This window comes from Paraprevotella sp. (assembly GCF_986071375.1).
Window position 1 is genome coordinate 1 of the sequence record NZ_CFQRNQ010000020.1, and the last position, 57,671, is coordinate 57,671.

Below are 57,671 nucleotides of genomic sequence, written 5' to 3' on the forward strand. Positions count from 1 at the left end.
ACTTGACTTTTCCCGTCATCCGGTTACAGAAGCTATTTTCTCAAAAAGCCTATTTCTCAATAACTTTGCTCTACTTTTCCATATCTCACCGATTATTGCTACCTTTGTACCGTAAAAAAGAAGAAATATGAAGTCAAGTGATTATAATTATTTCATCCCTTATAAAGATGGGCATATCTTTTTCAATGGCATCACCAAGCGGTTTTTCCTCGCTTCGGAAAAGAACCATGCCAAACTGATGGACATCATCTCCCGTCCGGATGACTACCGGGAAAAGTACGCTCCTTTTTTGGAAAGGATGTCGGCCGAGGGCTTCGTCGTGGAAGACGATGTGCAGGAAATGGACATCATACGGGAGGAGTTTGACAGGAAGCGTAACTCCGGTCAATATACGCTTATGGTACTTCCTACTTACGATTGCAATCTGCGTTGTTGGTATTGCATCCAGGAACACCAAAATATGACGTTGTCAGACGAAACTGTCGCCCGTATCAAGAAGCACATTGAAAAATACCTTTTGGAAAATGAGATAAAAGAATTTCGCCTGTCTTGGTTTGGGGGAGAACCCCTCTTGACTTACCGAAAACTCATCGAAATCACGCGGTTTTCTAAAGATTTTTGCGAATGCCATCATATAGGATTTTTTAGCGACATGACGACCAACAGCCTGTTGCTCACTTCGGAACGGATAAAAGAGTTGGGTGGTCTTGGCCTGCGCAGTTTCCAAATCACGATTGACGGTTGCCGCGAGAAGCACAACCAAGTGAAACGCGACAAGGATAATGCGGCTTTCGACAAGGCAGTCAATAATGTATTGGAGATAGTCCGGACAATTCCGGATGCTTATTGCATACTGCGCATCAACTATTCCGACCAGACGTTGGAGCCGGGCAAAATCATGCATGATGTCAATCTGATGATTCCGCACGAATACAGAAAACAAATCAAAATATCGCCCTGTAAGATATGGCAGGTGGAAGACCGGAAGATAAAAGCGGAAAAAGTGGGAGAATTGAACAGCATAGCCAAGCGGAAAAACTATCAAATCCAAACTTCGCTTACTAATTTTTGTTATGTCGACCATGCACATTTCAATTGCATATTCCCGAATGGAAATGTCGGAAAGTGCGACAATGAGAAACCCGAAGATGCCAAAGGCGTGCTGACGGAGTCTGGTGATATTTTATGGAAAACGGAGTACCGGTTTATCCAGTACCACCAACTTTCATCAGGTAGTGAATGTGTGGAATGCAAATATTTGCCGTTTTGCATGGGGCCGTGCCCGAGACGGAGAGAAGAAATGTATGTCCAACACAAGCACATCGTATGCCAACATAAAGATAAGGAAGAGGCTATGGAAAAGGTGATTGTGGACTATTGTGAGAAGAACTCCGATTTTTATAATATTTGAACCTTTCGGCCATGAAAAACGTGAAGGTAAGCTTGGTTGTGTCATTTCTTGTTTTTTGTCTGTTTCCGCAAGGAGTGGAGGCGGTCTCCCCTTTTACGGCCATAGATAGTATAATGCAAGGCTTGAAGGCGGACAGTTCGGCTGTATCCAAGAAACTGCCCACCGTTACGGTAGAAGCTAGCAATATCACCCACTATGCCGACCGGGACGTGGTGCATATCACCCGTTCCATGCGGAAGGGCGCACGCAATACGGCACAAATGTTGGGAAACATTCCCGGAATCGATTGCAACTACGCCAACAATGCACTCACCTATTACGGTTCCTCCAATATTCTAATCTTAGTGAACAGTTTGGAGAAATCGGCAGACTACGTCAAGGAATTGCATCACCTTCGCTTCAGCAAGGTGGACGTGGTGCCCAATCCCACAGGGAAATATGCAAATTACGATGTGTTGATTAACCTGCATACTAAACCCGATTATACAGGGTATGAGGGAAACGTGTTCCAACAAATGTCTGTCCGGCCCAATGAAGATAATGGAAAAAATAAAAAATTCTCGGGAGACTATTCTTCCGCTTCATTCACTTATACCAAAAACAAATGGAACTTCATCGGGCGGTATAATTTCCGGTTTTTACAATCGGAAAAGAATAATGCGGAAAGTACATATACGAACCATGTGAACCGCTTGCAGGAAAGTACAACTTCACCGATGTCGTTTACCAATTTTTTTCGTATACATAACACTTATTGGGCAATAGACCATCAAATAAACAAGAACCATTCCGTGTCGGCCTCATATTACTATTCTGCCGATGCCAAGGATGATTACACGTATGCTGAAGCGGAACGTTTGTGGCTTGACAGTGGAAAGAAAGAAACCATAGGGAAAAGTGGGGTTTCTCGTATCAATAGCGACCGTCATACGTTGGGCCTGTATTATCGTGGCCGGAGCGGAGTATGGAACTATACTTATGATTTTAATTACATCAATGATGGGTGGACCAGCGACAAGAATTACCGGCAGAATACCGGTTACGCATCCGATAACTATTTCCGTAACCACATGGACTACGTTTGGACTAAAAGCGAAGTGAACCGTCGTTTTTTCAACAATCGTTTTTATTTTAGCTCGGGATATAATTTTACATGGAAAGATTATGAACAGGAAGACCGTCTTACGGGAAACCTGCTGAGCGAAAATGCCTACCACCGTAATGAAATTTGGACATGGCTGTCTTACCGCATCAAGGACGGCACGGATTTGAATTTCAGTGCTTCGGCCGAACATGTAAAGACCCATACGGCAAGCTACGAAGACAAGAACATGGTTTATAAGTTCAGTGGGATGTTCTACCACCGTTGGAACAAAAAGATATGGATGCGCCTTAATTATTGGTGCAACACATCTTATCCTCAACTCGACCAAGTGACGGAATACGGCTATTTTACCGATTCATTGACATGGAGTGGCGGAAACCCGGCATTGCGCACACAAGTGTACCATTCGGGACGGTTGTGGGTGGACTTCTTTAACCTTTTCAATATACAGACGGGTTATAACTATTCACCCAACCAGTTTTCTAACATCATCGGACGTGGGGAAGGTACATTGCCGTCAGGTGAAAATGGTGCTTACATTACATACACACCGGAGAATACGCTGTATAAGGAGTTTTGGGCTACAATTTACTTTTTTAAAAAAATCAAGGATTTTAGAATAAGCGGTATCTTGAAATACCAAAACATGGAAGCGAAATTCAAGAGAAACAAGAATACGAACCAAGGCTTTACAGGTTTTCTTACCTCAAATTATTACAATGACAAGCATTTCCTGTCTATACAGGCAACCTATCAGGTTTTCAATGGATATCAGGTTAGAGCACAGGGGAAAACCACGCAAAAAATGGATTGTTTGGCATTCATTTTGGGTAAAGACTTTTTTCATCAACGTGTGAACCTGTCAGTGCAATACGTGACTCCTCGCCTTTTCCTTGATGGCAATAGTAAAAGTAAAACTGAATCCGAGGTCGTCAGTTCTTATGATTTTTATGATATAAATGAAACGATACGCCACAGCCTGATGTTCACATTCTCTTATCGTTTTCATGGAGGAAAGAGCGTCCGGCAGTACAACCGTAGCATGCAAGAAGAGAAATAAGTGCGCTTGATATATTTAGTATTTTGGATGAGGCGTTCTTCCATGAAATCTCTTCGTCTGGTGCTTTCTTCGCGTGTAAATATGGATAACCGGAATGCGCGAAACTACAAGAATGGACAGACAAATACTTGGTGTGACCGGAAAAACGGGTTTGCACAAGGACGGGAGCTTGGCTTACTCGGACTTTCACCGGCTGTTCCTTTGACTCTGGACTAAGCAAGGGCATAGCCAAACTGTGCAAGGGATGAATCCCAAAAGAGAAAAAGAGCCGGGAATACGTAAATCCCGGCTCTTGACGCTTCTGTATTGCAATTAACCTTATACGATGCCTTGAGCCATCATAGCCTTGGCCACCTTCATGAAGCCTGCGACGTTGGCACCTTTCACGTAGTTGACGTAACCATCGGCTTCCGTTCCGTACTTCACGCAATTCTGGTGAATGTTCTCCATGATGGCGTGCAGACGGGCATCTACCTCTTCCGATGTCCAAGACAGACGTTCTGAGTTCTGGCTCATTTCAAGACCTGAAACCGATACACCACCGGCGTTGGCTGCCTTGCCCGGTGCATACAGAATCTTGGCTTCCTGGAATACGCGGATGGCTTCCGGAGTAGAAGGCATGTTGGCACCTTCGCTTACGGCCATTACACCGTTGGCTACCAACTGGCGAGCCTGGTCGCCGTTGATTTCGTTCTGAGTGGCCGACGGCAGTGCGATGTCTGCCTTTTCACCCCAAGGCCGTGCGCCTGCCACGTATTTGCAACCGTATTTCTCTGCATATTCACGGATACGTCCGCGATACAGGTTCTTAAGCTCCATGATGTAGTCGAGCTTTTCGCGGTCGATTCCGTCCGGATCGTAGATGTAACCGTCTGAGTCGGACATCGTGAGTACCTTTCCGCCGAGTTGAAGTACCTTTTCGGCCGTGTACTGGGCCACGTTGCCGGAACCGGAGATGAGGACTGTCTTGCCTTTAAGGTCGGTGCCTTTGGTCTTCAGCATTTCCATGAGGAAGTACACGTTACCGTAACCCGTGGCTTCAGGACGGATGAGCGAACCGCCGAACTCAAGTCCCTTGCCGGTGAATACGCCGCTGAATTCATGGGTCAGTTTCTTATACATACCGAACATGTAACCGACTTCGCGTCCGCCTACTCCGATGTCACCGGCCGGCACATCGGTATCGGGACCGATATGGCGATTGAGTTCGAGCATGAAAGCCTGGCAGAAACGCATCACCTCGGCGTTGCTCTTACCGCGCGGGGAGAAATCGGAACCGCCTTTTGCTCCACCCATGGGAAGAGTCGTCAGGGAGTTTTTGAAAGTCTGCTCGAAAGCCAAGAATTTCAAAATGCTGAGGTTTACGGAACTGTGGAAACGGATACCGCCTTTATAGGGGCCGATTACGTTGTTATGCTGTACACGGTAACCCATGTTGGTTTGAATCTGGCCTTTGTCGTCCATCCAAGTGACGCGGAATTGATAAACGCGATCAGGAATACAGAGACGTTCAATCAGATTGGCTTTTTCGAACTCAGGGTGTTTGTTGTACTCTTCTTCGATCGTACTGAGAACTTCTTCTACAGCCTGATGATACTCAGGTTCGTTAGGGAAACGACGTTTCAAGTCTTCCAGAACTTTTTTTGCATCCATGTGATAAATCCTTTTTAAATTAATATTATTCGTTGACTTTATCTTTTCTACCTTATTTCTCCTTAAGAAAAATCTCTCTCTTGGTTTTCAGTCGCCAAAGTTAATCATTTAATAGCAAACTGCCAATAAAAACGAGAAAAAAAATCTTTTTGCTATTGTTTTTAGCAAAAGACAAACATTTCTTCGTATTTGTAGCGCTTTATATAAAAATAAGGTTTGGGATTTTGTATTTCTTCCGGTTTGCACTATCTTTGCATAGCATTTTTTGAATTGAAGATGAAGAACATCAGGAATTTCTGTATTATTGCGCATATAGATCACGGTAAGTCTACTTTGGCAGACCGTTTGCTTGAATATACGAATACGATAAAGGTTACCGAAGGGCAAATGCTCGACGATATGGATCTGGAGCGGGAGCGTGGTATTACCATTAAAAGCCATGCCATCCAGATGGAATATATATATAAAGGAGAGAAGTATACGTTGAATCTGATTGATACGCCGGGGCATGTGGATTTCTCATACGAGGTTTCGCGTTCCATCGCGGCTTGCGAGGGGGCGTTGTTGATTGTGGATGCCACGCAAGGCGTGCAGGCCCAGACCATCTCCAATTTGTATATGGCCATAGAGCATGACTTGGAAATCATCCCGGTCATTAACAAATGTGACATGGTGAACGCCATGCCGGAGGAAGTGGAGGATGAAATCATAGACCTGTTGGGATGTAAACGTGAGGAGATTATCCGTGCGTCGGGACGTACGGGAATGGGAGTGGATGAAATTTTACAGGCCGTGGTGGAACGTATCCCCCATCCGGAAGGGGATGAGGGCGCTCCTTTACAGGCATTGATATTCGATTCCGTGTTCAACTCGTTCCGTGGGATTATCGCTTATTTCAAAATCGTGAACGGCAGTATCAAGTCGGGTGACGACGTGGCTTTTATCAATACGGGCAAGGAATACACGGCAGATGAAATCGGGGTATTGAAGATGGAAATGTCCCCCCGTAAGGAACTGCATTGCGGGGATGTGGGGTATATTGTTTCCGGTATTAAAACGGCAACGGAAGTAAAAGTCGGTGATACGATTACTCACGTGGAGCGTCCGTGTGATAAAGCCATTTCCGGTTTCGAGGAAGTTAAGCCTATGGTTTTTGCCGGACTTTATCCCATAGAAACTGAGGACTTTGAAAATCTTCGGGCCTCTTTGGAAAAATTGCAGTTGAACGATGCATCGTTGACCTTCCAACCGGAATCGTCCGTGGCGTTAGGCTTCGGTTTCCGTTGCGGTTTCCTGGGCTTGCTCCACATGGAAATCGTACAAGAACGTCTGGACCGCGAGTTCAATATGGATGTGATTACGACCGTACCCAACGTGTCTTATCTCGTATATGACAAGCAGGGTGGAGTGAAAGAAGTACATAACCCGGCCGGTATGCCCGAAGTGACGCTGGTCGACCATATAGAGGAGCCATATATCAAGGCTTCCATCATTACGACAACCAACTTCATCGGCCCCATCATGACCTTGTGTCTGGGGAAAAGGGGGGAGTTGTTGAAACAGGAGTATATCAGCGGAAACCGTGTGGAACTCCATTATAGCTTGCCTTTGGGTGAGATTGTGATTGATTTTTATGACAAACTCAAAAGCATATCAAAGGGCTATGCCTCTTTCGACTACCATCAGGACGGTTTCCGTCCGTCTAAACTGGTGAAGTTGGATATATTGTTGAACGGGGAACCGGTGGATGCGTTATCCACTTTGACGTATATTGACAATGCGGTGGACTTCGGGCGGAGGATGTGTGAGAAACTGAAGGAGTTGTTGCCCCGCCAACAGTTCGATATTGCCATACAGGCCGCCATCGGTGCCAAGATTATCGCCCGTGAGACAGTGAAGCAGTTGCGTAAGGACGTGACGGCGAAATGTTACGGAGGAGATGTCAGCCGGAAAAGAAAATTGCTTGAGAAACAGAAGAAAGGAAAGAAACGGATGAAACAGATCGGTAATGTGGAAGTGCCGCAAAAAGCTTTCTTGGCTGTCCTGAAGTTGGATTAACCTAATAAAAAACCTTATGACTATGGATTTAAGACGCGACGTGGCTCGTGAAATAGCCCGGATATATTGCCGCTTGTCTCCATCGGGTATCGAGGCATTGTCCGAGATACTTGTACCTTTCAAATATTCGAAAGGCGATGTGGTATTGCCCGAAGGGGAAACGTGCCGTCACATGTATTTCGTGGAACGCGGAATGGTGAGGCAGTATTATTATAAAGGTGGACGCGACGTGACGGAACACTTTTCTTATGAAGGGCGAATCGTGATTTGCATTGAAAGTTTCTTGAAACAGGAACCTTCACGGCTGATTGTCGAGGCGTTGGAAAACAGCAGGCTTTACGGCATTCCGTATGATGACTTGCAGGAATTGGCAGACGAAAATAAAGAGATTGAGTTGTTGTTCCGTAAGATTATGGAACATGCTCTAATCAGTTCTCAGGTCTACGCTGACAGCCAACGTTTTGAGAACGCTACGGAGCGTTACCTTCGTCTCTTGAATACAAAACCCGAGATATTGCTGCGTGCGCCGATGCTCCATGTGGCTTCTTACTTGCAAATGTCGCCTGAAACATTAAGCCGTGTGCGTGCGGCTCATTTGGAAGAAATGAAGTCTGAAAAAGGCAGCGTGTCCAAGACTGAGACTTAGGCTGAGGTGCCGGGGAGTGATACGCCCATGACGGGATTACGGAGGATATGTTTCTTTTGGAAAGAAGGAGCATATCCTTTGTTTTTCCCCTTTTCAGAAGTGGTGTGATTTTTTTACGGATTTGGCGCGTTGTTCTTTTTTTATTATTACCTTTGTGTAGTGGATCTTAAATTAACGGTATCATGAAACTGCTGCCCGGACATCCAGCCTGTGGAGTTGTGTAATGCCTACCTATGTTGAATTTTTAAATCAATTCTTATGAAGAGAGTAATTAACCTAATGAAGATGGTGGCCCTTAGTGGTGTCGTGGTGTTGGGTTCATGCCGGGCCGTGAAAGATGGAACTGGGGTGGAGCGTGCGGAATACGGGCACGAGATGTCAATCCCGTTAGAAGGTTTTTGGAAGAAGACTTGGATTCGGAAGAAAGGAGATTCCCATAAGGGCTCCCAACCGTTCGTGCATTACAAGTATTACGGGGACAAGCACATGGTGTCGCTTTCCGTGTGGTATGTAGGTACCAACGATGTGGACGTGGATTTCGAAGGGCGATACTTCCCTTTTGAGTACATGTCGAAGAAAGTCATTCGTGAAGGTGGTGAGAATTTGAAAATCAAGACACGGGCAGAAGACATGTTCGAACTTTCATGGACGGGTCGTTCCACGGCGGGGGAGACGGATTATGAAGAGGGTTGGGAACGGTATCCCATGCCTTCAGGATTGGCCGCTATACATCAGGGGATGCGCGATGCCCACGAGGCGGACGGACGTTACGCAGGCATGTGGGAAGTGCAAGGCTTGCGGCAACCGTTGACGGGCGAACTGATACCACCCAAGTTGAAGAGCTACAAATGGTATGGTGACGGCTACTTCTTGGGCTTTACACCGGCTCGGACCGGAGAAGACCGTGTGCACTTCAAGGGGCATGCCGGAACTTTCACGTCGGAGGGTGACAGCGTCATCAAGGAGCGCGGTGGGCGTAACAAGGTGAAATGGTTATCGGATGACATGTTTGAGATGTCGTGGTTCAACGGACGGGGTGTGGCTACCGAGGTGTGGAAGCGTGTGGAAAACGATGATTTGGAACAGCAGGTGCTTCGCGTGCTGAAGCCGATGTTCCTGCGTGTGGAAGGTTTGTCTGTGGCAGATATGTATGCTGCCGACAAGGTGTATGAGAAAGCCGATGTCCCTCCGCAATATCCCGGGGGAATAAACGCCCTGATGGAATATATGTCATCTAATATCCACTATCCTGCGGCTTGTGTCAAGGAAAAAGTCGAAGGCAGGGTGATGGTTTCTTTCGTGGTGGACAAGGATGGCAACGTGACGCGCCCGAAAGTGGTGAAAAGTCCAGATGTGCGCCTGAGTGCGGAAGCCGTGCGGGTCATCATGGCCATGACGAAGTGGAAACCTGCACGGTTGGACGGCAAGCCGGTATCCATGAAAGTTACCGCTCCCATCATGTTTGCATTAAAAGGAAAGAAGAAATGAGGGTTGGAGGAGTCGGTATAGGAATCTGAAAGTCCTGGTTTGCAGCGGGGTTGCAACCTAAGAAAAAGGGAAAGGCGTGTCGCTCTTTCCCTTTTTTGTGTCTTGTTTCCATGAGGGTTTCCCTGTATAGATACCCGTAGGTTTAGCGTGCCGCACGGTAGATGTGCTCCATGTCCTCGCGGTTCAATACTTTGAAGCCGCCGATGGTATGGGTACCATCATAACTGCATTTACGGGACATCTCGTGAATTTCCTCGTCTGTGATTTCGCGTCCGATGAGTTTGTGTATGCTAGTAGGCATGCCGATGGCCCGGAAGAAGCGTTCCAATGCTTCGATGCCGGCCAAGGCTGTTTCTTCTGCTGACTTGAAGTTGTTTTGTATTCCCATGGCATTGACGGCGAATTGTGCGAAACGGGTGGGATTTTCAAGGTAGACGTAACGCGCCCAACTGCCCCATACGGCAGCCAGGCCTGCGCCGTGGGTTACATCGAACATGCCGCTGAGTTCGTGTTCCAGAAAGTGCGTGGCCCAGTCAGAAGTGGTACCGCAACCGGTCAAACCGTTGTGAGAAAGGCTGCTTGCCCACATGATTTGGGCGCGATGCAGGTAGTTGTCCGGTTGTTGCAGTACTTTGAACGCGCTATCTTGTACGGTGCGGATGAGGCTTTCGGCAATGGAGTCGGTTACGGTCATGTCATCATCGTGGGAGAAGTAGCGTTCCAACGTGTGCATGATGATATCTACTACGCCGGCTGCCGTTTGATAGGGAGGCAATGTAAAGGTGCGCTCTGGGTTCATTACGGCAAACTTGCAACGGAGCTTATCGCTGCCGTAGTCTTTTTTCAGGTCGCCGTCTTCGTTGGTAATGACTGTGGCGTCGCTCATTTCGCTACCTGCTGCCGGGAGGGTGAGCACGGCTCCCAAGGGGAGGCAGGTATCCGCCTCGGCTTTATGGGTGAAAAAATCCCAAACGTCTCCTTCGTAGGTTACTCCCATGGAGATGGCTTTGGCGGAATCGATTACGCTGCCGCCGCCGATAGCCAAGATGAAATCTACACCCTCGGCACGGCATAAATTGATGCCCTCGTGTACTTTTGAGAGACGTGGGTTGGGCACGACTCCTCCCAACTTCACATAAGGGAGATGTTCGGCTTCAAGTGCATGGCATACAGCGTCTAACAGTCCGGAACGTTCTGCGCTTTTGCCTCCGTAATGTACCAATACTTTTGTTCCGCCGTATTGTTTTACCAATCGGCCTGCCGCCTGTTCCGCTTTTCTTCCGAAAGCGACCTGCGTAGGGGCGTAGTAATTGAAATCTTTCATTGTCTTTTGCTTTTATGTTTTTTCTTGGGCAGATTTGTAATTTTCGTTTTTATCAGGGATGCCTTGACTATACCTGGCAATCCGTGTACAAATAGCGTTTGATGCTTTTCTTAGGGGTTTTCTCGAATTCCTCTTGGAAGATTTTGATACCGGAAAGTTGGGCATATCCGGGCAGCATACTATTCAGTTCTGTCCGGTTTTGTTCCATGACATTGGCCAAATCCGAGTCTTGTAAACCTAAATTGTGCGCTTCTTCAAAGTCCGGATACACCAATCCATAAAGTTTTTCTCCTTTTTGGATGACGATGCTTTCGTTGACCAAAGTCAGGTTGTTCAGCAAATCTTCAATTTCTTCCGGATAGATATTTTGTCCGCTGGCACCTAAAAGCATGTTTTTGCTTCTGCCTTTGATGAAAAGGTTGCCATTTTCGTCCATGATACCGAGGTCGCCTGTACGATACCAACCGTCTCGAAATGCTTCCTGGGTTGCTTCTTCGTTTTTATAGTATCCCAACATGACATTGGCGCCTCGGGTGAGGATTTCTCCTACGGTGTGTTGCGGGTCATTGCTGTCAATCTTGATTTCCATACGTGGAGCCGCCTTGCCGCAAGAACCGGGTGCGAAAATATTCCAGTCTGCGTATGAGATAATCGGGGCGCACTCCGTGGTGCCGTAGCCCACAGTGTAATTGAAACCAATGTCGTGAAGCAGCATTTCTATTTCATGATTGAAAGCTGCCCCGCCTATGATGATTTCATAGAAATTTCCTCCAAACGCCGCTTTGAGCTGTTCGCAGATTTTGTCTTTGATCTTTTGACGGACTAATGGGACTTTCAATAGCATCTTTACGGTTGTACCCTGGATTTTAGGAAGAACCGCCTTGCGGATAATCTTTTCTATGATTAAGGGGACGGCGATAATGATACGCGGCTTCAACTCGGCAAATGCCGCAAAAAGAACATTGGGGGACGGGTTCTTGGTCAGGAAGTAAATGTGGCATCCCGTGCAAAACTCAAAGATAAATTCAAAAGCCATCCCGTACATGTGAGCCATGGGCAACATGGAAATCACGTTATCCCCGGTTTTCATGTGCGGACTTAATACTTCCTTGGCAAATTCCAGATTGGACCAAAGGGCACGATAGGGAATCATTACACCTTTCGAACGGCTTGTCGTGCCTGAAGTATAGTTGATGACAGCCAGTTCTTCCGGTGCTCCTTTATAATATGATATATGGTGTTTGCGGAAGTTCATGGGGTAGCGTTCGCCGAACAACTGGTTCAGATGTTCCCGTGCATACGCGACTTTTTGCGTGCGACCTACAAGGAGTGAATAATCTGCAATGTTGATGATCCCTTCCAGATTCGGCATTTCATTGGCATCGAGATTCTTCCATACCAGATCACCTACGAAAAGTAGTTTGGCTTCACTGTGGTTCACAATGTTATGAACCTGGTCGGCTTTGAATTCGTGCAAGATAGGCACGGCCACAGCCCCGTATGTCAGCGTCGCAAAAAATACGGCTCCCCAATGGGCACTGTTCCGTCCGCAAAGGGCTATCTTGTCTCCCGGTTTTACGTTGCTGTATTCAAAGATAATGTGAAGTTTCTCTATGATTCGGGCTATATCTTTATATTGAAAGGTTTCTCCTTTATAATCAGACAAAGCATCAAGATCCCAGTTGTCCTTGATGCTTTGTTCTATTTGTTCGTTAAAACTAAGTTTTTCCATTGCACAATTCTTTTTATTTTGTGCAAAACTAAGGAGAAAAAACGATTAAAGCAAGAATAATATGCTTTTAATACACTCTTTCACCAAATATTTTACTTCCCACGCGGATAAGCGTACTACCTTCCTCTATTGCAATGGGATAATCATGGCTCATGCCCCATGAACATTCTTTGAAATAGGGAGCATTTGCAAAAGCTCCGGTTTTCAGTTCCTTGAACAGTTCGTATGCCAGATGGAATTCAGATCGTACTTGTTCCATATCGTCCGTATTGGAAGCCATGCACATCAAGCCGCAAATTTGGACATGTGCCAGCTTTTTCCATTCTTCATCCGCTATCAACGTGCGGCATTCGTCCGGTGTGAAACCGAATTTGGTTTCTTCCTTGGCCACGTGAAGTTGAAGTAAACAGGGTATCACCCGTCCGGACTTTTCTCCTTGTTTATCTACCTCAAGAAGTAGTTTCATGGAATCTACCGCATGTATCATGGCTACGTATGGAGCGATATACTTCACTTTATTGGTTTGCAAGTGTCCGATAAAGTGCCACTCGATGTCTTTGGGGAGGTTATCGTATTTACGGCGAAGCTCTTGTACATGGCTTTCGCCGAAGACGCGTTGCCCGGCAGCATATGCCTCCTCAATGCGGCTTTCGGGATGGTATTTGGACACGGCCACTAACCGGACACCGCAGGGAAGCGAGGCCGTGATACGTTTTATTTCGTCCTGAATCTGTGACATGGCGTTATAGTTTCAATGAAACGGGATTATGCTTCGGGGAATTCCGGTTTCTCGTCCACTTCGGTTTTGTAATGGAACACGTCCATAATAGGCGTTTCTGCAATAGAGGCGATTTCGTAGTCGGCCATGGTGCTTTCCATTCCTTTGTCAAGGCGTTTTACGGCATCGCGCAGATCCGAAGCTTGTATCAGCATGTTTTGGTTGCTTTTCTTTTCCGCCCCGCTTTTTTCATCAAGGGTGATGAAAGCCACTTTGGCTTTGAACCAACGGTCGGCTGCATCTTCGTCCGTTTCGAACAATTCGGCGTATTTGGCCCGTTTGATGTCTGTCACTTGAAATTCGCCGGACATGAACGGTTCTATTTCTTCTATAAAACGTCTTTCGGCTTCAGTGAAGCTCAGGGCATCTACCAGATAGGGTTCCGTGACTTTCTTGACCAAGCCGTTTTCTAATGTTTTTTCGTATCTTACCTTGCATTCAAACCATTCGTTCATCATAATTGTAATCTTTGTTTGTAGAGTTTAAAAACAACGCAAAGTTACACGATAATTCTTAATTCCATGCAGTTCCTTCCGGAAAAATTTTATTCCTCTCACGGTCCTCCCAATCGTTTTCAGAAAAATGGCTTCATCTTTCAGGTTGTATGGTAAGTTTTTGTCATACAGTATATTATGGAATGAAAGACAAGAACGGTATCTTTCAGCTTCCTTTCATGGCGGAAAGCTGCAAAAAGTTCTCAGCCGAATGAATTTTTGATCTGCGCCAAACGGTTTTTCAATCTCAGTCGAACGATTTTTCGTTCTCAGCAGATTGAAATGAAGCATGGCTGAAAGATGGCTGAAGTATCTTTCAGCCTGTAATCTTAACATAATGAATGCTTTAGTGCTCGAACTGAAAGATGAAGGGGCTTTTTACAAAATCCCAGTGTAGGAGGTGGGTCATACCTGTACTGGCAATAGTGTTTTTTACCGGCTATTTTATGAAACGGCTTTTTGGGCAAACGGTTATCTCCGTTTTCCAAAAATCCGGCGTATGTTACGTGCTACTCTCATTCCCATCATCACGCCGTCATATACGGCTAACCCTTGGTCTACCATATTCATGAATGAGCCTAATTTGGATGTGGCTTGCGGGGGAGGAGTGAATAGTTTATGGGTAGTTGTTTTAATGTAGTCCGCACTTTCTTTTATTTGGCTTTTTACTTCAGCCTTACGAGTACGGATTTCTTGTAAAACATCTTCGGTATGGTGGGAAGGAATCTTATTTGCTGCCATCTTCTTTAGTAAGGATTAGTTTGGTCATGAAACGTGCCATGGGCTGAATGACCATGCGGTTTCGGTTTAAATAGAATATGACGGTCAGTAACAGGATGAAAGCGGAAATGAGGCCGAATCCGAGTGAAAGGCTTCCTAATACATCTCCTAAGTAATAGGCTAATGCGAAGGTGAGAAAAAGCAAAACGATAGAACCTAATAATAACAAGACGGTTACAATCAGAATGGCCGAAAGAATGACCGTCATTTTCTCTGTGGCATCCAATTTGACAAACTCTTTCTGGAGCTCAAGATATTTCTTAAACTCCAGTAAGAGTTTGCCTATACTTTCTATGTTTTTACTGTTTGAAAACATAAAATGTCATTTACACTTCTTCGGCGGATTTGATTTCATCTGCAATTTCGTCTACGAGAGAATCCATCTCTTTGCGGTTGAGTTTGATGCCGCGTTTACGCAATGCTTCTGCTATTTTATCACGAGTTTCAGTTCCTTTTTCCGGAGCAAACAAAATTCCTACTGCTGCACCTACGGCTGCGCCGCCAATGAATGCTGCTAAAAAACTTAATGCTTTCATATTATTTCTATTTTATTTGAGTTGATTACATTCACAAAGTTATAAATTCTCTTGATATAATCCTCATGTTTATCACTTTTTTTTGATTATTTTTTTTGCCTTGTTGATTTAACCTTTTTTTTGTGCCAGTCCTTTTACCATATATAAATAATGTGTACCTTTGTCTTTTGATGTGGATGTTATATCCCGTGAAAATACCAGTGACATCGACAGTATGGTTTTAGAGAATCATTTAACTAAAAAATAAGTAGAAGAAGTATGAAAAAGTTTTTTGTGATGGGACTTGGGTTGAGTGCGGCTTTTGCAATGACCTCTTGCAAGTCTTCCGAGAGCGCATACAAAAAGGCGTATGAAAAGGCAAAGCAGCAGCAGGTTGTTGCTACAGAGCAGGAGCCGACCCAGACGCAGACGACCACCCAAGTGGAAGTGACACCTGTCACTCCCTCGACAACAACCTCCACGGCCGCTAATGCAGATGTAAATACGGTTCGTGTGCAGAGTGAGAATGTGACGGTGGTTTCCGGAAACGGTTTGAAAGCTTATAGCGTAGTTTGCGGAAGTTTCAGCCTGAAAGCCAATGCCGAAGGTTTGCAGAAGACATTGTCGAATGCGGGTTATAATGCGCAGATAGCCTACAACGAAGCAAAGAACATGTATCGGGTGGTGGCTTCTACTTACGATGAAAAGGCTGCTGCCGTGCAGTCGCGTAATACTTTGCGCGGCACTTATCCTGACGCATGGTTGCTTTTGTCTAAATGATAGATTTAGAATAATATATAGTTTATACAACACACGGGAGCGAGTTTTCATTTGCTCCCGTGCATCGTATAGAGAAGCCTGTTTTGGTTATTAAGAATTATTTGTTTTTATACCGGCGTTTTTTTCGTCTGTTTTCATTAATTTTGCAACTTATATGGGAAGGGTTTTAGCTATTGATTACGGGAAAAAACGTACTGGAGTTGCTGTGACGGATCCGTTGCAGTTGATTGCAAACGGGTTGACAACGGTTTCTACCTCGTCTGTCATGGATTTTATTGTGTCTTATGTTCAGCAGGAACATGTGGAACGGATTGTGGTAGGCCAACCAAAACAAGCCAATGGGGAAGATTCTGAAAATATGGGCAGGATAAATTCTTTTGTGCGGCGTTTGCATAAACGCTTGCCGGAGATTCCGGTTGAATTTTTCGATGAACGTTATACTTCCGTGTTGGCCCATCAGGCTATGTTGCAAGGAGGTTTAAGGAAGAAAGCCCGGCAAAACAAAGCTTTGGTGGATGAAATCAGTGCGACGATTATCCTGCAAGGTTGGATGGAATCCCGTATGATGCTGAAAAAATAATAATATACAAAATAATATGGTATTACCAATTTATACTTTTGGCCAACCCGTTCTGAGAAAGGTGGCCGAAGATATTACACCGGACTATCCGGAGTTGAAAACTTTGATAGACAATATGTACGAAACTTTGGAGCGGTCTGAGGGAATTGGGTTGGCAGCTCCCCAAATCGGCTTGTCCATTCGCCTGGTGGTGATTAATTTGGACTTGATTTCCGATGACCTGCCCGAATATAAGGGGTTCGTTCATGCATTTATCAATCCTCACATCTTGGAGTATGATGATGCGGAAACGGATTCGATGGAAGAGGGCTGTTTGAGTTTGCCGGGCATCCATGAACCTGTGCGTCGTCCCACACGCATTCGTGTGAGTTACTTAGACGAGGTTTTCCAACCCCATGACGAATGGGTGGAAGGGTATTTGGCCCGTGTCATGCAGCATGAGTTCGACCATCTTGACGGGAAAATGTTTGTGGACCATTTATCTATGTTGCGTAAACAAATGGTGAAAGGAAAACTGGGAAATTTGCTGAAAGGAAATTTCCGTTGTGCTTATAAGGTCAAGACGAAAAAGTAATGAAGAGGAGCAGGAAAGTATATCTTCTTTTCCTTTGGTTTTTTTCCGTGTCGGCGATAGCACAGATTAATACCGACCGGATGATGTTGATGGGGCGTAATGCGCTCTACTATGAGGATTATGTACTTTCCATACGCCGCTTCAATATGGTAATTTCGGCCAAGCCTTATTTGTCGGAGCCATATTTTTACCGTGGATTGGCCAAATTTTATTTGGAAGATTATACCGGGGCTGAGGAGGATTGCGGGACTGCTATAGACCGCAATCCTTTTTTGCCCGATAATTATCGTTTGCGAGGTTTATGCCGGATCAATCTGAAGCGTTATGACGAAGCCGTTTCGGATTATATGAAGTTGCTTGAAATCGAACCCAAAGACGAGAGCGGATGGCATAATATGACCTTATGTTATTTACAACTCAAGGAGTACGATAAGGCTGTGGAATGTATAGACCGAATGTTAGGTTACTGGCCGCAAAAGGCCTCCTTGTATACTTTAAAGGCACAGACTTATTTCGCCCAAAAGGATACGGTTGCAGCCATGGCAAACATAGGCCGGGCATTGGAAATCAATCCATACGAGGGGCAGGCTTGGAGCATGCGTGCGGCGGTCCATGCCGGGCGGGGAGAATATAAGTTGGCCGAAGAGGCTTTGGATAAGACCATACAGCAGATGCCCCGCGAGGCCGGACATTATATCAACCGTGCGTTGGCGCGTTATCATCAGCGTAATTTACGTGGGGCGATGACGGACTATGATACGGCATTGGAAATGGACTCCACTAATTACATCGGGCATTTCAACCGTGGTTTGCTCCGGGCCCAAGTGGGAGATGATAACCGGGCCATAGAGGATTTCAATTTCGTGTTGAAGTTGGAACCGGATAATATGATTGCGTTGTTTAACCGTGCGTTGATGTTGAACAATACAGGAGATTATCGGGGAGCTATCCGGGATATAAATGCCGTCATCAAAGAGTTTCCTAATTTCTTGGCCGGCTATCAGTTGCGGGCAGAGGTGCGCCGGAAGATGGGCGATACCAGAGGTGCCGAACTGGATGAATTCAAGGTATTGAAAGCCCAGATGGACCAACGTTACGGTGGAAAGAAACCGCAGAATACGAAGCAGACTCGAAAAGTGAGCGACCGCACGATGGAAGATTATAACAAACTGGTGGAGGCTGATACTTCGGAAGATGAATCGCCGACGTATGAAAGCGAATATCGTGGCAAAGTGCAGAACCGCAGGACGGAATTGGCTCCGGAACCGGCTTTGGTCCTGACCTATTATACTGGGCAGAGTGATTTTCAACGCAAGATGTACAATAAGGAACTCGAACGTCTGAATCGTTTGGGCGTTTTGCCGGCACGTCTGGTGTTGACTCACGACGAAGTGTCGTTGGATGAAGCCCGTATACAAAAGCATTTTTCTTCCATTCAGGCTCTTTCCGACAAGATTGCCCGGCAGCCGGACAATACATTATTATATTTGGCCCGTTCCATAGACGAATATCTTGTACAAGACTTCGAGAAAGCATTGGCAGATATTGACCATGCTATTAAATTGGATAGTTCTTATCTGCTTGCTTATTATATGAGAGTGCAGATTAGAATGAAAAATCAGGAAGTCCGGATGGCAGAAAAATCTGAAACTCCTTCTAAGGGAGAGGCGAAATGGACGTTCGACACTTCCCGTTCCGAATATCAGGCAGCATTGGATGATTGTGACCGGATATTGGCTCGGGAACCAGATTTTGCCGGTTGCTATTATAATAAAGGTAATATCTACATGCAGCTGAAGTTATGGCCGGAAGCCATTAAGGCCTACACGCAGGCCATTAAGCTTCATGCGGATTATGCCGAAGCTTACTACAACCGGGGGGTGGCTTATATCCTTTCGGGCGACTACGCTTCCGGCATTCCCGATTTGAGCCGGGCCGGAGAGATGGGCTTATATAAGGCTTATAATTTGATTAAAAGGTATAGGGATAAGGCTGCTACTAAGGTGGAATAAGCTAAAAAACAGCCACTTTTTTGATAGATTGTGCCACTGTCTCATGAAAAATAGCTAATTTTGCAACTTTGAAAACGGACAATACGTATAATTATGATAAAGATAACTTTTCCTGACGGCTCTGTGCGTGAATACGAGGCCGGTGTGACAGGTTTACAAATTGCTGAGAGTATTTCTTCCAGACTGGCACAGGACGTGCTGGCTTGCGGAGTGAATGGTGAGACGGTCGAGCTGAACCGTCCGATTAACGAAGATGCTTCCGTGATGCTTTACAAGTGGGAGGACGCAGAGGGAAAGCATGCTTTCTGGCATACTTCCGCTCACCTGATGGCTGAGGCTATGCAGGAACTTTATCCGGGTATGCAGTTCGGTATCGGTCCGGCCATAGAAAACGGTTTTTATTACGATGTGATGCCTCCTGCAGGTACGGTTATCCGTGAAAGCGACTTTGCCGGTATTGAAAAGAAGATGTTGGAGTTGGCACAACGTAAAGAACCGGTCGTGCGGGCTGAAATATCCAAAGCCGGAGCCTTGAAGTTTTTCGGTGAGCGCGGCCAGACGTACAAGAACGAATTGATAGAAGACTTGGAAGACGGGCATATCTCCACTTACACCCAAGGAGCTTTCACGGACTTGTGCCGAGGTCCGCACTTGATGAATACGGGTGTTATCAAAGCCGTGAAAGTGACGGCTGTATCATCTGCGTATTGGCGCGGAGACGAGAAGCGTCCGCAGATGACCCGCGTGTATGCCATCTCTTTCCCCAAAAAGAAGATGTTGGACGAGTATTTGACGTTGTTGGAAGAAGCCAAGAAACGCGACCATCGTAAGATAGGAAAGGAAATGGAGCTTTTCATGTTCTCCGAACGTGTCGGCAAAGGTCTTCCGATGTGGTTGCCGAAAGGTACGGCTTTGCGCTTGCGTCTGGAAGATTTCCTGAAAAAAATTCAAAAGCGTTACGGTTACCAACAGGTGATGACTCCCCATATCGGTGGTAAGAACCTTTATGTGACATCCGGGCATTATGCCCATTACGGGAAAGATTCTTTCCAACCGATTCATACGCCGGAGGCTGACGAGGAGTATATGCTGAAGCCGATGAACTGTCCGCACCATTGTGAAATTTACGCTTGGAAGCCGCGTTCATATAAAGACTTGCCTTTGCGAATCGCCGAATTCGGAACGGTGTACCGTTATGAGCAGAGCGGAGAGTTGCACGGACTGACACGTGTGCGTTCGTTTACGCAAGACGATGCCCATATCTTCTGCCGCCCGGATCAGGTGAAAGATGAATTCATCCGCGTGATGGAGATCATCCAGATTATTTTTGGTGCATTGAATTTCGATACATTCGAGGCTCAGATTTCTTTGCGCGACCCGAACAACCGTGAGAAGTATATCGGTTCGGACGAGGTTTGGGAAGAAGCAGAAAATGCCATCATCGAAGCTTGCAAGGAGAAAGGCCTGAATGCCAAGGTAGAATATGGCGAGGCTGCATTCTATGGTCCTAAACTCGACTTCATGGTGAAAGATGCCCTCGGACGCCGTTGGCAGTTGGGTACGATACAGGTGGACTACAACTTGCCCGAACGTTTCAAACTGGAATACACGGGCGAGGACAACCAGAAACATCGTCCGGTGATGATACATCGCGCACCGTTCGGTTCCATGGAGCGTTTCTGTGCCGTACTTATCGAGCATACGGCCGGTCATTTCCCCTTGTGGCTGACACCCGACCAGGTGGCTATCCTTCCGATTTCCGAGAAGTTCAACGATTACGCTCAAAAACTTTGCGCGTATTTTGATGAACAAGACGTGCGAGCCATTGTGGACGACCGTAATGAGAAAATCGGACGCAAGATACGTGACAACGAAATGAAGCGCATACCTTACATGCTGATTGTGGGAGAAAAAGAAGCAGCCGACGGTACGGTTTCCGTACGTAAGCAGGGCGAAGGCGACCAGGGAAGCATGAAATTCGAAGATTTTGCAAAGAAAATCAACGAAGAGGTTCGTAATATGACAAATAAATATTAAATTTGCACCCGATTTTTAAAACTCAATAGTCGTAATCGGAAAATAAAAACAGAAGAGAACAACATTTTTGAATGAAGAAAGACAATTTAAAACAGCAATATCGTATCAACGAACAGATACGTGTGCGTGAAGTCCGGATAGTGGGCGATGATGTGGAATCTACGGTTATGCCGACGGCTAAGGCACTGCAAATGGCGGAAGCACAAGGCGTAGACCTCGTGGAAATCTCCCCGAATGCAGTTCCTCCTGTTTGTCGTTTGATAGACTACAGCAAGTTCCTCTACCAACAAAAGAAGCGCCAGAAAGAAATGAAGGCCAAGCAGGTGAAGGTAGACGTAAAGGAAATCCGCTTCGGTCCCCAGACGGACGATCATGACTATAACTTCAAACTGAAGCATGCGCAAGGGTTCCTTTCAGACGGAGACAAGGTGAAAGCCTATGTGTTTTTCAAGGGGCGCAGCATTCTTTTCAAGGAACAAGGTGAAGTCTTGTTGCTTCGTTTCGCCAACGATTTGGAGGAATACGGCAAGGTGGAACAGATGCCGGTGCTTGAAGGGAAGCGCATGACAATCTTCATCGCTCCGAAAAAGCAGGCGCAAGCCAAGAAACAGGCTGAGCCTGTGGCTGAGGCATCAGTGCAGAAAGCGGAACGGAGCCAGCCGAAAGCCAATGCTCCCAAAGAATATAAGGGGCCGCGCGTGGAAGGCGAAGATTGATGAAAAGGGAAGAGTAAGTGCGTAACGCCTTGGTATATGCGTTGCCACACATTGAATAATAATTTAAATATTAAACAAAATGCCAAAAGTAAAGACTAATTCCGGTGCCAAAAAGAGATTCCGTCTTACCGGAACAGGTAAAATCAAGAGACACCACGCTTTTCACCGTCACATCTTGACGAAGAAGACGACGAAGCAGAAAAGAAATCTGGTTCACGATGACATCGTAGTGACAGATAACATGAAGCAGGTTCGTGACCTCCTTTGTCTGCGTTAATTAAAAGTGTAGGTCGTATTAACAAAGTTATTAACCGAATGCTTTAGCCTGAAGTTCATCCATAAACAGACTCATAGGAGAGGGGGATGGCGCTAACATTCAAAAAGATTAAAAATTATGCCAAGATCAGTAAATCATGTTGCTTCAAGAGCAAGAAGAAAGAAAATTTTAGGTTTGACCAGAGGTTACTTCGGTGCACGTAAGAACGTGTGGACCGTAGCCAAGAACACTTGGGAAAAAGGTTTGACTTATGCATATCGTGACCGTAAAAATAAGAAGCGTAACTTCCGTGCCTTGTGGATTCAGCGTATCAACGCTGCTGCCCGTCTGGAAGGCATGTCTTATTCCCAGTTGATGGGTGCATTGCACAAGGCCGGTATCGAAATCAACCGCAAGGTGCTTGCCGATTTGGCCATGAATCATCCCGAGGCATTCAAGGCTGTGGTAGCGAAAGTAAAATAAAAAAGGAAATCTGAGCAGATTTCAAGATAAAAAGGTGTATTGTTTGTCAATACACCTTTTTTTGTTTTACTTTGTATCAATAAATATTATGCTTATTCATCAGTTGGATTAAATTACGATTTCAATGGAAAGAAGAATTAAAGATTATGCTGTTTTGACCTTAAAAGGAATGGCTATGGGAGCGGCCGATGTAGTGCCCGGAGTTTCCGGAGGGACGATTGCTTTCATTGCCGGTATTTATGACGAGCTTATCAATTCCATCAAGAGTATCAACATGCATTCCCTGAAACTGCTGTTTACTGGGAATTTGGCCGGGTTCTGGAAGGCCGTCAATGGAAACTTCCTGTTTGCTTTGCTGTTGGGTATCGCCATCAGCGTGTTTTCTTTGGCCAAGCTGATTACTTATTTGTTAGTCAACGAGCCAGTGTTGGTGTGGTCTTTCTTTTTCGGTTTGGTATTGGCTTCTACATGGTTCGTTTCCAAAGATATTAAGGGATGGAACTGGAAAACCGTGGCAGGGTTTGTGGTTGGGGCAGCTGTGGCCTATTACATCACGGTGGCTACTCCTGCCGAGACGTCCACCAATCTGATGTTCATCTTCCTTTGCGGTGCCATAGCGATATGTGCGATGATACTTCCCGGCATATCCGGCAGCTTCATATTGGTGCTATTGGGGAAATATTTCTATGTCATGGAGGCGGTGAAGACTTTGGACTTGGTCGTTTTGGGGGTCTTTGCCTTCGGCGCAGCCTTGGGTATCACCAGTTTTTCCCGTGTTTTGTCGTATGCTTTGAGGAATTTCCGTAATATTACCTTGTCTGTCCTTTCCGGCTTTATGCTAGGGTCGTTGAATAAAGTGTGGCCTTGGAAAGAAGTAGAGAAATTAGTTTCAGACGGTCATGAGGTGATGATAGAGCATAACGTCGCACCAAATACGGAGGTGGCCGAGGCGGTCGTTCTGATGCTTATCGGGTTTATATTGGTGTATGTGTTGGAAAAGATTTCAGCTAAAAAAGCATAACGGATTGTACGGAGATGTATAAGAAGGATTACTTTTGGCCGTTGGTTGCGTTGTGTGTCGTCTCCCTCTTTTTGTTTTTGGGACAAACGTTTTTCAATACGCGTGGCGAGCCGCGAGAAGCTGTGGTGGCCCTTTCCATGTTGCAGCAGGGAAACTGGGTGCTGCCAGTGAACAATGGGGTTGAGTTGGCTTTCAAGCCTCCTTTCTTCCATTGGTGTATCGCTGCAATTTCTACGGTAGCCGGCACGGTGAATGAATACACCTCTCGTATGCCTTCGGCTTTGGCCTTGTCGGCCATGGTGTTGGTCGGGTATGTGTTCTATGCCAAAAGGCGCGGTGCAGAGGTGGCCTTTATGGCCGCTTTGCTCACATTGACCAATTTCGAGGTGCACCGTGCCGGAGTGGCCTGCCGTGTGGACATGGTGCTGACGGCAATGATGGTCATCGCATTGTACCAACTTTATAAATGGGGAGAGAAAGACCTGAGAGGCGTACCCTGGGTGGCTGTACTCTGCTTGAGTGCGGCTGCCTTGACGAAAGGGCCAGTGGGCATCGTCCTGCCTTGTCTGGTTCCCGCCGTATTCCTGTGGATTAGGGGGAGGAAGCTCCTGCGCATTTTCTTTTCTTTCCTGATGGTGGCCGTGTTGGCCTGCCTGTTGCCGGCCGTATGGTATTGGGCGGCTTACCAACAGGGCGGTGACCATTTCCTTGACCTTGTGTTGGAAGAGAACGTCTATCGTTTTTTGGGAAAGATGACTTACGCCGCACATGAGAATCCGGCTTGGTACAATGTGATGACGGTCGTGGCCGGTTATGTGCCTTATACCTTATTGGGGCTTGTCTCCTTGTTCTTTTTGAGGTACCGGAGACCGCAGGGACAGGTACGTACGTGGTGGTCGCGTTTCGTGGCCTATATCCGTAATATGGACGATACTCGTCTGTATTCGTTGTTGTGCATCGTCATTATTTTCACGTTCTACTGCATTCCGAAGAGCAAACGGAGTGTCTATTTGTTGCCGATATATCCGTTTATAGCTTATTTTCTAGCAGAATATATCATTTATCTGCGCCATCGCCATTTGAATGCCTTACGCGTTTTCGGCAGTATCATGGCCTCATTGGCTGTGCTGTTGCTGTTGGTTTTCGGCGCAGTCCGTATGGGATGGGTGCCCGACTCCCTGTTTGCCGGGCGGCATGCGGCAGAGAATATAGCCTATATGCACGCGTTGGAAGATTTTCCCTTGACGGTATTTGCGGTCTTCGGTGTACTGGTTCCTGTGGCGGCAGCTTGTTGGTATTTCCGTGTCCAACGCCGTAATGCGGCCGACAACGGCATTGTTTACGCTTTTATTGCCGTGGTATTTTCCATTTTCTTTGCGCTCGACGGAGTGTACCAGCCCGTCATCCTGAATGTGAAGTCAGACCGTGCCGTGGCCGAGGAATTACGTCGCATCGTGCCCGAAGGCAGGTTGTATTCTTTCCGTACCGATGTAGTGGAAGGCAATCGCATGCATCCGTTCACGGTAAACTTTTATTTGGGCGACAGGATGGTGCCGTTCGATTGTTTTACGCCGCCATCCGAGGGGTATGTGTTCATGGGAGGTGAGATGGCAGCTCCGTTTCTGGAACGTTACGGTGCGGAGTTCTCGTTGGAAGAAGTGTATGCCTCTAACCATCGTAGTTGTGATGACAAGCGGTATAATATCCTTTACCGTTTCCGCAGGAAACTGGCAGAACCTTAAGAGAGTACCATGATGCAGAGGAAGAAGCTTTTTGTTACGTTCGTCCGTTTTGGCATAGTTGGAGTGTTGGCTACAGCACTCCACTATGGCTTTTATTATCTCCTGCATTTCGTCATGGGAGCCAATGCGGCCTTTACGGTCGGTTTCCTGTTGGGCTTTGTGTTCAATTTTTATATGACTTCTTATTTTACGTTTGGTACGTCGCCTTCTTGGCGGAAACTGTTCGGTATGAGTGGGGCACATGCGTTCAACTACTTGCTGCAAATCGGGTTGTTGAATTTCTTCCTTTGCATGGGGGTAGACAAGGTATGGGCACCTTTTCCCGTATATGCCATTGCGGTTCCCGTGAATTTCATATTGGTACGTTTTGTATTTACATCTAAAAATGAGTGAGACAATGAAACTGGTAATCGTGGTGCCTTGTTATAATGAAGAAGAGGTGTTGGTCGAGACGACCCGCCAACTTTCTTCGGTGGTGGATGAATTGCTTTCGGACGGGAAAATAGGTGAAGGTAAGATACTCTACGTGGATGACGGTTCGCGCGACCGCACTTGGGAACTTATCCGGGGATTTTCCGAAACACATCCGAGTGTGTCTGGGCTGAAGTTGGCGCACAATGTCGGCCATCAACAGGCACTGTGGGCCGGTTTGGAGTGGGCGGCCTCGTATGCGGATGCAGCTGTGTCCATTGATGCCGACCTGCAGGATGACGTGCGTTCCATCGTCAGTATGGTGGATGCCTGGCGCGGGGGGGCCGACATCGTATACGGCGTGCGCCGGGAGCGTGCGACGGATACTTTTTTTAAGAAAAATACGGCCTTGGCTTTCTATAAGTTGATGAATGCCCTAGGAGGGGATGTCGTCTACAATCATGCCGATTTCCGTCTGATGAGCCGCCGCACGTTGCAGGCTTTGATGGCTTATCCCGAAAGGAATCTCTTTTTGCGCGGGATGGTGTCGGCCTTGGGATATCCTTCGGCACGGGTGTATTACGACCGTAAGGAACGTATGGCCGGCGAGTCGAAATACCCCTTGAGCAAGATGCTCAGTTTTGCGTTGGACGGCATCACGTCTTTTTCCGTCCGTCCGTTGCGCTATATCTCCATGCTCGGCTTGTTGTTCATTCTCATTTCTTTGGTAGCGATAGTCTATGGCATCGTGGTGTATGTCGAGGGCAATACCATTCCGGGATGGACCTCCCTTTTGGTTTCCGTATGGTTCATCGGAGGAACCATACTGATGGCCTTGGGCATCATCGGGGAGTATGTGGGCAAGATATACAAAGAGGTGAAGCGGCGGCCGCGTTATTTCGTGGAACAGACTGCAGGAATGCAGGAGCCGCAGGCTTGAAGTTGCGGCTCCATCCGATGTCATGGCTTCCTCAAGGACCTTTGCAACGATTCGTCAACTCCTTAAAATATTGCTTCATATACCTTTATTGATATAAGGCTTTGCCTAAATCTTCCAACCCCGTTTCTCCGGGCAGACCGGGATAGGCTTGTTTCATGGCATCTACGAAAGCCTGTGCCGTCTTGTTTTCCTCAAGCAGCTTTTTCGCCTTTTTCAGGTAAGCAATCTTGAACTCTACCGCATCGCGTGTGGCAGCACCGCCATGTCCGCCGATGAACAGCGTCGCACCTGAAGCCAACGAGTTTTCGGCCTCTGTGATTTCAGCGTCAATGGCAGCCGGGGAAGACACTTGTAAATGGCTGATATGTGCTTTTGCCGGAGTCCAATGAGTGTAATACGCTTTGTTTCCTATCAGAATGCTTGCACCTGGGAAATCCGATGCGGCACCGTGACGGAACTCGAAAGTTACTCCTGCCCAAGTCTTTGTTGCGCCGAAAGCTACTTCCGTAACCTTGCCTGTGGGCATGTCTGTCAGGGCATCCCCGAACGCCTGTGCAAAACCTTTCATCATGCCTCCGTACACTGCGCCTTTCGTGAATTCGGGCATACCTTGGGCCATTACCACGTCATGCTTTCCTGTTCCTCCCACATGATAGTCCGTGATGCGTTTCTCCACGGGCTTTTCCAACTTGGAAAGATAAGTGCCAAATTCAGCCACATTGTCCTTGAACAGTGGTTGTTCCATGGTCACGAGGGCATCTTTGCCCTCAACGATGTAACTTGCATCACCCAACGTGTCGTTGGTGTAATATACATGCAGTTTGTAATTGCCGAGGTCATGTACCTCGAAACGTCCTTTGCTCTGTGCCATAGCTATAATTGTTAAAAAATTGAATAAAATGAATAGTACTTTTTTCATTGCTTTTGATTTTTAATGCGTGTCTGATTGTTTATTACTTACTTATAAGTATTCTCATTCCTTTTATGCTGCAAAATTAGAAAGAGATTATGGGCTATGCAAGTAGGTTCTTGTCCATCAGTTACTTACGTGAAAGTAACTATTGTTGGATATGAGACACTTGCCGATAAAGAATACTTCTAAAAAAGTTTCTTGCTGCTTGAAGGGAATTTGATTACTTTTGTAGAGTAAACAGAAATACATTATATTATGTATAGGACAACGATAGAAGATGCCGTGTTTCCGAACTGTCCAATACGGAATATTTTGGCCAGACTTTGCGACAAATGGTCTCTTTTGGTCATATATACGTTAGACAAGGCAGGTAAGGAAGCCGTACGTTTCAAAGAGTTGCAGCGTGAAATCCCCGACATATCACAAAAGATGCTAACGGTTACCTTGAGGACATTGGAAGATGACGGCTATGTCACCCGTACAGTGTATCCCGAAGTTCCTCCAAGGGTAGAGTATGCGCTGACTGCACGGGCATACACTTTGCTTCCGCATGTCAATGCGCTGATAGCATGGGCTTTGGAAAATAGGGATGCGATTATGGAAGACCGGAGAAAAGCCTGTAAAAAATGAGGCATGCCTATATGCGGAAATAGGGTAGGACGCACTTGCGGTGTTCAGTCCTTTCGACGGATTAGGTAGAAACGGCAATGGGTGGAACTGTCGATTTTTTATGGAAAGGTTACTATCAAAGTGTCTTTCTTAATACCATTTTTTTCTTTCAAAAAGTCAGATTTTCAAGCGTTTCCAGTAGACGGGATTTTGGGGAAACAGAATGATTTGGCGTGGTTTTATTGCATGGTTATTCAAAAATCGCCTTGTTCATACGTTTTTTTTGCATATATTCAAATCGTTTGGCTGAGATTGATTTTTCGTTTGCAGTTGTATACAATTTATTTCTCCGCATGTTGGTGCGGAACTGACTGCAAATAGCCGGAAATCTTTGCGGAAATGCGTCAAAAATCCAGCTTCGGTTGCTGTTTCTTCTCTAAACGGGCGCTTTGTGGGGATGAAAATGAAAAAACAAAATGTACATATAGAAGTGTTTTAGGCTTACGCAAATAGGGAAACATGCGGCGTATGGAAGAAGAACGCCTGTCATAACGTAAGGGAATGAGGATCCGGAGGTGACATGTCGTCTTGGGCATACTGTGGCGAGAATCGCGTACTTTCCTTTAGGCTGGGTTATGGATTCAAATATGCGATTCAGGAGGACATGACTTTTTCTTTTTTGTCAAAGTGTCAAAGCCGAATATGGTATGGGCAAAAAATAGGGGACGCCTTTTGAAAAGTGTCCCCTTTATGGTAAAAGCCGCACCGATGATGTGATGAAAACTCCGAGCTAACAAGATTTGAGCGCCCGTCACCTTTGTAATCCACCGGCAATTAAGCTACCCGAAGGCGTGGCCCGCCATTAGTGAGCGAAGCATTCTCGGTTTTCTGAAATAAATTGATGAGTATCCCAATCTAACCGATGCGGCTCTTTTTTCTATATGACAAAGGTAAGCCATTGTACCCAAAAAAGCAAATAAAATGCCTGTTTTTTTAGATTGGAAATGAAAAGCCCCGCTTCTTTTCCGGAAAGGAGCGGGACTGTCAGGGGGGCGGCTTATTTGAAATGTTCCAGAAGTTTTTCCAGTTCGGTGGTAGAAATGATTTCCACACTGCCGTGTTTCACTTCCGTGGGGTTCCGGATTTCGTCATCGGATATAGGATACCATTTGTGTTGGGACGGGTCGGTACAGCCCGTATAGCTTACTCCCCGGTCGCCATTGAACTTGTCGAAATAGAGGAACCACCCTTTCCCGCCTATCACCGGAAAGACTTCCGGACCTTCGACTTCTATGTAGCGTGATGGCAGTAACGGAGTGGAACCTTCGAAGCGCTGCACGTGCGGGTCGAGGCTTTTCGATGTGGCACAACGGATGGTCTTCTCTCCGTTCCGTTCGTCCTTATAGTAGGCATAGTATGTGCCCCCTTCTTTCAGGATGGTCATGTCGATGGCTGTGAAGCCTGGGTCGAAGTAGACAGCCGGAGTGGAGAAGGTGAGCCAGTCTTTCGTGGTACAGTAATGATGCACCTGCCGGTCGCCGATGCGGGAGGACCAATAGAGGTAGAACGTGCCGGTCTGTTCGTCGTAAGTGAATTCCGGTGCCCAGGCGTTGGGCGATACGGGGCCGCCGTCGTGCCCGTCCATTAGCATGATTTTCCCGTCGTCGGTACGTGTACCGCCGTTGGCGGCTGTCCAGTGGATGAGGTCGTCGGACTCCCAGTGGAACAGGGCGGGATGGTCCCATCCCCAGGTATGTACGAGATGGAATTTGGTTTTACCATTGTGCGTGACACGGTGCAAATAAGGGTCGCGCAGCCAGACGCCGTCGTCGTAAGCATTGAAAACGGGGCGGCTGCCGTTGATGTCCGTCCATGTCTTCCCGTCGCGGCTGTAGGCATAGAACAAATGTTGTGCGCTAGCTTTGAAATAAGACATGAGGTACACGCTGTCGGTGGCCTTGACCTCCGGCATGGCTTGCCGTCCGGGTATGGGGACGACGGTATATTCCTCTACAGGGATGTATTCTGTGTAGCGCAGGCCCGCGTCGATGTATTGCCCTCCGTGGCCTTGGTGGGCATGGATGGCCATGACATTGTCGCTGTTCGGTTTCAGTGTGGCCAACGCTTCCGGGGCGATGGGTTGCGCCACGTAGCGTGTGGTATATCCTTTGACTTCGTATGCTTTGACTCCGTTGAGATAGACTTCGCAGTCGTCATCTTGGTAGAGCCATAGTTGCAAGGCATTGATTTGTTCCTGCGAAAGGTTGCCGATGGAGAAGTGGCGGCGTATGTAGATGTCGGATGTGTTCCATGCGCTCCGCACGAAAGTGTTGGGCGGGCTACCGGCACCGAAACCGGCTTCTCCTTTGTCCCACTGGCTGTCGTCGAACGATGGGGCGTACCAATCGCCGGACGGCGTGACGGTGGTATAACTCCACGCCTCGTCGGACGATGTATCCGCAGCACCGACCACTACTGTCTGGCGTGAGCGGTTGTGTATGGTGCGCAGGATCTCTTCGCGTACGGAAGCCCGTTCCTCCGGGGCTATCTTGAACACCTTGCGGTCGTAAGTAAGCAGTCCGTTCAGTTCTTGTTCCACGTCGCTCGTCTGCGTATATACGGATGCCCAAAGGCCTTGTTCCTGTAAACCTTGCAAGGCGACGGTATAGGCGTTGAACCTTTCGGCCAAAGCCTTGCTGTCCGGCACGGAAGTGTATTCCATGTCGTTGCCTTTCCACAGGTGCCCGTCCACTTTGAGGGTGATGCCCCCGTATTCTCCGCATACGGCTACCCGTTCGTTGAGCGGATTGCTTTGGAGCGAAGGCACGGGATAGCTGTGTTGGTCGATGATGTCGCCCACCTCGAAGTCCACCCATCCGCTTGCTGCGTCGATTAGTCGTGTGCTATCGGTGTTGCGGATGGCTTCCACACCCCGGCGTGTGTGGACGTCGTTGCCTGAAGCGTATTGTCCCCATCCCTCGTTGTAGGCTACCCATACGACGATGCAAGGATGGTTTTTCAGCGTGTTGACGACGCGTGTACACTCATCGTAGAAGTTCTGCCGGATGAAGTCCTGGCTGCCGATGCTGCCGTTTTCGTCGAAGTTCTTGCTAGGCATGTCCTGCCATACGAGCATACCCATTTTGTCATAGTAATAATACCAGCGTGCAGGTTCTACCTTGATATGCTTGCGTATCATGTTCATGCCCAACGATTGTACGGCTTCTATGTCGTAGCGCATCCCTTCGTCTGAAGGAGGAGTAAGCAGGCCGTCCGGCCACCATCCTTGGTCGAGCACACCGAATTGGTACAACGGTTTGTTGTTCAATAGCATGCAGGGATGTCCGTCCACCATACCCCGGCTGATTTTACGCATGCCGAAGTATCCTTTCACCCTGTCGGTCTGCATGCCGTCATGATGCAGGCTGATGTCCAGGTCGTAAAGGTGGGGGGAGCCGGGCGACCACAGTTTGGCTTCCGGTATGCTGAGCGTGTGGGGCGCGTTGACGGACATTCCGGTGAGTTTGGCTACCGTTTTTTGACCATCTTTGACGATGATGTCGGCCGTGGCGGACGTGCAGTCCGACGTGATTGTGAGCGAAATGGTGCCTGCATCGATGTCTGACGTCACATCGTAGCGGCTGATATGCGCAGGGGAGACCGGTTCAATCCATACAGTCTGCCAGATGCCCGTTACCGGGGTGTAGAAGCATCCGCCCGGTTTGAGGGTTTGCTTGCCCAACGGTTGCCCGCCGTGGGTCGTGGGGTCTGTGACGGTTACTTGTATTTCCTGTTCCTCCCCGTCGCGGAGCAACTTTGTGATGTCCATGGAGAACGGGTCGTTGCCGCCGCTGTGGCTCCCGGCTTTTTGTCCGTTGACGTACACGGCACATTTCCAGTCCACCGCCCCGAAATGGAGCAGGATGTGCCGGCCTTTATAGGCTTTGGGAAGTTTGAACGTACGTTGGTATACGAAAGTAGACCGGGCGTTTTCTTCGAAATTCGTATCCATGATGCCGGACAGGGCCGATTCTATGGGAAAGGGAACCAATATCTTTTGGTTAAACTCCGTAGGCGGCAGGTTGTAACTGAGGTCTGCCGACTTCTTCTTGCAGTAATCCCAAGGGCCGTTGAGCGACATCCACTCGCTGCGTTCCATTTGTGGACGCGGATATTCGGTCCATACTTTGTCGGGGTTGATTTTTTCACCCCACTCGCTCATGATGGGAGCTTTTTTCCGAACCCAATCCGCAGCCGTCAGGTTGGCAGCCGCCGTCAAGGCAAGGACGGTGAATAGGTCTTTCAATAGGTTGTGTTTCATAAAATCAAAATATGTTTAAATGACGCACAAATTTAATGGTTCGTGTTACGGTTCATTGTATGTATTTGGGAAAAAGGCCGTTGGAAGTGTTTTTTTGATGCAAAATCACCAATTCGTGACGTAAAAAGGGTCGGTTTTATTTTGTTCTACGCCCTTCATCCCTTATCTTTGTACGAATACTTTTAAAGAGCAAACCCACAAGTTTATGAAACTGCATTTCTCGATAGAATATCTGACGCATTGGGGGGAAGACGTCAGGGTGTCCTTGACGTTGGTCGATGCAAAGGGACGTACCCAGACACAGACTTATCCGTTGGAAACCCGTGATGGCCACAGATGGACGGGAGAAGTGCTCATTACTGACGGACGCATCCGGTCTTTTTATTATCATTATAGTATATATAAGGAAGGCCGTAAGTTCCGGACGGAATGGGGCTTCATACCTCGCCATTTCAGGGTCGACGTTACCCAAACTTATTTGTTCCGGGACAACTGGCAGGATGTCCCCCTCTTGTCCCACCTTTATACATCCGCTTTTACGCAGTGTGTCCGTCCGCATACGGCCGAGACGGAAGAATTGCCGTATTTCAACAGTACATTGATGTTGAAGGTGAGTGCTCCTCAGCTTGAGGAAGGGCAGGCGTTGGCTCTCCTTGGGAACCAACCGGCACTGGGGGAGTGGAATCCGAATTTTGCGTTCCGCATGAAAGAGACGGGGCTGTACGAGTGGAGTGTGACCTTGAGTGCGGCCGGTGTCACTTTTCCCTTGGAATATAAATATGTCGTCATTGATGCGAAGACGGGCGATTTCGTGGCGTGGGAAGGCGGAGAAAACCGTGTGCTGCCGATAAGCGGGGTGGCAAAAGACGAAGTGGCCGTTATCTCGGATCCTCCGTTGCGGATTCGGGGAAACCGTTGGAAAGCGGCCGGTGTGGTCATACCCGTTTTTTCATTGCGCAGCGAAGGCAGTTGCGGGGTGGGGGATTTCGGCGACCTGAAAACCATGGTCGATTGGACGGTGCTTACCGGGATGCGCGTCATCCAGCTGTTGCCCGTGTACGATACGACTATCCATAAGAATTGGATGGACTCTTATCCATATAATAGTATTTCCATTTATGCGCTCCATCCCCAGTATGTCGACCTGCGCCAGTTGCCGAAGCTTGCGGACGAAAAGGAAATGGCGGAATACGAAGAGCGTCGGGCTGCTTTGAATGCTTTGCCCCAAGTGGACTACGAGGCGGTAAGTGCCTTGAAGCAAGAGTACCTGCATGCCGTGTTCCGTCGTGAGGGTAAAGAAATGCTGTCCTCCGGACGCTATACGGCTTTTTTCAAGCGTAACGAAGATTGGTTGGTGCCCTATGCGGCGTTTTGCGTGTTGCGCGACCGTTTCGGGACGGCCGATTTCCACGCATGGCCGGAGTATGCGGAATACAGGAGGGAAGACATACGTGCCTTTTGCCGTCCGTCCGCTCCGGCCTATGAGGAAGTTTCTTACTACTATTATGTACAGTTCTGCTTGCATGAACAGTTGTTGGCGGCTTCCGATTATGCCCGTGCGAAGGGAATTATCCTGAAGGGGGACATCCCCATCGGCATCAGTCGCAACAGTGTGGAGGCTTGGGTGGAGCCGTACTACTTTAACTTGGACGGTCAGGCCGGTGCGCCGCCCGATGATTTTTCGGTCAACGGCCAGAACTGGGGCTTTCCTACTTATAATTGGGAAGTCATGCTCGAGGACGGTTGCAGTTGGTGGGTGCGTCGTTTCCGTAAGATGGCCGAGTATTTCAATGCCTATCGTATCGACCACGTGTTGGGATTCTTCCGGATATGGGAGATTCCGTCCGATTCGGTACATGGTTTATTGGGGCATTTCTCTCCTTCGCTTCCGATGAGTGTGGAAGAGATTGAGAGCTATGGGCTTCGGTTCCGGAAAAATTATTTTACACATCCCAATATCAGTGATTGGGTATTGGATAAACTGTTCGGTGAACGTGCCGAGGAAGTGAAGGCCGTTTATCTGGACGCTTTGGGCATGGACTGGTATGCGATGAAGCCCGAGTATGACACTCAACGCAAGGTGGAAGCGGCTTTTGCCGGGAAGACTTCGCCCGAAGATGTGGCTTTGCGCGAGGGGTTATACGCGCTCATCAGCAATGTGCTCTTCATTCCCGACCCGAAGCTGCCGGACAAATATCATCCGCGTATTTCGGCTCGGTGCGATTATCTGTACCAGACATTGAGCGAGGAAGAGAAACGGGCTTTCGATGCCTTATACGAGGATTATTACTACCATCGGCACAACGAGTTCTGGTACGGGCAGGCCATGCGTAAACTGCCCGTTTTGGTGGAAGCGACTCAAATGTTGGTGTGTGCCGAAGATTTGGGCATGGTGCCGGCATGCGTCCCTTGGGTGATGGATGACTTGCGCATCCTGACGCTTGAGATTCAAACCATGCCCAAGAAGTTCGGGCTGAAGTTCGGACGGTTGGAGGAAAATCCTTACCGGAGTGTGGCCACTATATTTACCCATGATATGCCCACCCTTCGCGGATGGTGGGAAGAGGATGCCGTGCGCACGCAACAATATTTCAACGAGGTGTTGCAGAAAGACGGGGAGGCTCCGGCTTCCATACCCGGTTGGTTGTGCGAAGAAGTGGTGGCACGTCATCTTTATTCTCCTTCGATGCTCTGTCTGATTTCGTGGCAGGACTGGATGTCGATAGACGAACGGTTGCGTTATCCCGATGCGGATTTTGAACGTATTAATGTACCTTCCAATCCGCGAAACTACTGGCATTACCGTATGCACCTGACGATAGAGGAATTGATGGGGTGCGACGATTTGAACCGGAAAATCCGTATGCTGATTACGCATAGCGGAAGAGATTGAAAGCTTTTATTCATATTCAAAAATAATTTATGGTATCTGTAGACGGACTGGCCGTGGAATTCGGCGGAACGACTTTGTTTAGTGATATTTCTTTTCAGATTAACGAGAAGGACCGTATTGCCCTGATGGGAAAAAACGGGGCAGGGAAGAGTACATTGTTGAAAATATTGGCCGGGGTGCGGCAACCGACGAGAGGGCGTGTCACGGCTCCTAAGGATTGTGTGATAGCCTATTTGCCACAGCACTTGATGACGGAAGACGGGCGTACGGTATTCGAAGAGGCTTCGATGGCCTTTTCCCATTTGAAGGAGATGGAAAAGGAAATAGAAGCCATGAACCAAGAGCTGGCCATCCGTACGGACTATGAGAGCGAGGATTATATGGCTTTGATAGAGAAGGTGGCCACGATGAGCGAGAAGTTCTATGCCATCGACCTGACCCATTTCGAGGAAGATGTGGAAAAAGCCTTGTTGGGATTAGGATTCGAGCGTTCGGACTTTACGCGTCCCACGAGTGATTTCAGCGGAGGTTGGCGCATGCGCATCGAGTTGGCCAAATTGTTGTTGCAGGATCCTGACGTGCTGCTGTTGGACGAGCCGACCAACCATTTGGACATCGAGAGCATACAGTGGTTGGAGCAGTTCCTGACGGAGAGTGCCCGTGCCGTAGTGGTTATCAGTCACGACCGCAAGTTTGTGGACAATATCACGACGCGTACGATAGAAGTCACGATGGGGCGTATCTACGATTACAAAGTCAATTACAGCAAATACCTGGAACTTCGTAAGGAACGGCGCGAACAGCAAATGAAACAGTATGAAGAGCAACAGAAGATGATTCAGGAAACCAAAGACTATATCGAGCGTTTCAAGGGCACGTACAGTAAAACGTTGCAGGTGCAGAGCCGTGTGAAGATGTTGGAAAAGTTGCAGATTATCGAGGTGGACGAGGAAGATACGTCGGCTTTGAGGCTGAAGTTTCCGCCTTCGCCCCGTAGCGGGAACTACCCGGTGACGATGGAGGATGTGGGTAAGTGTTACGGTGACCACCGTGTGTTCGGTGGTGTCAACCTGACGGTAGAGCGGGGCAACAAGATTGCTTTTGTAGGACGTAACGGTGAGGGTAAGTCCACTCTGGTGAAATGCATCATGGGTGAGATAGAGCACGAAGGCACGCTGACGTTGGGACATAATGTCCAAATCGGTTATTTTGCCCAGAATCAGGCTTCGTTGTTAGACGGAGAACTGACGGTGTTCCAGACGATAGACGATGTGGCCCAAGGGGAAATCCGCACGAAGATACGCGATTTGTTGGGGGCTTTCATGTTCGGAGGAGAGGAAAGCACCAAGAAGGTGAAGGTGCTCTCGGGGGGAGAACGTACACGTCTGGCGTTGCTCAAACTCCTGCTTAACCCGGTCAACCTGTTGATATTGGACGAACCTACCAACCATTTGGACCTGAAGACGAAAGACATTTTGAAGCAAGCCTTGGTGGCGTTTGACGGCACGCTGATTGTGGTGAGCCACGACCGGGACTTCTTGGACGGATTGGTTAGTAAAGTGTACGAATTTGGTCATGGAAAGGTGCGTGAGCACCTGTGTGGCATTTATGAGTTTTTGGAACAGAGAAAATTGGAGAACTTGCAAGAGTTGGAGCGGAAACGTTGATTTTTGCCCCCTTTGCCGATATTTTCCCGTGAATTTCTGGGAGAAAAAAAATAGAATGCTTAATTTTGCCCCAATTTTGGGATTCTGTGTAAAGCAGGGCTTCTGAAAGCGTGTGATTGTAAAACAACTATAATTCTGAAAAGAGGATGAAGAAACAATTCAAAAAGGTCTTGGTTTTGGGTTCCGGAGCGTTGAAAATCGGTCAGGCCGGTGAATTCGATTATTCCGGTTCGCAGGCACTGAAAGCATTGCGCGAAGAAGGTGTCCGTTCTGTGTTGGTTAACCCTAACATCGCTACCATTCAAACTTCCGAAGGAATTGCCGATGAGGTCTATTTCTTGCCGGTCACTCCTTATTTTGTGACGGAAATCATTAAAAAAGAACGTCCCGACGGCATTTTGCTGGCATTCGGAGGCCAGACGGCGTTGAACTGTGGAACGGAACTGTACCGTAACGGAGTGCTGGAGGAATACGGCGTAGAAGTGTTGGGGACTTCAGTGGAAGCCATCATGTACACGGAAGACCGTGACCTTTTCGTGAAGAAACTCGACGAAATCCCGATGAAGACTCCTGTCAGCAAGGCTGTAGAGAATATGGAAGACGCCTTGGCCGCAGCACGTGAGATCGGTTACCCGGTCATGATTCGTTCGGCTTACGCATTAGGTGGTTTGGGTAGCGGCATCTGTCCGGACGAGGAACGTTTCATCGAATTGGCCGGCAGTGCTTTTACCTTCGCACCGCAGGTCTTGGTGGAAGAATCCTTGAAAGGTTGGAAAGAAATCGAGTTCGAGGTCATCCGCGATGCGAACGACCATTGTTTCACCGTAGCCAGTATGGAAAACTTCGACCCGTTGGGCATCCATACGGGCGAGTCCATCGTAGTGGCACCGACTTGTTCGCTGACGGAAGAACAAGTGACGATGTTGCAGGATTTGTCTAAGAAATGTATCCGCCATTTAGGCATCGTAGGCGAATGCAACATCCAATATGCTTTCAATGCCGAGACGAACGATTACCGTGTCATCGAAGTAAATGCCCGCTTGAGCCGTTCTTCGGCGTTGGCTTCCAAGGCCACCGGTTATCCGTTGGCCTTTGTGGCGGCCAAGATTGCCTTGGGATATACGTTGGACCAGATAGGCGAGATGGGCACGCCCAACTCAGCATACGTGGCTCCTTCGTTGGACTACCTGATTTGCAAGATACCACGTTGGGACTTGACGAAATTCGAGGGCGTGTCGCGTCACATCGGTTCGAGCATGAAATCAGTAGGCGAAATCATGTCCATCGGCCGCTCGTTCGAAGAGATTATCCAAAAAGGTTTGCGTATGATAGGCCAGGGGATGCACGGTTTTGTGGGCAATGACCACGTGCATTTCGACCAACTGGACGAAGAACTTTCCAACCCGACGGATTTGCGTATTTTTGCCATGGCACAAGCTTTGGAAGAAGGGTATACCATACAGCGTATTTATGAATTGACGAAGATAGACCCGTGGTTCATCGGCAAGTTGAAGAACATTGTCGATATGAAAAAAGAACTGGAGGGACATGATACGTTGGAGTCCGTTACTCCTGAGTTATTGCGTGAGGCCAAGCGGTTGGGCTTCTCCGATTTCCAGATTGCACGTTTCGTACTTAAATCGAAAGGTACCAACATGGAGAAGGAGAACCTGCAGGTGCGCCAGTACCGTAAGCAACTGGGCATCTTACCGGCTGTGAAGCGCATCAACACGGTGGCATCCGAACATCCGGAACTGACGAACTACCTCTACATGACATACGGCACGGATGGCTACGATGTCAATTATTACAAGAATGACAAGTCAGTCATCGTGTTGGGTTCCGGCGCTTACCGTATCGGTTCTTCCGTGGAATTCGACTGGTGTTCCGTCAACGCGGTACAGACCGCACGCAAGTTGGGCTACAAGTCCATCATGATCAATTATAATCCCGAGACGGTTTCGACGGACTACGACATGTGCGACCGTCTCTACTTCGACGAGTTGTCTTTCGAGCGTGTGCTCGACGTGATCGACTTGGAGCAACCGGGCGGTGTCATCGTGTCCGTGGGCGGACAGATACCGAACAACTTGGCCATGAAACTCCATCGCCAGTCGGTACACATCCTGGGCACGTCCCCTGTGTCTATCGACCGTGCGGAGAACCGCAACAAGTTCTCGGCCATGCTCGACCGCCTCGGCATCGACCAACCGGCTTGGCAGGAGCTGACTAGCTTGGACGACATGAAGGCTTTCATCGACAAGGTGGGTTATCCCGTATTGGTTCGTCCGTCGTACGTGCTTTCCGGTGCGGCCATGAACGTATGCCACAATGAGGAACAGTTGACCCGTTTCTTGGAAATGGCCCGTGAAGTGTCGAAAGAATACCCGGTAGTGGTGTCCCAATTCATGCAGGAGACGAAAGAAGTGGAGTTCGATGCCGTGGCACAGAACGGGGAAGTGGTGGAATACGCCATCTCGGAACATATCGAATATGCCGGTGTGCATTCGGGCGACGCCACATTGGTGTTCCCGGCCCAGCACTTGTATTTTTCGACCATGCGTGCCATCAAGAAAATCAGTAGCCGCATTGCCCGTGAGCTGAACATTTCCGGTCCTTTCAATATCCAGTATTTGGCTAAGGGGAACCAAATCAAGGTCATCGAATGCAACCTCCGTGCGTCCCGCAGTTTCCCCTTCGTGTCGAAGGTGTTGAAGCGCAACTTCATCGAGACCGCCACACGTATCATGTTGGATGCACCGTACGACCGTCCCGACAAGTCGGTGTTCGACATCGACCGTATCGGCGTGAAAGCTTCGCAGTTCTCGTTCGCCCGTTTGCAGAATGCCGACCCCGTGTTGGGCGTGGACATGTCTTCCACCGGAGAAGTCGGTTGTTTGGGGGACGATTTCAATGAGGCTTTGCTGAATGCCTTGATTGCTACGGGCTACAGTGTGCCGAAGAAGGCGGTGATGCTTTCGTCCGGCGCGGTACAGTCCAAGGTAGACCTTTTGGAACCTAGCCGCATGTTGGCCGCCAAGGGATATGACATCTATGCCACGGAGGGCACGGCCCGTTTCTTGAATGACAACGGCGTGAAAGCGATAGCCGTGCACTGGCCCGACGAGCATACGGCTGCCGAGAACAACGTGTTGACGATGATAGCCCAACATAAGTTCGATTTGATTGTCAATATCCCTAAGGATCAGACCAAGCGTGAACTGACGAACGGTTACCGTATCCGTCGCGACGCCATCGACCACAACATACCGTTGATGACGAATGCCCGTTTGGCCAAGGCGTTCATCGAGGCGTTCTGCCAGATGGATATGGAACAGATCCAGATAAAGAGTTGGCAGGAGTATAAATAAGATATAAGATAGAAGAAGCCGCGCTTTTGTCCGTCGGAGGCAGAAGCGCGGCTTTTGTTTTTCAGAGTTCCAGCATCTTTTTTTCCCGTTCCAAGTCTTGGGTATCCAATGACGGGGACGGGACGGTACTGGTCTTGATGAAATCTCCCGGTTGACACGTATAATTATAATAAGGTAGGAGGTCGTCCGGTATTTGTTCTTTGGGAATGATTTCGCCTTTCAGCGCCAAGAAATCGTCCATGTCCGTGCTGTCGGAATGCTTGACGAAGAGAATCCGGCGTGCAATCGGGTTACGGTTGTAGTCGAGACAGAGGTAAAGCCCCTTCAGCATTTTGGGAAAGTCATACATGGGGAGTTGCAGGTAGATGGTAAAAAGAGCCAGTTCCGGGCTCTCACGTTCGTTGAACAGGATGTAGGAACTCGTGTGATTGTTGAATAGCCCCACGCCGGAATGGGTGGTATTGTAGGCACTCATGTGCACCACCCGTACGTATTCGTTGTTTTCGGAAGCCGTGATGAGGTAAGGCTCCACTTTCAGGGCATCGGCAGCCGACGAGAGACTGTAGCTGATATAAATGCCGCTGTAATTATAGGCTTCCTGCGCGGAAACCTGCGATTCTCTGGCCATCATGTCCCAAAAAGGGCTTTTTCTCTTTTCTCCGCCTTGTGGCGGTTCCAGTTCAAAAAGCCTTTCTTTCATGTCTTCCAGATTCCCGAGCAGCCGTTTCTTGGATACGTTGTTCACTTGCGAGAGGGCATAGTCCAAAGCTTCTTCCTCGGCAATGCCTTTCTTTACTTCGCCGATAAAGGTCGGCAGTACGCTGGAGTAGAGCGAAGAGAGCACACTGGCCGCCATTTGCGTATGGTCGGCGATTTCTTTCATCTTCACTCCGTTGTTTCTTAAGTATTCTATGCGTTTGTAAATTTCAAAAAGTTCGTTCATTATACCTTTTATATTGTATTACCGACTGCAAAGTAAATACATTCATGTTATAGTTCCGTTGCATGAATGTTTCATTAATGTTACATAACAATTCGTTGATTTCATGAAAGTTATTAATAATAGAATTTCATTTTTCCGTTTAGGAATACATGATAACTTTGCCGTCGAAAACCAAGAAACGATAGAAAAATGGAGATTATGGAATTGAAGGCAAATCAGAAAAAGACTCTCTCGGATGTGTTGTTCATCTTGTGGGCAGGTGGTGCGGCTTTGTTGTCTTATTCATTGGTATATGCACTTCGCAAGCCTTTCACGGCAGCCACGTTCGACGGGATTGACTTTTTCGGAATGGACTATAAGACGGCCACGAGCATCGTGCAGATTGCGGGTTATTTCCTCTCCAAACTCATCGGAATCAAGGTGATTTCGGAGATGAAAAAAGAGAACAGGCTGAAGTTCATTATCGTCTCTGTGGCTGTGGCCGAATTGTCTTTGGTGTTGTTCGGAGCGTTGCCCCGTCCTTATAATGTCTTTGCCCTGTTCTTCAACGGGTTGTCGTTGGGTTGCATGTGGGGAGTGATATTCAGCTTCTTGGAAGGCCGGAGGGTGACGGACTTATTGGCCAGCCTGATGGGTTTGAGTATCGCCATCAGTTCCGGTACGGCCAAGTCGTTGGGGCTTTTCGTGATGGACGGGCTTCATGTCAGCGAATTCTGGATGCCCGCGTTCATCGGTGCGTTCGCTTTCCCGTTGCTTTCCTTGTTGGGATGGGCGATGACCCGGCTTCCGCATCCTACGAAGGCCGACATGGAATTGCGCACGGAGCGTGTGGCTCTCGACCGCAAGGGACGTTCGGCCCTATTCAAGAGCTTCATGCCCGTGTTGTTGATGCTCTTCTTTGCCAACCTGTTCATTACCGTGTTGCAAGACCTTAAAGAAGACTTCCTCGTGAAAATCATCGATGTGAAGGCGGCAGGGTTGTCTTCGTGGGCTTTTGCCCAAATCGACGCTACGGTCACTTTGGTGATTCTCGTACTGTTCGCGGCCATGTCGATGGTGAAGAGCAACGTCAAGGTTCTCTGCCTTTTGTTGGCCTTGGTTACTTGCGGCTGTGCCGTGTTGAGCAGTGTGGCCTTCCATTACGAGGCTTGGAATTTGCCCGTCACGCTTTGGCTTTTCCTGCAGAGCCTGTGCCTCTATACCGTCTATTTGAGTTTCCAGACTCTCTTCTTCGAGCGTTTCATCGCTTGTTTCAGGATAAAAGGCAACGTGGGTTTCTTCATTATTACGTTGGATTTCATCGGTTATATGGGTACGGTGTTGGTTCTGGTGTTCAAGGAATGTTTCAATCCCGATGTCGACTGGTTGCAATTTTATAACTTTGCGTGCAGTTATGTGGGCATCATTTGCAGTGTGTCCTTTGCCTGCTCTGCGGCTTACATCGTATGGCGTTACCGCCGGGAACGCCACCGTGGCCCGAAGAATTTCGTCTATGCTCCCTCTGCGCCGTTCCCTTGCGAGGGCGAGGAGTATGCCCTTTCCCCGGAAGTGATTAAAAACAGATAAACCATTTAGTTCAAACATAGAAACATGAAAAAAATTGAGTGCATCATTTTAGATTGGGCCGGTACGGCTGTGGATTACGGTTGCTTTGCCCCCGTGGCGGCTTTCATCGAGAGTTTCAACGAGATCGGCGTGCCGGTGACGGCTGCGGAGACCCGTGCTTACATGGGGCTAACCAAGATTGAGGAAATCCGTGCCCTGTTCAACATCGACCGGGTCAAGGCTGCATTCCGCGAGAAGTACGGTCGCGACTACACCGATGAGGACGTGCAGGCCCGTTACGAGGCTTTTCAGCGCGTGTTGTTTGATACCTTGGAGAATTATTCCGAACCGATACCCGGCGTGGTGGATACCGTAGAGGCATTGCGCAGGGCCGATATCAAGATAGCTTCCACCACCGGATATACCAACAAGATGATGGACATCGTGATTCCGGCGGCGGAAAAGGCCGGTTACAAAGTGGACAACTGCGTGACTTCGGACCATCTGCCTGCCGGACGTCCTTATCCTTATATGGTCTACCGGAATATGATAGATTTGGCCGTACCGTCGGTGGATTGCGTGTTGAAGTACGGAGATACGATAGCTGACATCAAAGAAGGAGTGAACGCCAAAGTGTGGACCGTGGGTGTGGTCATGGGAAGCAACGAACTGGCCCTCACGCAGGAGGAAGTGGCTGCCATGTCGGCCGATGAATTGGACGCACGCAAGGCCGAAGTGCGCCGCCGCATGTTGGAAGCCGGTGCCCACTATGTGGTGGACGACATTACGGAACTTCCGGCAGTAATCGAGACTATAAACCAAAAAATGAATTAATACATTAAAAAAAACAAGAATATGAGACCTTATCTTTTGTTGACGCCTGGTCCGTTGACCACTTCAGAAACCGTAAAAGAAGCCATGCTGAGTGACTGGTGCACTTGGGATGAAGATTATAACGTGGGAATCGTGGAAGAAATCCGGAAATCGCTAGTGGAGATGGCCACGAAACATCCGGAAGAGTACACTTCCGTGCTGATGCAGGGTAGCGGTACCTATTGTGTGGAAGCCGTGTTGGGCAGTGCCCTCAAGCCGGGTGACAAGCTGCTTATCTTCAGCAACGGTGCTTACGGCAACCGCATGGGAGTCATTGCCGACCGCCACGGCATTGCCTACGACATGGTGGCTTTCGAGGAGACCATGCAGGTAGACCCCGAAGTGGTGGAGAAGAACCTGTCGCGCCACGGCGATGTGACCCACGTGGCTTTCGTGCACTGCGAGACGACTACGGGTATCCTGAACCCGCTGCCCGATTTGGCCCGTGTGGTCAAGGCGCATGGCAAGAAACTGATTGTGGATGCGATGAGCAGTTTCGGCGGTGTGCCTTTGGATGTGCAGGAACTCGGCATCGATTTCCTCATCAGCAGTGCGAACAAATGTATCCAGGGCGTGCCCGGTTTCGGCTTTATCATCGCCCGCCGCAGTGAACTGAAGGCTTGCAAGGGCGTGTCGCGTTCTTTGTCGCTCGACATCTACGACCAGTGGGAGACGATGGAAAAAGGTCATGGCAAGTGGCGTTTCACCTCGCCTACCCACGTGGTACGCGCCTTCAAGGAAGCCATGGAAGAGCTGAAGGTCGAAGGGGGAGTGGCAGCCCGTTACGCCCGTTACTGCAAGAACCACGAAGTATTGGTAAAGGGCATGGAGTCGCTCGGCTTCAAGGCATTGTTGCCGGCAGCCGTGCAGTCGCCGGTCATCACTTCGTTCCTTTATCCTGAGAAGGACTTCGACTTCAAGGCTTTCTATGCCGAGTTGAAAGCGAAAGGCTTCGTGATATATCCGGGCAAGATTTCCCAGGCCGACACTTTCCGCATCGGGAACATCGGCGACGTATATCCTGAAGATTTCGAGCGTCTGGTTGAGGCCGTGAAGGCTTGCCGTGAGGCTTGATCTCGATAAAATGTGTTGATAAGTGCGCCCGTCGGACAGGATTCCGGCGGGCGTGTTCTTTATGGCCTCGTGAAGGGTGGAACGGGCTTTGCCGGGAGATGCGGGCACATGGTTATGTTCCGGGCGTGAAAACCCAATGGTCGTCGTGGCTTTCATGGGGATTGAAACGGTAGCCTTCCCATTCGAAGGTTTTCAAATCTTCGGGATTTTCAATACGGTTCTTCAGGATGAAACGGGTCATTTCGCCCCGGCACATCTTGGCATAGACCACTACGGTGGACAACCGTCCGCCTTTGTAAGTATAAAAATCCGGGGTAACCACCCGCACTTCCCGGGTGACGCGTGTCCAGTCGAACAAGTTTTTCATTTCCGCACTGGCCAGGTTCACCAATATGCCTCCTTGTTGCCGTATGGTCGAAATGAAAGTGTCCGTCAGTCGTGCGCGCCAATAGGCGAACAGTGTGTGGCCTTCTTCCGGCAGCTTTACGTGCCCTTCCAACCGGTAGTTCCGGATGCGGTCGGCCGGTCGCAACAACCCGTAGAGAAACGAGGTGATGAACAGGTGGCTTTGGGCGTATGTCCAGTCTTCCGTCGTGAAATCTTGTGGCGCGATGTGCTTGAACACCATTCCCGTGTAGGCAGATAAGGCCGGAAGTCCGATTGTCCCTTCATCATGGAACGCACGGAATTGCAGGCCGGTGCGTGCCGCGATTTGAGGATTGACATGTAGCATGCCGGCCAGCTCCCCGGCTGTGAATTCCGTCATGGACAAAGCGATGTGGCGTGCCTCTTCGATGAACAGGGGAGAGGAGGCCGGGGGAAGAACCGTCGGCGTTTTTTCCGTCATCGTTTTGGCGCAAGAGATGAATGTGAGCATTTCCAGAGGGGATTTATGGGTTATGTTGAAATCATTTTGATGGCAAAATTAGGTAAAAATGAATCTTTTTGCTACTTAATTAGTGTTTTTTAGACTTTTAGCTCTGCATGAAAAGGAGCAAATAGGATGGATTTCGGCAGAAAAATGCCATTCTTTCCACTTGATTGCGGTAAAATGTCCGCAGAAAATATGATTTTTATGTGCCGAAATAAAAATCGTTCGGCTGAAAGCGAAAAACGAATCTCAGCCGATTGAATGTGAAAATTCGTAAAAACGATATTTTCGAGGGTTGTAGGAAGGGAAAAGCTGGCCAGAAACGGACTTTTTGTCTCTATTTGGGCGTTTCGGATGTGCAAGCATGGGTTGACAAAGTGCCGCACGGGATGCTTTATGGCTTACAGCCCGACGGGTTTCTTGCCGGAGGAGGAGGGGGATGTCTGCCGTTTTGTCGCTTTTTCCGCGAAAAGCTGTCTTTTGGGTTATGGCATGAGTCGCGAGATTCGCGTGTTTGTGTTTGCTGCGCGGTGGACACCGGAATATGGAAACCGCGAGTGGACACGGTGGACAAAATGACAAAAAGTAAGTTCCCCATTTCCCTTTTTGGAAGCTTGCAGAAAAAGTTCCGGTTTTTCTTTTGTGGTGTTCAAATAAATTTCATATCTTTGTATCAAGTCCCGTAGTGTCGGGATGGTAGAATAGAAGAGAGCGTCTTTTTGGAAATTACTTTGTCGCAATAGAAAATCCCCAAATTCTAAATGAGAACGCAAAGTGATACAACAGATGCTCACGCTTCATGTATATACCCGTGCTTGCATTCCCTGTTTCGTCGGGGGATGTGGGTACGTATATCCATAAGCGTGAGGCTGTTGTTTGGCTGTTTGCGTTTTCACCGGAATGGGGATTCCGCTATTGTGGCAAGCAGTCCGGCAAGCAGCCTCACGCTCCTCTTTAAATCTTGGTAATAAATGTAAACAGTCCGGTGGATGGCTGACGGACGCAATAAAAAAGATGGAGAATATGAAGAAATTTTTTCTCTTGATGATGGCTTGCGGCGCGGCTCTTTGGGGACGTGCGCAGCAAGGGACGGATGTCCTCATGGCAACCCTTCAACACGGGGATGAGGTGAGTGTGTATTACGGTAAAACGGCCTTGGAGGAAGCTTACACGGCTGCTGCGGACAGCGGGGACGTGGTGACGTTGAGTGCGGGGGTGTTTTCTTTTTCTAATCATGAATTTCAAAAATCATTGTCTGTTGTAGGGAATGGTTTTGTGTCAGACATGGAGAACGGGATATATCCTACAATTATTGAAGATGGTCTTTATTTTAAACCTCGGGATGTAGTGGATGATGACGGTGAAATGGTGAAGGAAGGTGTAAAAGTTGATGGAATCCGATTAGAAGGTCTTAAGCTTTCTTATGTATTATTTCAAAGCTCAGGTGTGATTCGGGATTTTCAGATTGTGAAATGTCAGTTAAGCGGCTCTGAACGTCCTCTTCTTTTTGAATCCAGTACGGAGAACTTTGTTTTACGGCAAAGTGTCTGTGATGGTGTGCAATTCGGCGCAGGTAATGGGTGCAACCATCAAAATTTTTATGTTTGTGGCAGTTATGTCGCGGTTATAGATTTTCCTAAAGAGTATTGTACCGTAAATGTTGACCATTCATTGATAAATTCTTTGTATCAAAATGAATTGGTTGGGCTTTCATTAGGCAATAGTATCGTGAAGGCATCTAATATTTCGAGTGGCGTAGTGGCTAATAATTGTGTTTTTATAGATAATACTCCGTACAATCTAATAGGTGCGGGTAATTGGGTGAATTGCAAGCTCGCCGGAATCTTCGAGGAAAGCATGAACGACATGGCATGGGACGGCGTGAAGACATTCAAGCTGAAATATCCCGAAGAGTACGTAGGGACGGACGGCATGCAGGTCGGACTTTACGGTGGTCCTTATCCCTACAACCCTACGCCTTCCATACCCCAAATCAAAGAAAGCCATATCGACACGACTGTGGCCGCCGACGGCAAGCTGAAAGTGAGCGTGACGATAGAGGCACAAACCGAAGACTAACGGGAAATGGAAGTGCGTATGAAAATCTATCATTGGTTACTTCCCGCCCTTTCGCTTTTCCCTGCTTCCGCTGCCGCACAGATGGCCGGTTATGAATACTGGACAGACGGGAACGACACACAGCGTACGTACGTGGAGCAGACACAAGGAAGCGTGGGGATAGAGATAGATGTGGAGGATTTGCGTCCGGGCATACACCGTTTCCATTTCCGTGCATGCGACGCTCAGGGGCGTTGGAGCAGTCCGTTTTGCCGTTATTTCCTTCGTTTGGGAAAAGCGTATGACGGTACCGGCATGGCCACATGCGAACATGCCATAGACGGTGGCGAATGGGCGGAGGCCGCTTTGGTCGACGGCCGTCTCGATTTGGAGCTTCCCGTATCAGGCTTGGTGCCGGGCGTGCACCGTCTTATGCTCCGTTTTGCCGACGAAGCAGGACGTTGGACAGGGATAATGACCCGTAATTTTGTACGTCTCGGGCCGGATTATTCTTCCAATACCCTGCGGAGCTATGAGTGCTGGATAGACGGCGATTATGCCGCACGGGTGGAAGGCACGGCCGAAGGAGGCATGGTGGAACTGGAGTTTCCCACGTCGGATTTGTCCTACGGGCTTCATCGCGTGTCATTTCGTAGCCGGGATGAGGCGGGGCGTTGGAGTGCGCCGTTCTCCCGTTATTTTGTGAAGGCAGAACCTTCTTTGGCCGACAACCGTATAGAAGCCTATGAATATTGGTTCAACAACGGAAAAACCACACGGGTGGAAGTCACCCCTGCCAATCCTTTTGCGGCGGATGATATCTGGCTGGACGTAGAGGGCGTTGTGCCGCATGAGATCCCGGAGGATTACACGGTGGATTGGGAAACATGTACTGCCTATTGCCCGGACGACGTGGTATTCGCCATGCGTTTCGGCGATACCTCCGGACGTTGGACGGAGGCGCGTACCGATACGTTTGCCTATGACGTTCCGGTGGCATTGGATTTCCGCTCCTTGGTTTACGGTGATTCGGCCATGGTCGTGCAGCCCGGTGTTGGCCGGATTTATGCTTACGAAGTCACGGCGCAGGCCGGTGACTCGTTGGTCTGGGGAGCGAATGCCCCTTGCCGGATGGACATCTATGGCGAAAACGGGACACGGCTTTACCGTTTAGGCCAGTCCGTAGGCGCGATGGAGCAGAAGATGGAGGCGGAAACCAACGGGAAACTGTATGCGTTGGCTTACGGCGCATGTGTGGACACCTTGTCTTTGTGGTGCCATAAATTGGTGCCGACCCGTATCTCATGGGTAGAGTCCGGCGTCAAAGTCTTGGTGTCGGAAGGGCATATCCGTGTGGCGCAGGCCGAAGGATGGGATTGTTCGGTTTACCATACGCAAGGATATGTGGTAGAGCGGCGCAAGGGGGTGAAGGTCTCTGAAGATTTCATCCTTCCGCGAGGAATCTATGTGGTTTGCCTGACGTCGAAAGACGGTAATACATATAAGAAAAAAGTAATCGTTCCGTAAACGATTGGCGTTAAGGTGGGTGGACCTGGGCAAGAGTGTTCCGGGTCCGCCTTTATGTATTTTAAGGATAGTTCTTAGGAAAACACTGTTTTTTATCGTACTTTTGTGGCGATCAATCCGAGCTGAAATAAAATGGATGCAATAGCCTTGATAGATAAATATTATGCTGATACCCCCCGTTTGAGGGAACTTCTATGGATTCATAGCCGCCAGGTGGCCGACCGTTGCCTGAAAATTGCAGTACTCCATCCGGAGTTGGGTTTGGATAAGGCATTCTTGGAGGAGGCTGCTTTGTTACATGACATCGGCATTTTGCACACCCATGCTCCCGGTATTTTATGTACGGGAGACGCACTTTATATTTGCCACGGTTATCTCGGGGCGGAGATGCTGCGTGCGGAAGGGTTTCCGCGTCACGCCAGGGTGTGCGAGCGTCATACCGGTGCGGGGCTTTCGCGCGAAGAAATTGCAGCGCAGGGTTTGCCTATACCTGTGCAGGATTATTATCCGGAGACTTTGGAGGAACAGCTCATCTGTTATGCGGATAAATTTTATTCCAAATCCCATCCCGACGGGGAAAAAACACCGGAACAAGCGTTGAAGAGTGTGAGCAAGTATGGCGAGGACGGGGCACGGCGTTTTAGGCATTGGATGGAACTTTTTACGGAAAATCTCGGGCATTAAGCGGATTTTATGTAATTTTGCATCCGCTTACTGGTTTAGAACAAGACTGAATTCGGTTGAAAACAAAAATAGCTATATTCCTTTTGGTGGGTAGTTCATTCTGTATGTTGGCGCAAGGCGGATTGAACGAAGGGCTTTCGTCTTCTTACGTTGAGATAGGAAGAGGGATGTCCGATAGCTTGGTAAAAAATAGTGGAACTGCGGATTCTTTACTAAAAGATACGGTACTCTCCGGTTTGCGTGAGTTGGCGGCGGACAGTGCCGGGCATCTTCCTGACAGTGTCAGGGGAAAGGTTGCCATTCCGGATAGCATCGGGGCAGCGATCACAGACAGCTTACAGGCTGATTCGGTGGCGGAAGATACCGCCAAAGTGAGCAAGTCGGTGCTCGACCAACCTGTGGAATATACGGCATCCGATTCGGTGACCTTCGAGGCCGGACTGGGAAATGCCAACCTGTATGGTAACAGTAAAGTAAATTATACCAATCTGGAGTTGCAGGCCGATTGGATTACGATGAACATGGACAGCAGCATCGTTCATGCCGTAGGACGTCCCGACTCCACGGGAAAAGTGCAGAACCAACCGGTATTCAAGCAAGGAAGCGACCAGTATGAGCCGGAACGTATCAGTTACAATTTCAAGACCCGCAAGGCATTTATTGATAACGTCTACACGAAGCAGGGGGATGGGTTCATGATTAGTGAAGAGTCAAAACGCGATGCTGAGGGCGTGACATACATCCGTCATGGCAAATACACGACATGCAGCGCGAAACATCCTCATTTTTATTTGGCATTGACACGTGCCAAGATGCGTCCGGGGAAGAATGTCATATTCGGTCCTGCCTATTTGGTGGTGGAGGATGTACCTTTGCCGTTAGCCATTCCTTACGGTTTCTTTCCCTTCAGTAAGAAGTATTCTTCCGGGTTCATCATGCCCACGTTCGGTGACGAAAGTATCCGTGGTTTCTATTTGCGTGATGGTGGGTATTATTTTGCCATCAGCGATATGATAGACCTGAAACTTATCGGAGAGATTTATACCAAGGGGTCGTGGGGATTGAGTACGCAATCCAATTACCGTAAGCGTTACCGCTTCAATGGTAATTTCTTCCTGAGCTACCAAAATACGGTGGAAGGAGAGAAAAACATGCCGGATTATTCGAAGTCCACTAGCTTCAAGATTCAATGGACGCATCGTCAGGACGCCAAGGCTAATCCTTCACAAAGTTTCTCTGCCAGTGTGAATTTTGCAACCTCTAACTACGAGCGTAACAATCTGACGAGCATGTACAATCCGGAGAACTACACGCAGAGTACGCGTACGTCGAGTGTGGCTTATTCCAAGACTTTCGAGCGGATAGGGTTGACGCTTTCCAGTTCTTTCAACTTGTCGCAAAGCATCCAGGACTCTTCCCTGTCGATGACTTTGCCGAGCCTTGATATTACTTTGGCGCGTTTCTATCCTTTCAAGCGCAAGAAGGCTGCGGGGAAAGAAAAGTGGTACGAAAAGATTGCTTTAAGCTATACCGGAAGCTTGAGCAACAGCATAGATACGAAAGAAGACTTGTTGTTCAAGTCCAATCTGATTAAAGACTGGCGTAACGGTATGCGTCATAACGTGCCCATCAGTGCGACGTTCAGTTTGTTCAACTATATCAATATCACGCCGGAATTCAGGTTTACCGACCGTATGTACACGCATAAGGTCATGAAAGGATGGGATGAAGAAAACCAACGGGAAGTGAACGACACGATTTGGGGATTCCAGAACGTGTATAATTATGATATGAGCGTATCGGCCACGACCAAACTCTACGGTTTTTACACGCCTTTGTTCGGTAAGAAGATACAGACCATCCGCCATGTCTTCACGCCGACCGTAAGCTTTAATTATGCACCGGATTTCGGTACGTCCCGTTACGGTTATTATGCGTCGTACGTGAAGACGGATAAAGACGGCAATGTATCTACGGTGAGTTATTCTCCTTACAGCGGTAGCCTCTATGGTGTGCCGGGGCGGGGGAAGACCGGAAGCGTGTCGATGGACATATCCAATAACATAGAGATGAAGGTTCGTACGAAGAACGATTCGGTACGGAAAGTCAGCCTTATTGACGAACTGGGAGCGAACCTGAGCTACAACATGGCGGCCGAACGTCAACCGTGGAGTGATTTGTCGATGAGGGTGCGTATCAAGACACCTTGGAACTATACGTTCAGCATGAATGCCCAGTTTGCCACTTATGCATACGAGTTCGACGAAAACGGTAATGTGCGTGTGGGTGACCGTACGGAATGGTCGTACGGGCGTTTTGGACGTTTCCAAGGCATGTCGCAGAACTTGTCTTATACGTTCAACAACGAGACGTTCAGAAAACTTTTCGGATGGGGAAAAGGCCGGGCGGAGTCCGTGGAAGGGACAGATGGCGAGACGGACGAGGAGGAAGCGGGCGACACGAACATAGATCCCGACCGTAAGAAATCGGAGCGGGCCGGAGCCAAAAAGGAGCCTCAGAAGGCCGAGGTGGACGAAGACGGATATTTGAAATTCCAGTTGCCTTGGTCCTTTACCGTATCATACGGTGTGACGATGTCGGAGAATACAAGCGGACGCATTAAGGTAAAGAAGATGCGCTACCCTTATAAGCTGACCCATACGCTGAACTTTTCGGGTAACATCCGTATTTCGGACGGATGGAATCTGACTTATTCCTCGGGATATGACTTCAACTATCACCGTTTGTCCATGACAACGGCTTCAATATCACGTGATTTGCACTGTTTCTCCATGTCGGCTAGCGTGGTGTTGAGTCCTTATACTTCCTATAATTTCACATTCTCAGCCAATGCTTCGGAGTTGGCTGATGTGCTGAAATGGAAAAAACAAAGCAGTTACAGTTCAAATATTGAGTGGTACTGATGTGTGTTTGTTAGAACAGAGTCGGGTAATCCATGCTTCTTTCTTCTTTTTCAGGAAATTCAACGGCTTCTTCCGATGGGCTTTCGGTGAAGTCGATTCGCATCTGTCGGCAGACGTTGGGTTTCAAGGCATACCAACCGCGATTGGCCGTTCCCATGAAAGGCGACGACGGTTTGCAGGACTGTGCCCATAGAAAGAAGCGTACATTTTGATAAACCCTTTCGTATGTCAGTTCCGTATTAAACAGTCCGGCGTGACGGTTGTAGACCTGTTTGGCGATGATGCCTACGGGAAGTCCTTCGCAGCCCTTCGTCTGCAAGATTTCATAAATATCGTTATAAAAAGGGTTTTCCATCTTGCAAAGATAATGATAAATAAGGATACTTTCAATTATTTATTTATCTTTGCTCGTCATTTTAATGAAATAAATATCATGAAGAAAGTAATTGGGTTTTCAGTAGCCTTGGCCGCTGTTTTGTTTGCGGCTTGTGATAATAAGGAGAATTCTTACAATTTTGCACAAATCATTTATCCGAGCGGATACGGCTCTGTGCTTTATGCCGACCAGACCGTTGATTCTTTGAGGTTTGCCACCACTTTCGATTGGTCTATTTCCGTGCCGGCCAACTGGATGCATGTCAATGAAGATTCCATGGCTGGAACTGTACCACAAGGATATTATATGGTGAAAAAGATTGATGTGAAGTTGGATGTAAACAACACAGATACGATTCGTACGGATTACATCTATTTCCATGCCGATGGCAAGACGTTGGTGACAGCCTACACGCAATATCACTATTTGAATATCGAGCGTCCGGTGCGCAGAAACTACCAGTTTACGTTGCAGGATACGGCTCGTCAGGTGCGTGACAGTTTGGTGTTCCAGACTTATGGTGACGACTGGACGTTGGCTTTCAAGGGAGGGGAGCCTGCGTGGGTGCGTTTGGCTGACGGGGCACCCACTTCCGGACGTTCCGGGAAATATACCGTGCATTACCAATTAGACCAGAACACGACGACAGCCGAACGTACGGCCGTGTTGGAACTGAAGAGCCGGGGCGTTTCGACAGACATCCGGATTAAACAGTTAGGGTTGAAAGCCGAAGAAGATTAAATGGTTAGGCAATATATTTTTATCTAATTATCAATATTAATTTGACATGAAAAAACATTTTGTGAACAAGGCTCTTTCTGCGGCTTTGTTAGGATGGGGATTGTGTGCATCCGTTTCGGTCGGAGCCGCAGTCCCTGATTCGGTGTACCTTATGGCCTATAATGTGCATGTGGGCAATGGGTTGAATTTTGCTTGGAGTGCGAACCGGCAGGTGTGGAAGGGGATTGGCCCTGGCCATGCTTTCGTCAAGAGCGATTTCGGAACGTGGGGGGCAGAGAAGAAAATGTACAATCCGAACCTGATGCAGATGCCGGACGGGACATGGCGTTGCGTGTTTCAGGTGAACGATTATGCCAACCAGTTTGCTGTGGCTTATAGTGAAGATTTGGTGAAATGGCGTCCGCAGGATTATCCTTATATGGAAGGGGTGAACAGCTGTATTGCACCGGTTTTGTCTTACGATGCGGCAACGGCTACTTATAAGGTGTTGTTCAAGACCAAGGATGGTGGGGTGTACGAGACCATGTCCAAGGATTTTTATCATTTCAGTAAGCCGCGCAAGGTTGATGCTTCCCTTTATCCTTCGGTAACGAAGCAGGCACTTGTGGACGGGCATCCGGTGAACGGACAAGTATTCAAGGTGTCGTATGCCGGAGTGGAGCGCATGGTACAGGCTGTAGAAAGCGCAGCATATTGGGCAGCACTCAACGGAGAATTGGCGCGAGACAATGAAGTGCGTTTCCAAGGCTTGAAACCTCTTGAAGCCACGATCAAGATAGATGCGGGCCAGACGAAGAAAATCAGTGATAAATTGATCGGTATCTTTTTTGAGGACATCAATTATGCTGCCGACGGCGGTTTGTATGCCGAGTTGGTGCAGAACCGTGATTTTGAATATTCCCAAGCCGATGTCAAGGGGGGAAACAAGGCATGGAAAGCTGATTTTGCCTGGACGTTGGAAGGCAACGGCGGGACGTGGGAGATACGGAAATCCGAGCCTATCCATGAAAACAACCCGAATTATGCCGTCGTGGACGTGAAACAGCCTGGCCAAGTGGCTTTGTTGAATGGCGGTTTCGACGGTATTCCCGTCCGTGAAGGTGAGAAATACGATTTGTCGGTGTTTGCCAAACAGTTGGAGGGAAAAGGCGGAAAGATACGGGTGAGCCTCGTGCAGGACGGTCGGGTGATGGCACAGACCATCCTTAAAGCACCCAAGTCGGATTGGAAGAAAATGACTGCGGTGTTGAAAGCCGATGCCGATGCCGACCACGCGTCCATTAAAGTGGAACCTTTGGGGACGGGCAAGGTGGCTTTGGACATGATTTCGCTTTTCCCGCAACAGACGTTCAAAGGGAGAAAGAACGGTTTGCGGGCCGATTTAGCTCAGGCGTTGGCCGATTTGAAACCGAAGTTCATGCGCTTCCCTGGCGGCTGTGTGGCTCATGGAGACGGTTTGCACAACATTTATAATTGGAAGGAGACGATTGGACCGTTGGAAGCCCGCAAACCTCAACGCAACTTGTGGGGCTACCATCAGACGAAAGGCTTGGGGTATTATGAGTACTTCCAATTCTGCGAGGATATCGGGTGCGAGCCGCTTCCGGTGTTGGCAGCCGGTGTGAGTTGCCAGAACTCGAGCGACTGCGGGCATGGACAGCAGGGAGGTATCCCGATGGACAAGATGCCGGCATACGTGCAAGACGTGTTGGATCTGATTGAGTGGGCCAACGGGGATGCCAAGACTACGAAATGGGGCAAAGTCCGTGCCGAGCAAGGACATCCGGCACCGTTTAACCTGAAGTATATCGGCATCGGCAACGAAGATTTGATTTCCAAAACGTTTGAAGAACGCTATCTGATGATTGTCAAAGCCGTGAAAGAGAAGTATCCTGACATCGTCGTTTGCGGTACGTCAGGACCGTGGTCGGAAGGTAGTGATTACGAGACCGGTTGGCGTTTGGCTAAAGACCATAAGATAGACATGATTGACGAGCATTATTATCAGACGCCCGGTTGGTTCATTTATCATCAGGACTATTATGACCAATACGACCGTAACGGTTCCAAAGTGTATTTGGGCGAATACGCGGCTCATGCTCCCGGCCGTCCCAACAACATAGAGACGGCCTTGTGCGAAGCCTTGCACATTTGCGGCATGGAGCGCAACGGTGATGTGGTGGCCATGAGTTCGTATGCTCCTTTGTTGGCCAAGGATGGACATGTGAATTGGAATCCGGACATGATTTATTTCAATAACAAAGAGGTGAAGCCCACAGTAGGTTACTACGTGCAGAAGCTTTGCGGCAACTATTGCGGCGACGAGTATATCGAAAGCACGCTTTCGGTGAACGAAGGCCGTAGGGGAGTACGCGATCGTCTGGCTGTCAGCACGGTACGCGATACCAAAACTGGAAAGGTGTACATTAAAATGGTGAACCTCCTGAATCATCCCGTGAAAGGGAAACTGGACTTGTCGAGCCTGAAAGACCGTTTCGGCGAGGCGCAGAGTTTGGATGCCCGCCTGCATGTGTTGACCGGCAACTGGGACGACCGCAATGCCCGTCCGAAGGAGAGCGACATCAAGGTGAAACCTGAATTCGACTATGAACTTCCGGCTTATTCGTTCAGCCTGATTGAGATTTAAAGGCTTGTCCGTTAGCATAAAAGAACCTTGCCAAGAGCTGATTTTGCTTTTTGCAAGGTTTTTTTGTATTCTTAAATAAGAAGAATCTGCTCTTCGTTCGTATATATAATAAAGGAAAGATTATAAATCGAATCAAACAGAAAGTATACAATGGTGAAAGAAAGTTTATCAAGAGGTATGTTGCGGGTGGCGATGTGTGGTTGCCTCCTTTGCGGAGGAATCCCGCTAGCGGCACAAACTCAGGAATACCTGTCTGAAGTATGGTCGCCCGATTTGGGCAATGGCATGTACAAGAATCCGGTGATTCATGCGGATTATTCCGACCCCGATGTCTGTGCCGTGGGGAATGATTTCTATCTGACGGCCTCCAGTTTCTCCTGTGTGCCCGGCCTACCCATCCTCCATTCCAAGGATTTGGTGAATTGGAAAGTCGTGAACTATGCCCTGAAGGAGTTGGTCCCGACGGACTTTTACGCTACCGTGCAGCATGGCAGGGGAGTATGGGCACCGAGTATCCGTTACCACGAAGGGGAGTACTATATCTATTGGGGCGACCCGGACTTCGGCGTGTATATGGTCAAGGCGGAAGACCCTGCCGGCGAATGGTCTGAGCCGGTGTTGGTCAAGGCTGCCAAAGGCATTATCGACCCCTGTCCGTTGTGGGACGATGACGGGAAGTGTTATCTGGCTTACGCATGGGCTGGGAGCCGTGCACAAATCAATTCCGTGTTGTGTGTGGCCGAAATGAATGCGGAGGGCACGAAAGTAGTCGGCCCTTCCCGCATCGTGTATGACGGAAATGATGATGTGAACCACACAGCCGAGGGACCTAAGTTTTATAAACGCAACGGTTACTATTACCTGATGTTTCCGGCCGGTGGCGTGCAAATGGGATGGCAGATGGCCGCCCGCAGCCGCAACGTGTACGGGCCGTACGAGGCGCGGCGCGTCATGGAGCAAGGGGATACTCCGGTCAACGGACCCCATCAGGGCGGTTGGGTGCAGACCGCATCCGGCGAAGACTGGTTCGTGCACTTC

45 protein-coding genes (1 of these 45 running past the window's edge) are annotated in these 57,671 nt (G+C 48.4%); 32 read left to right on the forward strand and 13 right to left on the reverse strand.

Annotation, left to right across the window (positions count from 1 at the left end; genetic code table 11):
• Positions 1–127: 127 nt before the first annotated feature.
• The gene (locus AC5RDV_RS10610; RefSeq protein ID WP_282746847.1) at positions 128–1,411 is read left to right on the forward strand and encodes a radical SAM/SPASM domain-containing protein; all 1,284 of its coding nucleotides are present in this window, start codon (positions 128–130) and stop codon (positions 1,409–1,411) included.
• Positions 1,412–1,422: 11 nt separating this feature from the next.
• A complete protein-coding gene (locus tag AC5RDV_RS10615) occupies positions 1,423–3,576 on the forward strand; it encodes a TonB-dependent receptor (RefSeq protein WP_282746846.1) in 2,154 nt (717 codons plus the stop codon).
• Between the two features lie 318 nt (positions 3,577–3,894).
• On the opposite strand, the gene AC5RDV_RS10620 is transcribed toward AC5RDV_RS10615, so the two are convergent.
• On the reverse strand, positions 3,895–5,229 hold the full coding sequence (locus AC5RDV_RS10620; RefSeq protein WP_008624519.1) for an NADP-specific glutamate dehydrogenase: 1,335 nt from the start codon (positions 5,227–5,229) through the stop codon (positions 3,895–3,897).
• A gap of 276 nt (positions 5,230–5,505) precedes the next feature.
• Here AC5RDV_RS10620 and lepA point away from each other — a divergent pair, with 276 nt between their 5' ends.
• The 3 genes from lepA (at position 5,506) to AC5RDV_RS10635 (ending at position 9,421) form a co-directional block, all read left to right on the forward strand.
• Positions 5,506–7,287: a translation elongation factor 4 gene (gene lepA, locus AC5RDV_RS10625; RefSeq protein WP_282746845.1), complete on the forward strand. Its 1,782-nt coding sequence runs from the start codon at positions 5,506–5,508 to the stop codon at positions 7,285–7,287.
• 22 nt (positions 7,288–7,309) lie between these two features.
• Positions 7,310–7,933 carry a Crp/Fnr family transcriptional regulator gene (locus AC5RDV_RS10630; protein ID WP_040602461.1) on the forward strand — a complete coding sequence of 208 codons (624 nt, stop codon included), beginning with the start codon at positions 7,310–7,312 and terminating at the stop codon, positions 7,931–7,933.
• Positions 7,934–8,191: 258 nt separating this feature from the next.
• Complete coding sequence (locus tag AC5RDV_RS10635; RefSeq protein WP_282746842.1) at positions 8,192–9,421, forward strand: energy transducer TonB; 1,230 nt, start codon at positions 8,192–8,194, stop codon at positions 9,419–9,421.
• Positions 9,422–9,563: 142 nt separating this feature from the next.
• Here the strand turns inward: AC5RDV_RS10635 and AC5RDV_RS10640 are convergent, their stop codons facing one another.
• The 7 genes from AC5RDV_RS10640 to AC5RDV_RS10670 all read right to left on the reverse strand — a co-directional run bounded on the left by AC5RDV_RS10640 (position 9,564) and on the right by AC5RDV_RS10670 (position 15,065).
• On the reverse strand, positions 9,564–10,745 hold the full coding sequence (locus AC5RDV_RS10640; protein ID WP_282746841.1) for an iron-containing alcohol dehydrogenase: 1,182 nt from the start codon (positions 10,743–10,745) through the stop codon (positions 9,564–9,566).
• A gap of 67 nt (positions 10,746–10,812) precedes the next feature.
• A complete protein-coding gene (locus tag AC5RDV_RS10645) occupies positions 10,813–12,477 on the reverse strand; it encodes an AMP-binding protein (RefSeq protein WP_008624525.1) in 1,665 nt (554 codons plus the stop codon).
• Between the two features lie 67 nt (positions 12,478–12,544).
• Complete coding sequence (locus AC5RDV_RS10650; protein ID WP_130893182.1) at positions 12,545–13,216, reverse strand: YggS family pyridoxal phosphate-dependent enzyme; 672 nt, start codon at positions 13,214–13,216, stop codon at positions 12,545–12,547.
• 26 nt (positions 13,217–13,242) lie between these two features.
• On the reverse strand, positions 13,243–13,713 hold the full coding sequence (locus tag AC5RDV_RS10655; RefSeq protein ID WP_008624528.1) for a DUF4494 domain-containing protein: 471 nt from the start codon (positions 13,711–13,713) through the stop codon (positions 13,243–13,245).
• 507 nt (positions 13,714–14,220) lie between these two features.
• On the reverse strand, positions 14,221–14,490 hold the full coding sequence (locus AC5RDV_RS10660; RefSeq protein ID WP_008624529.1) for a hypothetical protein: 270 nt from the start codon (positions 14,488–14,490) through the stop codon (positions 14,221–14,223).
• Positions 14,477–14,845, reverse strand: a complete 369-nt coding sequence (locus tag AC5RDV_RS10665; protein ID WP_008616784.1) for a hypothetical protein — start codon at positions 14,843–14,845, stop codon at positions 14,477–14,479. Before AC5RDV_RS10665 ends, AC5RDV_RS10660 begins: the two co-directional genes overlap by 14 nt.
• A 10-nt stretch (positions 14,846–14,855) precedes the next feature.
• On the reverse strand, positions 14,856–15,065 hold the full coding sequence (locus AC5RDV_RS10670; protein WP_008616782.1) for a YtxH domain-containing protein: 210 nt from the start codon (positions 15,063–15,065) through the stop codon (positions 14,856–14,858).
• A 258-nt stretch (positions 15,066–15,323) separates the two neighbouring features.
• On the opposite strand from AC5RDV_RS10670, the gene AC5RDV_RS10675 reads away from it, so the two are divergent.
• The 12 genes from AC5RDV_RS10675 to AC5RDV_RS10730 all read left to right on the forward strand — a co-directional run bounded on the left by AC5RDV_RS10675 (position 15,324) and on the right by AC5RDV_RS10730 (position 26,596).
• On the forward strand, positions 15,324–15,824 hold the full coding sequence (locus tag AC5RDV_RS10675; RefSeq protein WP_282746834.1) for an SPOR domain-containing protein: 501 nt from the start codon (positions 15,324–15,326) through the stop codon (positions 15,822–15,824).
• Positions 15,825–15,978: 154 nt separating this feature from the next.
• Entirely contained in the window at positions 15,979–16,404 is a 426-nt protein-coding gene (ruvX, locus tag AC5RDV_RS10680) for a Holliday junction resolvase RuvX (RefSeq protein WP_282746833.1), read from the forward strand.
• A 16-nt stretch (positions 16,405–16,420) separates the two neighbouring features.
• Positions 16,421–16,978 (forward strand): peptide deformylase, encoded by a 558-nt coding sequence (gene def / locus AC5RDV_RS10685; RefSeq protein ID WP_008624533.1) that lies wholly within the window; start codon positions 16,421–16,423, stop codon positions 16,976–16,978.
• The gene (locus tag AC5RDV_RS10690) at positions 16,978–18,990 is read left to right on the forward strand and encodes a tetratricopeptide repeat protein (protein WP_282746832.1); all 2,013 of its coding nucleotides are present in this window, start codon (positions 16,978–16,980) and stop codon (positions 18,988–18,990) included. Before def ends, AC5RDV_RS10690 begins: the two co-directional genes overlap by 1 nt.
• A gap of 93 nt (positions 18,991–19,083) precedes the next feature.
• Positions 19,084–21,027 carry a threonine--tRNA ligase gene (gene thrS, locus AC5RDV_RS10695; RefSeq protein ID WP_130893178.1) on the forward strand — a complete coding sequence of 648 codons (1,944 nt, stop codon included), beginning with the start codon at positions 19,084–19,086 and terminating at the stop codon, positions 21,025–21,027.
• A 71-nt stretch (positions 21,028–21,098) separates the two neighbouring features.
• Complete coding sequence (gene infC / locus AC5RDV_RS10700; RefSeq protein ID WP_130893177.1) at positions 21,099–21,743, forward strand: translation initiation factor IF-3; 645 nt, start codon at positions 21,099–21,101, stop codon at positions 21,741–21,743.
• A gap of 79 nt (positions 21,744–21,822) precedes the next feature.
• Positions 21,823–22,020 (forward strand): 50S ribosomal protein L35, encoded by a 198-nt coding sequence (gene rpmI, locus AC5RDV_RS10705; RefSeq protein WP_008624537.1) that lies wholly within the window; start codon positions 21,823–21,825, stop codon positions 22,018–22,020.
• 117 nt (positions 22,021–22,137) lie between these two features.
• Entirely contained in the window at positions 22,138–22,482 is a 345-nt protein-coding gene (gene rplT, locus AC5RDV_RS10710) for a 50S ribosomal protein L20 (protein WP_008624545.1), read from the forward strand.
• A 124-nt stretch (positions 22,483–22,606) separates the two neighbouring features.
• Complete coding sequence (locus AC5RDV_RS10715) at positions 22,607–23,503, forward strand: DUF368 domain-containing protein (protein ID WP_008624547.1); 897 nt, start codon at positions 22,607–22,609, stop codon at positions 23,501–23,503.
• Positions 23,504–23,517: 14 nt separating this feature from the next.
• A complete protein-coding gene (locus tag AC5RDV_RS10720; protein WP_282746830.1) occupies positions 23,518–25,245 on the forward strand; it encodes an ArnT family glycosyltransferase in 1,728 nt (575 codons plus the stop codon).
• Between the two features lie 9 nt (positions 25,246–25,254).
• Positions 25,255–25,638 (forward strand): GtrA family protein, encoded by a 384-nt coding sequence (locus AC5RDV_RS10725; protein ID WP_428387478.1) that lies wholly within the window; start codon positions 25,255–25,257, stop codon positions 25,636–25,638.
• Entirely contained in the window at positions 25,631–26,596 is a 966-nt protein-coding gene (locus AC5RDV_RS10730) for a glycosyltransferase family 2 protein (RefSeq protein ID WP_282746829.1), read from the forward strand. Before AC5RDV_RS10725 ends, AC5RDV_RS10730 begins: the two co-directional genes overlap by 8 nt.
• A gap of 85 nt (positions 26,597–26,681) precedes the next feature.
• Here the strand turns inward: AC5RDV_RS10730 and AC5RDV_RS10735 are convergent, their stop codons facing one another.
• Positions 26,682–27,515, reverse strand: a complete 834-nt coding sequence (locus AC5RDV_RS10735) for a hypothetical protein (RefSeq protein ID WP_282746827.1) — start codon at positions 27,513–27,515, stop codon at positions 26,682–26,684.
• Between the two features lie 249 nt (positions 27,516–27,764).
• Here AC5RDV_RS10735 and AC5RDV_RS10740 point away from each other — a divergent pair, with 249 nt between their 5' ends.
• Positions 27,765–28,139 (forward strand): winged helix-turn-helix transcriptional regulator, encoded by a 375-nt coding sequence (locus AC5RDV_RS10740; RefSeq protein ID WP_008624554.1) that lies wholly within the window; start codon positions 27,765–27,767, stop codon positions 28,137–28,139.
• Between the two features lie 1,036 nt (positions 28,140–29,175).
• Here the strand turns inward: AC5RDV_RS10740 and AC5RDV_RS10745 are convergent.
• Positions 29,176–32,439 carry a sugar-binding domain-containing protein gene (locus AC5RDV_RS10745; RefSeq protein WP_282746824.1) on the reverse strand — a complete coding sequence of 1,088 codons (3,264 nt, stop codon included), beginning with the start codon at positions 32,437–32,439 and terminating at the stop codon, positions 29,176–29,178.
• Between the two features lie 205 nt (positions 32,440–32,644).
• Between AC5RDV_RS10745 and AC5RDV_RS10750 the strand changes: the two genes are divergently transcribed.
• From AC5RDV_RS10750 to carB, 3 genes are all read left to right on the forward strand, one after another.
• Positions 32,645–35,332 (forward strand): 4-alpha-glucanotransferase, encoded by a 2,688-nt coding sequence (locus tag AC5RDV_RS10750; RefSeq protein ID WP_282746823.1) that lies wholly within the window; start codon positions 32,645–32,647, stop codon positions 35,330–35,332.
• Between the two features lie 29 nt (positions 35,333–35,361).
• Positions 35,362–36,999, forward strand: a complete 1,638-nt coding sequence (locus AC5RDV_RS10755; protein WP_130893169.1) for an ABC-F family ATP-binding cassette domain-containing protein — start codon at positions 35,362–35,364, stop codon at positions 36,997–36,999.
• 146 nt (positions 37,000–37,145) lie between these two features.
• Positions 37,146–40,370 carry a carbamoyl-phosphate synthase (glutamine-hydrolyzing) large subunit gene (carB, locus tag AC5RDV_RS10760; RefSeq protein WP_130893168.1) on the forward strand — a complete coding sequence of 1,075 codons (3,225 nt, stop codon included), beginning with the start codon at positions 37,146–37,148 and terminating at the stop codon, positions 40,368–40,370.
• A 61-nt stretch (positions 40,371–40,431) separates the two neighbouring features.
• Here the strand turns inward: carB and AC5RDV_RS10765 are convergent, their stop codons facing one another.
• Entirely contained in the window at positions 40,432–41,313 is an 882-nt protein-coding gene (locus AC5RDV_RS10765) for a hypothetical protein (RefSeq protein WP_282746820.1), read from the reverse strand.
• Between the two features lie 189 nt (positions 41,314–41,502).
• Here AC5RDV_RS10765 and AC5RDV_RS10770 point away from each other — a divergent pair, with 189 nt between their 5' ends.
• Genes AC5RDV_RS10770 through AC5RDV_RS10780 form a run of 3 tightly spaced genes read left to right on the forward strand, consistent with a single transcriptional unit; the run spans position 41,503 to position 44,805 of the window.
• Positions 41,503–42,879 (forward strand): DUF5690 family protein, encoded by a 1,377-nt coding sequence (locus tag AC5RDV_RS10770; RefSeq protein ID WP_282746818.1) that lies wholly within the window; start codon positions 41,503–41,505, stop codon positions 42,877–42,879.
• Positions 42,880–42,903: 24 nt separating this feature from the next.
• Positions 42,904–43,692, forward strand: coding sequence for a phosphonoacetaldehyde hydrolase (gene phnX / locus AC5RDV_RS10775; protein WP_282746817.1), 789 nt, complete (start codon positions 42,904–42,906; stop codon positions 43,690–43,692).
• A gap of 21 nt (positions 43,693–43,713) precedes the next feature.
• Positions 43,714–44,805 (forward strand): 2-aminoethylphosphonate--pyruvate transaminase, encoded by a 1,092-nt coding sequence (locus tag AC5RDV_RS10780; protein WP_282746816.1) that lies wholly within the window; start codon positions 43,714–43,716, stop codon positions 44,803–44,805.
• 112 nt (positions 44,806–44,917) lie between these two features.
• Here AC5RDV_RS10780 and AC5RDV_RS10785 read toward each other — a convergent pair whose 3' ends face one another.
• The gene (locus AC5RDV_RS10785; protein WP_130893164.1) at positions 44,918–45,682 is read right to left on the reverse strand and encodes a YaaA family protein; all 765 of its coding nucleotides are present in this window, start codon (positions 45,680–45,682) and stop codon (positions 44,918–44,920) included.
• Between the two features lie 390 nt (positions 45,683–46,072).
• On the opposite strand from AC5RDV_RS10785, the gene AC5RDV_RS10790 reads away from it, so the two are divergent.
• From AC5RDV_RS10790 to AC5RDV_RS10810, 5 genes are all read left to right on the forward strand, one after another.
• Positions 46,073–46,255, forward strand: coding sequence for a hypothetical protein (locus AC5RDV_RS10790; RefSeq protein ID WP_172604659.1), 183 nt, complete (start codon positions 46,073–46,075; stop codon positions 46,253–46,255).
• Between the two features lie 444 nt (positions 46,256–46,699).
• Positions 46,700–47,755, forward strand: a complete 1,056-nt coding sequence (locus AC5RDV_RS10795; RefSeq protein WP_232038347.1) for a hypothetical protein — start codon at positions 46,700–46,702, stop codon at positions 47,753–47,755.
• An 18-nt stretch (positions 47,756–47,773) separates the two neighbouring features.
• On the forward strand, positions 47,774–49,261 hold the full coding sequence (locus tag AC5RDV_RS10800) for a hypothetical protein (protein ID WP_282746813.1): 1,488 nt from the start codon (positions 47,774–47,776) through the stop codon (positions 49,259–49,261).
• A gap of 132 nt (positions 49,262–49,393) precedes the next feature.
• The gene (locus AC5RDV_RS10805; RefSeq protein WP_282746811.1) at positions 49,394–49,945 is read left to right on the forward strand and encodes an HDIG domain-containing metalloprotein; all 552 of its coding nucleotides are present in this window, start codon (positions 49,394–49,396) and stop codon (positions 49,943–49,945) included.
• Positions 49,946–50,049: 104 nt separating this feature from the next.
• Positions 50,050–52,869, forward strand: a complete 2,820-nt coding sequence (locus AC5RDV_RS10810; RefSeq protein WP_282746852.1) for a putative LPS assembly protein LptD — start codon at positions 50,050–50,052, stop codon at positions 52,867–52,869.
• A 10-nt stretch (positions 52,870–52,879) separates the two neighbouring features.
• Here AC5RDV_RS10810 and AC5RDV_RS10815 read toward each other — a convergent pair whose 3' ends face one another.
• Positions 52,880–53,224 carry a hypothetical protein gene (locus tag AC5RDV_RS10815; protein ID WP_008624600.1) on the reverse strand — a complete coding sequence of 115 codons (345 nt, stop codon included), beginning with the start codon at positions 53,222–53,224 and terminating at the stop codon, positions 52,880–52,882.
• 78 nt (positions 53,225–53,302) lie between these two features.
• Here AC5RDV_RS10815 and AC5RDV_RS10820 point away from each other — a divergent pair, with 78 nt between their 5' ends.
• The 3 genes from AC5RDV_RS10820 to AC5RDV_RS10830 all read left to right on the forward strand — a co-directional run.
• Entirely contained in the window at positions 53,303–53,986 is a 684-nt protein-coding gene (locus AC5RDV_RS10820) for a BACON domain-containing protein (protein ID WP_232038345.1), read from the forward strand.
• Positions 53,987–54,032: 46 nt separating this feature from the next.
• Complete coding sequence (locus tag AC5RDV_RS10825) at positions 54,033–56,633, forward strand: alpha-L-arabinofuranosidase family protein (RefSeq protein WP_282746809.1); 2,601 nt, start codon at positions 54,033–54,035, stop codon at positions 56,631–56,633.
• 177 nt (positions 56,634–56,810) lie between these two features.
• Positions 56,811–57,671, forward strand: the 5' portion of a protein-coding gene (locus AC5RDV_RS10830) for a glycoside hydrolase family 43 protein (RefSeq protein WP_282746850.1). The gene runs 801 nt beyond the window's last position; 861 of the gene's 1,662 nt are visible here — the first part of the coding sequence; its start codon is at positions 56,811–56,813; its stop codon lies beyond the right edge, outside the window.

Excerpts from the sequence above, each read along its gene's own strand:
- AC5RDV_RS10610 (WP_282746847.1), top strand. The coding sequence starts at position 128 with ATGAAGTCAAGTGATTATAATTATTTCATCCCTTATAAAGATGGGCAT.
- AC5RDV_RS10615 (WP_282746846.1), top strand. The coding sequence starts at position 1,423 with ATGAAAAACGTGAAGGTAAGCTTGGTTGTGTCATTTCTTGTTTTTTGT.
- AC5RDV_RS10620 (WP_008624519.1), bottom strand. The coding sequence starts at position 5,229 with ATGGATGCAAAAAAAGTTCTGGAAGACTTGAAACGTCGTTTCCCTAAC.
- lepA (WP_282746845.1), top strand. The coding sequence starts at position 5,506 with ATGAAGAACATCAGGAATTTCTGTATTATTGCGCATATAGATCACGGT.
- AC5RDV_RS10630 (WP_040602461.1), top strand. The coding sequence starts at position 7,310 with ATGGATTTAAGACGCGACGTGGCTCGTGAAATAGCCCGGATATATTGC.
- AC5RDV_RS10635 (WP_282746842.1), top strand. The coding sequence starts at position 8,192 with ATGAAGAGAGTAATTAACCTAATGAAGATGGTGGCCCTTAGTGGTGTC.
- AC5RDV_RS10640 (WP_282746841.1), bottom strand. The coding sequence starts at position 10,745 with ATGAAAGATTTCAATTACTACGCCCCTACGCAGGTCGCTTTCGGAAGA.
- AC5RDV_RS10645 (WP_008624525.1), bottom strand. The coding sequence starts at position 12,477 with ATGGAAAAACTTAGTTTTAACGAACAAATAGAACAAAGCATCAAGGAC.
- AC5RDV_RS10650 (WP_130893182.1), bottom strand. The coding sequence starts at position 13,216 with ATGTCACAGATTCAGGACGAAATAAAACGTATCACGGCCTCGCTTCCC.
- AC5RDV_RS10655 (WP_008624528.1), bottom strand. The coding sequence starts at position 13,713 with ATGATGAACGAATGGTTTGAATGCAAGGTAAGATACGAAAAAACATTA.
- AC5RDV_RS10660 (WP_008624529.1), bottom strand. The coding sequence starts at position 14,490 with ATGGCAGCAAATAAGATTCCTTCCCACCATACCGAAGATGTTTTACAA.
- AC5RDV_RS10665 (WP_008616784.1), bottom strand. The coding sequence starts at position 14,845 with ATGTTTTCAAACAGTAAAAACATAGAAAGTATAGGCAAACTCTTACTG.
- AC5RDV_RS10670 (WP_008616782.1), bottom strand. The coding sequence starts at position 15,065 with ATGAAAGCATTAAGTTTTTTAGCAGCATTCATTGGCGGCGCAGCCGTA.
- AC5RDV_RS10675 (WP_282746834.1), top strand. The coding sequence starts at position 15,324 with ATGAAAAAGTTTTTTGTGATGGGACTTGGGTTGAGTGCGGCTTTTGCA.
- ruvX (WP_282746833.1), top strand. The coding sequence starts at position 15,979 with ATGGGAAGGGTTTTAGCTATTGATTACGGGAAAAAACGTACTGGAGTT.
- def (WP_008624533.1), top strand. The coding sequence starts at position 16,421 with ATGGTATTACCAATTTATACTTTTGGCCAACCCGTTCTGAGAAAGGTG.
- AC5RDV_RS10690 (WP_282746832.1), top strand. The coding sequence starts at position 16,978 with ATGAAGAGGAGCAGGAAAGTATATCTTCTTTTCCTTTGGTTTTTTTCC.
- thrS (WP_130893178.1), top strand. The coding sequence starts at position 19,084 with ATGATAAAGATAACTTTTCCTGACGGCTCTGTGCGTGAATACGAGGCC.
- infC (WP_130893177.1), top strand. The coding sequence starts at position 21,099 with ATGAAGAAAGACAATTTAAAACAGCAATATCGTATCAACGAACAGATA.
- rpmI (WP_008624537.1), top strand. The coding sequence starts at position 21,823 with ATGCCAAAAGTAAAGACTAATTCCGGTGCCAAAAAGAGATTCCGTCTT.
- rplT (WP_008624545.1), top strand. The coding sequence starts at position 22,138 with ATGCCAAGATCAGTAAATCATGTTGCTTCAAGAGCAAGAAGAAAGAAA.
- AC5RDV_RS10715 (WP_008624547.1), top strand. The coding sequence starts at position 22,607 with ATGGAAAGAAGAATTAAAGATTATGCTGTTTTGACCTTAAAAGGAATG.
- AC5RDV_RS10720 (WP_282746830.1), top strand. The coding sequence starts at position 23,518 with ATGTATAAGAAGGATTACTTTTGGCCGTTGGTTGCGTTGTGTGTCGTC.
- AC5RDV_RS10725 (WP_428387478.1), top strand. The coding sequence starts at position 25,255 with ATGATGCAGAGGAAGAAGCTTTTTGTTACGTTCGTCCGTTTTGGCATA.
- AC5RDV_RS10730 (WP_282746829.1), top strand. The coding sequence starts at position 25,631 with ATGAGTGAGACAATGAAACTGGTAATCGTGGTGCCTTGTTATAATGAA.
- AC5RDV_RS10735 (WP_282746827.1), bottom strand. The coding sequence starts at position 27,515 with ATGAAAAAAGTACTATTCATTTTATTCAATTTTTTAACAATTATAGCT.
- AC5RDV_RS10740 (WP_008624554.1), top strand. The coding sequence starts at position 27,765 with ATGTATAGGACAACGATAGAAGATGCCGTGTTTCCGAACTGTCCAATA.
- AC5RDV_RS10745 (WP_282746824.1), bottom strand. The coding sequence starts at position 32,439 with ATGAAACACAACCTATTGAAAGACCTATTCACCGTCCTTGCCTTGACG.
- AC5RDV_RS10750 (WP_282746823.1), top strand. The coding sequence starts at position 32,645 with ATGAAACTGCATTTCTCGATAGAATATCTGACGCATTGGGGGGAAGAC.
- AC5RDV_RS10755 (WP_130893169.1), top strand. The coding sequence starts at position 35,362 with ATGGTATCTGTAGACGGACTGGCCGTGGAATTCGGCGGAACGACTTTG.
- carB (WP_130893168.1), top strand. The coding sequence starts at position 37,146 with ATGAAGAAACAATTCAAAAAGGTCTTGGTTTTGGGTTCCGGAGCGTTG.
- AC5RDV_RS10765 (WP_282746820.1), bottom strand. The coding sequence starts at position 41,313 with ATGAACGAACTTTTTGAAATTTACAAACGCATAGAATACTTAAGAAAC.
- AC5RDV_RS10770 (WP_282746818.1), top strand. The coding sequence starts at position 41,503 with ATGGAGATTATGGAATTGAAGGCAAATCAGAAAAAGACTCTCTCGGAT.
- phnX (WP_282746817.1), top strand. The coding sequence starts at position 42,904 with ATGAAAAAAATTGAGTGCATCATTTTAGATTGGGCCGGTACGGCTGTG.
- AC5RDV_RS10780 (WP_282746816.1), top strand. The coding sequence starts at position 43,714 with ATGAGACCTTATCTTTTGTTGACGCCTGGTCCGTTGACCACTTCAGAA.
- AC5RDV_RS10785 (WP_130893164.1), bottom strand. The coding sequence starts at position 45,682 with ATGCTCACATTCATCTCTTGCGCCAAAACGATGACGGAAAAAACGCCG.
- AC5RDV_RS10790 (WP_172604659.1), top strand. The coding sequence starts at position 46,073 with ATGGCTTACAGCCCGACGGGTTTCTTGCCGGAGGAGGAGGGGGATGTC.
- AC5RDV_RS10795 (WP_232038347.1), top strand. The coding sequence starts at position 46,700 with ATGAAGAAATTTTTTCTCTTGATGATGGCTTGCGGCGCGGCTCTTTGG.
- AC5RDV_RS10800 (WP_282746813.1), top strand. The coding sequence starts at position 47,774 with ATGAAAATCTATCATTGGTTACTTCCCGCCCTTTCGCTTTTCCCTGCT.
- AC5RDV_RS10805 (WP_282746811.1), top strand. The coding sequence starts at position 49,394 with ATGGATGCAATAGCCTTGATAGATAAATATTATGCTGATACCCCCCGT.
- AC5RDV_RS10810 (WP_282746852.1), top strand. The coding sequence starts at position 50,050 with ATGTTGGCGCAAGGCGGATTGAACGAAGGGCTTTCGTCTTCTTACGTT.
- AC5RDV_RS10815 (WP_008624600.1), bottom strand. The coding sequence starts at position 53,224 with ATGGAAAACCCTTTTTATAACGATATTTATGAAATCTTGCAGACGAAG.
- AC5RDV_RS10820 (WP_232038345.1), top strand. The coding sequence starts at position 53,303 with ATGAAGAAAGTAATTGGGTTTTCAGTAGCCTTGGCCGCTGTTTTGTTT.
- AC5RDV_RS10825 (WP_282746809.1), top strand. The coding sequence starts at position 54,033 with ATGAAAAAACATTTTGTGAACAAGGCTCTTTCTGCGGCTTTGTTAGGA.